Below are 57,671 nucleotides of genomic sequence, written 5' to 3'. Positions count from 1 at the left end.
TTTTCGCCTATTCTGTCTGCGAGTCAGCGGCGCGGATGTGGCGCAGATCGCACTCGGGGCGGATGATCTGCATCACATCGGCGAGCCGATGTGCAGATTGGGTAAGAAATCAGGCAGAATCACGGCCGCGGACCGGGCACAACCACGGGCTCTCATGCGTTACGTAGGGCACGACGGAACGTGGTACCAGCCGGCGCCACGGACCGCGACCGATAACACATATGCGCCCCATTCAAGGAGACAGCCGAATGGCGACCGATTACGACGCACCTCGTAAGACCGAGGAGGACATCTCCGAGGACTCCATCGAGGAGCTGAAGACCCGGCGGATGGACACGTCGGCCAGCATGGTCGACATCGACGAGTCGGACCTCAACGAGGCCCTCGAGTTGCCGGGTGCGGACCTGTCCAATGAGGAACTCGCGGTACGGGTCCTGCCCAGGCAGGCCGATGAGTTCACCTGTAGCCAGTGCTTCCTGGTGCACCACCGGAGCCAGCTGGCCAAGGAGGACAACGGACGGTTCATCTGCCGTGACTGCGCCCTCTGAGAGCCTTCGGACTCACTCAGCGGCGGAACCGACGGCGGCGGCCGTCGACGTCCTGGTCACACGACTGGACGACGACGTGCCGCTGCCGTCGTATGCCCACCCCGGGGACGCGGGAGCCGATCTGGTCACCACACACGCGGTGACGATCGCTCCTGGCGAACGCGCCCTCGTCGGTACGGGCATCGCCATCGCGCTCCCGGCCGGATATGCTGCCTTCGTCCATCCTCGTTCTGGGCTTGCTCATCGCCTCGGCGTGAGCATCGTGAACACGCCCGGGACCGTCGACGCGGGGTATCGTGGCGAGATAAAGGTGTTGCTGGTCAACCATGACCTTCGCGAGCCTGCCGTCTTCGAACGAGGAGACCGTATCGCGCAGTTGGTGATCCAGCGTGTCGAGCGCGCCACGTTCCATGAGGTGACACAGTTGCCCGGGTCGGCGCGGAGCGATGGCGGGTACGGGTCGACCGGCAGGTAACAGCACGCCGGGTCGCCTGGTTGGCCAGTTGTGGGACGCGCGACGATATGTGAGGAGACGGTGGTGTTTCGACGCCGGCGGCGACAGGAGCAGGAGGCTGGGGACCAGCCGAGCGAGGCGGGGAGCGCCGCGGTAGAGCAGGACGCCGACTCCACCGAGGCCGGTGATGAGCGCGTCGCTGCCGAGCAGCCGCCGGACCGCAGTAACGGGCCGTTCGACTCCTCGGAGGTCGACCTCGAGGAGGCCCGGCAGAACCGCATCGATCTGGGCGGGCTGCTGGTCAGGGCTGTTCAGGGCATGAAGCTCCAGCTTCAGGTGGACAAGCGATCCGGGCGCGCGACCAGCGCGATCCTCGGCTTGGACGACGCCGCGGTCCAGCTTGTCGCGGTCGCGGCCCCACGCAGTTCCGGACTCTGGGAGCAGACCCGGCTGGAGATCTCCACGAGCGCGCAGCGGCGCGGCGGCTCCGTGCAGGAGGGGCCCGGCCCGTTCGGCACCGAGGTGCGGATGGTGCTGCCGGTCAAGACGAAGGACGGGCGAGAGGGACGCCAGCCCTCGCGGGTCTCCGGCATCGACGGCCCGCGCTGGATGCTCCGCGCGACCTTCCTCGGCAAGGCGATCACCGACGCGGCCGCGCTGCAGAAGATGGTGGCTCTGGTGCGTCAGGTGGTGGTCGTCCGTGGCGACGCGCCGATGCCCCCGGGCGAGGTGATCCCGCTGCGGCCGCCGGCGCAGAACGAGCCCGGCCAGGAGGCCACGGTGGCGGAGACCGCGGAGACGGGCGAACTCCCGGCCGGCGTCCCGGCCGATGACGCCGGAGCCGCTGGTGGGGACACCAACGGTGATCCCGACGGGGCGGAGTCGACTCGGTGAGCGCCGCTCGTCCACCCGAGCAGGGTGATGACCAGGACCGGCCGGCCGACGGCGGGCGACGTTCCACCTGGGTGGGATCGATCGCTTCGGACGATCGGTTCCGGGCGTCGAACGCGCTGAGCCCTGCGGCCTTTCTGGACGCGGGCCTTCCGCTGGCGCTGTTCACCGTCGTGTACTCCGCCGGCGGACGGAACCTGACGGTATCGCTCTGGGTAGCGCTGGCCGTCGGCGCGTTGCTGGCCCTGGTGCGGCTGATCCGGCGGGAACCGCTGCAGAACGTCGTCGCAGGTTTCCTGGGACTCGGCATCGCGGCGTTCTGGTCACACCGCACCGGACAGCCGGAGGATGTGTTCCTTCCGGGTCTGTTGATCAACGTCGGCTACGGCACCGCCTATCTGGTCTCGATCGTCGTGCGCTGGCCGCTGCTGGGCATCCTGGTCGGCCTGGCGACCGGGCAGGGCATGGCGTGGCGCCGGGATCCCGCGCTGATGCGCGCATACACGCTGGCCAGCGCGTTGTGGGTAGGGATGTTCGCGCTCCGGCTCGCGGTGCAGGCGCCGCTGTACTTCGCCGGCGAGGACCAGCTCGGCTGGCTGGCCGGTACCCGGCTGGTGATGAGCTGGCCGTTGTTCCTCCTGGTCGCCTACCTGTCGTGGGTGATCATCCGGCCCGCTTACCGCGCGCATCAGGCAGCCGTCGCGGAGAGCCAAGCCGCGGCCGACGACGCGGCGGCAGCGGCCGCTGGGGACGCCGCCGTCGCCACTGCCGGGGAGGATGCAGCCACCGCAGCGAGAGAGGATGCCGCCACAGCAGCCGCCGCTGAGGGCGAGCGACGGACCGAGCCCACCTAAGAGCCTGTTCTTCCGGCTGCTCAGGAATGCGGTGAGAGCAGATCCTCCAGCTGCGACTCCCGCTCCGGGGCCGCGACGAACAGCAGCTCGTCGCCGACCTGCAGTGCGAGTTCAGGCATGGGGCTGAACACGTGTTTGCCCCGGATGATCGAGACGAGCGAGGTGTCCTCCGGCCAGCGCACGTCGCTGATCTTGGTGCCGGCGATCGGCGCGTTCGCGGGTAGGGTCAGCTCCACCAGGTTGGCCTCGCCCTGGCGGAAGCTGAACAACCGGACCAGGTCGCCGACGCTCACCGCCTCCTCGACCAGTGCACTCATGATCCTCGGCGTGGAGACCGACACGTCCACGCCCCAGCCCTCGGTGAACAGCCACTCGTTGTCCGGATGGTTCACTCGCGCTACCACGCGCGCCACATTGAACTCGGTCTTGGCCAGCAGTGACACGACCAGGTTGACCTTGTCGTCGCCGGTGGCGGCGATCGCCACGTTGCACCGGTGCAACGCCGCCTCCTCCAGCGTGGACATCTCGCATGCGTCGGCCAGCAGCCATTCCGCCGACGGGACGGTGGCCGCCTTGATGGCCTTCGGGTCCCGGTCGATCAGCAGGACCTCGTGACCGTTGTCGAGCAGTTCGGTGGCGATGGACCGGCCGACGTTGCCGGCACCCGCGATGGCGACGCGCATCAGCGGCCTCCTCCGGTGGCACCGGCGCCGCCGGTGAAGATATTGACCGCTTCGGCAATGCGCGTGTCGGCAATGACCGCGTGCACGCGATCACCCTCTTCCACGATCGTGTCGGAGGTGGGGATCAGACCCTGCCCGTAGCGATTGAGCAGCGCGATCCGCGCACCGGAGGCGTGCTCCAGGGCGCGCACCGGTGATCCGAACCATTTCGGTCCGATGTGCACCTCCGCCAGCCGAACGGTGCCGGATGGATCCACCCACTCGGTCTCCAGCTCCTCCGGAATGAGGCGGCGCAACACCTGGTCGGCCGCCCAGCGTACGGTCGCCACGGTGGGGATGCCGAGTCGCTCGTAGACCTCGGCCCGGCCCGGGTCGTAGATCCTGGCGACGACGTTCGTGATGCCGAACGTCTCCCGGGCGACGCGTGCCGAGATGACGTTGGAGTTGTCGCCGCTGCTCACGGCGGCGAAAGCGCCGGCCTGCTCGATGCCCGCCTCCTGCAGCACGTCGCGATCGAAGCCGACGCCGGTGACGGTGGTCCCCTCGAACCCCGGTCGGAGCCGGCGAAAGGCGTCTGGGTTACGGTCGACGATGGCCACCGAATGGCCTCGTGCTTGCAGGCTGCCGGCCAACGTGGACCCCACCCGGCCACAGCCCATGATCACGACATGCACGCTCAACCCTCCCACTAGGTCTTCTTAAGATATCGCCTGTGGGTCATGGTGTGGAGCCTGAGAAGTCTGGAGCTTGTGACGGTGGATCCGGTCGGTACTCAGATCGTCGTCGACGTCGAGCGAGTCGGCCATGGCGGATTCTGCGTCGCGCGACATGAGGGACGCGCCGTGTTCGTGCGGCACTCGCTTCCCGGCGAGCGGGTCCGTGCCGTGGTCACGGAGGGCACCGAGGACGCCCGGTACTGGCGTGCCGACGCGGTGGAGGTGCTGTCGGCGTCGCCGGATCGGGTCCAGCCGCCGTGCCCCTATGCGGGGCCGGGACGGTGCGGAGGGTGCGACTGGCAGCACGCCTCGGTATCGGCGCAACGCCGGCTGAAGGCGGCGGTGGTCGCCGAGCAGCTGTCCCGGATGGCGGGCGTCGACTGGGATGTCCAGGTCGAGCCGGTGCGTGCGGATCCTGCGCGCGCGGATGATGACGGCCTCGGCTGGCGCACCCGCGTCACGTATGCGGTGGACGCCCAGGACCGTCCCGGGCTGCGTCGCCATCGCTCGCACGAGGTGGTTCCGATCGACGAGTGCCTGATCGCGCATCCGGACGTGCGCTCGATCGGGGTGGAGAGGCGTCGCTGGCCGGGTGTCGAGTCGGTGGAGGCGATCACGTCCGGCACAGGCGAGCGACTGGTCATCGCCGACCCGGGCCAGCTCGAGGTCGACCTGCCTGACCTGCCGGAGGACGTCTCCGTGGCGGTGACGCGTGACCGCGGCGGCGTCACGCCAGTGCAGGGCCGCCCCGAGGTCACCGAACGCGCAGGCGGCCGGCGCTGGCGGGTGAGCGGCAGCGGGTTCTGGCAGGTCCATCCCGGCGCGGCCGACACACTGAACCGAGCGGTCCTGGATGCGGTGCGGCCGCAGTCCGGGGAACGGGTCCTGGATCTGTACAGCGGCGTCGGGCTGTTCGTCGGCGCGCTGGCGGAGAGCGTCGGGCCGACCGGCCAGGTCATCGCGGTGGAGGGCGACCGGCGCGCCGTCGACGACGCCCGGCACAATCTGGCCGACCTGTCGAACGTCACGGTCCTCTCCGGCCACGTCGAACGCCTGCTGGTGAGAGATTCGAACACCCGTGGCGCCAACGACGACGACGGCGATGGCGATGGACGCAGCGACGCCTCCGGCCACGACCGTGCACGGGGTGGTGGCCGGAGGCGGGGCGGGGCGCGACGCGCCGGGCAACCACGCGGCGGGCGGGGCGGAGGCGACGCCGGCCACGTCCGGCTGGACGCCGACCTGGTGGTGCTGGACCCACCGCGGGCGGGCGCGAAGCTGACCGTGGTCGCGGAGATCGCTCGCCGGCGGCCGCGCGCCGTGGGTTATGTTGCCTGCGATCCCGCGGCGCTGGCGCGCGACGTCGCGGCGTTCGCTTCACACGGGTACCAGCTCACCGGTCTGCGCGCGTTCGATCTGTTCCCGATGACGCACCACGTCGAGTGCGTGGCCCTGCTGGAACCCCAGGACGGAAACGCCGGCGGTTGACCCTCCCACACGCTGATCGGGGAGGGCACGCCACGTCACATGCGGCGTGAAATGCTTGACGTATGCAACTACGGATCTTCACGGAACCACAGCAGGGCGCAAGCTACGACGACCAGCTCCGGGTGGCGCAGGCCACCGAACGGCTGGGCTTCGACGCGTTCTTCCGCTCGGACCACTTCCTCGCGATGGGGAGCACGGACGGCTTGCCCGGCCCGACGGACTCCTGGGTGACGCTCGCGGGCCTGGCTCGGGAGACCTCGCGGATCCGGCTCGGCACTCTGGTGACGTCGGCGACGTTCCGGCATCCGGGTCTGCTGGCGGTGCAGGTGGCCCAGGTGGACCAGATGTCCGGCGGCCGGGTCGAGTTCGGGCTGGGCACGGGCTGGTTCGAGGCGGAGCACACCGCGCACGGAGTCCCGTTCCCGTCCAAGCGGTTCGGCCTGTTCGCCGAGCAGCTGGAGTTGATCACCGGCATGTGGAGCACTCCGGTGGGGGAGAAGTACAGCTTCTCCGGTGAGCACTACACGGTGACCGACTCGCCGGCGCTGCCCAAGCCGGCGCAGTCGCGGGTGCCGGTCATCATCGGCGGTCACGGAACGCGCCGGACCCCGGAGCTGACCGCGCGGTTCGGCACCGAGTTCAATCTAGGCTTCCCACCCAAGGCCGAGATCACCACCAAGTTCGGCAACGTCCGCAAGGCGTGCGAGGAGATCGGCCGCGACCCGGACGAGCTGGTCTACTCGGTGGCGATGGTGCTGGCATGCGGTAAGGACGAAGCCGAGTTCACCCGGCGCGCCTCCGCCATCGGCCGGGAGCCGGACGAGGTGCGACAGAACGGCCTGGCCGGCACGGTCCAGGAAGTGGTCGATGGGATCGGCGCGCTGGCGGAGGCGGGCGCGAGCCGGGTGTACCTGCAGGTGCTCGACCTGTCCGACCTGGACCACCTGGAACTGGTCGCGGCCGAGGTCGCTCCGCACGTCTCCCCATGATCATGAACACTTACCCGTGTTAAATGAACGGGAAGTGTTCATGATCATGGGGATGTGCTGGGTCGCCCCGGACTACTCGACGGTGACAGACTTGGCCAGGTTGCGAGGTTTATCCACGTCGTGCCCGAGTTCGCGGGACGCGTGGTAGGCGAGTAGCTGCAGCGGGATCGTCAGCACGATCGGATCGAGTTCGGTCTCATTCTTCGGTACCGTGATCGGCTCGGCGCTGACGTCACCGAGCTCGACGCCCGGGTGTGTCACCACGTACAGCGGGCCGGATCGGGCGGCGATCTCGTGCAGCGCGCCGGTGTTCCGCTCCACCAGGTCGTCGTCCGGGACGATCGCCACGGTCGGCACGTCGGGGCTGATCAGCGCCAACGGGCCATGCTTGAGCTCGGAGGTCTGGTAAGCCTCGGCGTGCCGGTAGGAGATCTCCTTCAGCTTCTGTGCTCCCTCGCGTGCCACCGGGTAACCGCGGGTCCGGCCGATGTAGAACAGGCTCTCCGCGGCGGACAGTCGCCGCGCGATCGACGCGAGCCGTTCCTCGTCTTTCAAGACGGCCTCGATCTGCTCGGGCAGCCGCTGCAGCCCGGCGATCAAGCGCGCGCCGTCGGCGGGGGAGAGATCGCGGATCCGTCCGAGGTGGATGCCGAGCAGCGCGAACGCCACGCCCATGTTGGTCAGTGCCTTGGTTGAGGCCACCGCCACCTCCGGCCCGGCGTGCAGGTAGATGCCGCCGTCGCACTCCCGCGCGATGCTGGAGCCGACGACGTTGACCAGGCCGACGACGCGTCCGCCCTTGCGCTTGAGCTCCTGGACGGCCACCAGGGTGTCGAACGTCTCCCCGGACTGGCTGACCGCCACGTACAGCGTGTCCTTCTCGATCACCGGGTTGCGGTAGCGGAACTCGGACGCCGGCTCGGCATCCGCCGGAATCCGGGCCACCTCCTCGATGAATTGCGCCCCGAGCTGCCCGGCGTAGTAGGCGGAGCCGCAGCCGAGGATCTTCACCCGGCGGAACTCCCGGGCCTCCCGCGGATCCATGTTGAGCCCGCCGAGATGCGCGGTCGCGAACCGCTCGTCGAGCCGGCCGCGCAGGCAGCGGTGCACCGCCTCGGGCTGCTCGACGATCTCCTTGTGCATGAAATGCTCGTGCCCGTCCGCTTGGTAATCGTCGGCGGTCCAGTCGACGGTGATCGCCGTCTTCGTGGTGCGGGCGTGCCGGGTGAACGTCTGGTAGCCGTCGGCGCGCACCGTGGCCAGCTCGCCGTCGTCGAGGTGGACGACCTGACGGGTGTATCGGACCAGGGCCGCGGCGTCACTGGCGACGTGCATCTCGCGCTCTCCGATGCCCAGAATGATCGGGCTGCCGTTGCGGGCCACCACGATCCGGTCCGGGTGGTCGGCAGATGCGACTGCGATGCCGTAGGTGCCCTCGACCTGATCGAGCGCGGTCAGGACCGCGTCCTCGAGGGTGCTCGGCCGGTGCCGGGCCCCGTCGGCGCCGGAGTCCCCGTCCGTGCCGGAGATCCCGTCCGCCCCTTTGGCCAGCACCCGGGCGATCAGATGTGCCAAGACCTCGGTGTCGGTCTCGGAGGAGAAGGTGACGCCGTCCGCCTGCAGAGCCGCGCGCAGTGCCGCGGCGTTGTCGATGATGCCGTTGTGCACGACCGCGACCCGCCCGTCCATACTGACGTGTGGGTGCGCGTTCTCCGGCGTCGGTGCTCCGTGCGTGGCCCAGCGGGTGTGGCCGATGCCGAGCTTGCCGGCGAATCGTTTCGGCAGCGTCGCCTCCAGGTCACGGACGCGTCCGGTGTCCCGGTGCACGCGCAGGCTGGTGGATCCGAGAACGGCGACGCCCGCCGAGTCGTAACCGCGGTACTCCAGCCGTGCCAGGCCGTCGATCAGGATGGGTGCAGCCGATTTGGCCCCCACGTATCCGACGATTCCGCACATCATTTCTCCCTTGCTCTAGCCTCGGCGCGCATCAAGCCTCCTTGGATGCGCTGTAGCGGCACCACGCCTCCTCGGATCCGACGCGGGCCGCACCACGCTTACTTGGAGACCCGGTAGCGACACCACGCTTCCTTCGACCTCCCTGATGCCGGTCCCGCCGGTGACACCGCGCTTCCTGATGATCGCCGTGGGGACGCCGACCTTCCCCGGGGCGGTGTTCGCCGGGCGCGAGCGCCGGGTCGCGCACGACGATGGGCGCGATGCAGTACTGCGCCTCGAGATCGCGGCGATGGTGATGAGGCGGGAACCCATGGCGATCACCCGTAGACGATGCGACGCAACTGGCGCGTCGACAGCTCGGGCGCCCGCACGGGCCGGTGCCGCAGCTCAGTCGCGATCCGATCGAAGATCGCCTCATTGCGGGCGCCGTACAGCTGGAGCTCGTGGTGACGTCCTCGCACATATTGCTCGAGGGTGAGCGAGAAATGGGCGACGACGTCGGCGACGACACGCCGCGCTTGGCCCTCCGGCAATCCGGTGGTCTGTGCGATCCGTCGTACGAGGTCCTCGTCGGACACATGTGCGGTCGTCTGGTCCACCTCAACTCATCCCGTCTCTGGCTTGTGATGGCAACAACGATGCCTCGCATCCTTTGTTTAGCCAAGTATCTGCCCGAAATCGGGCACAGAACGACCTTTACGTCAGGCCGTCGTAGGGCTCTGATCGAGATGCGCAGCGCTCCATGCGCCCATGCGCTCGCGTCCGGCAGCGGCGATATAGCGATACGCGATACATCTGGGTGATGGCCACTGAGCGCAGTCGTGAGGCCACAGAGCCGGCCGATGCATCGTTCAGCATCGACCTGGCTGATAAGTTGCGCCGGCACGCGAGGGTGCGGATCGCGTTGTTCGGCCTGGCCATCGTCATGGGGGTGGTCGCGCTGGTGGCAGGTCTCGAATCGCCGCTCGGGGACGAGGCGTGGGTTCCGGTCGCGGCGGCGGGCTTCATTCTCGTCCTCGTCCTGTCATTGGTTCTGAGTTGTGCGACGGTTCAGCAGTCGCCTCGGTGGCCGGTCGGAGATGACCATCGAGCAGGCCGGCATCACCTGGCGGGGCGTCCATCACTCTGCGCAGTTCACCTGGGACGATCTGGCCGGCATCGGGATCTCGTACTACCAGTCGGTGACCGAGGAAACCCGGAAGAAGCGCATGCCGCAGCTGGACATCTACGAGCGGGAGCCCAGCCCCGTCGGCCGCTGGCCGGAGCTGGACCGAAGACGTCGATTCGAGCGGCCACCGGCGCTGCAGCCGCGGGTGCTGCAGCGCCGGTGGCCGCAGCTGCCAGGGCAGCGCTACCGGCTGATGCTTCCCCTGGACGACACGGTCTACCGGATGATCGAGGAAGCGGTGCGAGCCTATCGGCCACAGCTGTGGCTCGGATGGTACCGGCGGTCGGAGAGTGACACCCCGTTGCTGCTGCATTGAGCCACCCGCATCGGCACGACTACGTCGACATGGGTCAGGGGAAGCGGCACCCGCGATATAGCGACCCACGATACTGATGGTCCGTGACTACTGAATCCAGCAGCGGCACGGATGGGCGCGGTGTTCAGGAGCCTGCCCGCCCGACCGTCATCACGGTGGGGGTTCCTTACCTTGCACTTCTCTGGTGCGCCCTGCTCGCCTGCCTGATCGGCTTTTCCTTCACCGGATCCACCGACCTCGCCTCGAACATCTGGCCGATGGCTCTCTGGACCGTGATCTGGAACACCGTGCTGTATCGCGTCTGGCGGGGCGGCCCGATGGCGATCCGGGCGGTGGCCCTGCTGACCACGGTGATTCCGGGGATGACCATGGTGGTGGTCGTGGCCATGGCGATACTCACGCGGAACAGCCTGGGCGGTCAGCTGTTCGACGATATGCCCACCTGGTGGTGGCTACTGCTGGCGGCCTACGCCGGAGCGTTCGTCATCGGCATCGGACTTCGGCGTGCGGACGTGCGAGAGTGGAGCGCGGCGCTGCATCCGCCACGCACGCGAGCCGAGGCGGCACTGCGCCGATCGGGTGGGCTGCGGATCGGCCCGCCGTCGCCGACGGCTCCGTTCACCCCCGCGTCCGGGACCGATGACGCGAACGACCGGGCTGCCGATGAGGCTGACGGCCGGCCGGCGGCAGCTCATCACGCGGACGCTCGCACATCGGTAGCCGATAGCGCGGGACCGCCCCGCGAGGCCTCGTTCAGCGTCGATCTCGGCGAGAAGCTGCGAGGTCAGGCGAAGTTCCGGATCGGCTGCTTCGGTGTGTTCATCGCGTTCTTCGGGATCATCGCCGTGGTGATCGGCGTCGAGACGCTGCGCGGGGACGAGGACTGGGTTCCGGCCGCGTCATTCGCGGCGCTCGTGCTGCTCCTGGTTGCGGCGTTGGTGATCAGCGTCCGTAGGTTCGGTGGGCGGCTGGGCGCACGCTCGACGCTGACGATCGACCGGACCGGCGTCACCTGGCAGGGCGGCCAGGATCTGGCGTCGTTCTCATGGAACGGCCTTGCCGGCGTCGGCATCTCGTATTACATGGCGACGACGAAGAACGGCAAGAAGATGCATATGCCGCAGCTGGACATCTACGAACAGGTGTCCAGTCCGGCCGGACGCTGGCCGGAGCTGGACCGGCGACGCCGGCAGGAGCGCCCACCCGAACCGCAACTGCCGGGCGAGCTCTACCGGCTGATGCTGCCGGTGGACGACCAGATCCACCGGATGATCGAGGAGACGGTCTGTGCACACCGGCCGGCACTGTGGCTGGGATGGTACGAGCGCCCGAGGAGCGACACGCCTTGGTTCCTGCGCTGACGAGGCTGCGCCGGCTGCACTGACTGGCCTGCGCTGAGCCAGCCGCCCCGGTTGCGTCGCCCCGGTTGCCGGTCCGGCTCAGCGGTACCAGCTCCCGTCGATGTACCAGTCCTCGTCGACCTTCCGCAGGTCGATGGCGTGCATGAAGGAGAACTCGGACGGCGGCGAGTCGGCGAGCCGGGCGGTATCGCCGTCGATCTCCACGGAGTCGAACGAGACCTCGGGCAGCTCGCCGTCGGCCGGCATGACGGTGTTGCCGGCCCAGGTGTCGACGCCGGTGAGGCACGATTGCCAGTCCGCGTGCTCCTCGGACAGCGGCTGACCGTCCGAGCCGAGGTTCAACTCGCAGGCCTTCTCGGCATCGACCTCGGCCAGCGCGGCGAAGAAGTCCTCTGCCGTGCCGGCCGCCCGGTCCTCGTCGCTGCCGCCACAGCCGGCCAAGGTCAGGGCAAGAGCCGGGATTCCGGCCAGAACGGCGCGGCGGACGTGGCGGCCGTTGAACAGTCGCATGGAATACGACACTCTCCTTCGCATGTCTCGGTGCATGCCTGTTGATACACGCACCTGGGTGCTGAAGCCTCGGCGCAGCAGCTACATCCAATCAGAGGCGCGCGGTGCATCGGGTGGCGATCTACCTTTACGTCATGTATCTTGAACTCAAGATAAATGGATGCGTGGCCGACCGGGGTGCCGGGTAAGGAAAGCCTTAGCGGCAGGTGCATGACGGCGGTACGGAACGATGGCCTGGAACAGTGTTGACGTGAAAGGTTGGGATTCGACGTGGCCAGCAACAACAGCTTTGGTGCCAAGGGCACCCTCGAAGTCGGAACGGACTCGTACGAGATCTACCGGTTGGCTGCTGCGGGAGACGTCGCCCGCCTCCCATACAGCTTGAAGATCCTGCTGGAGAACTTGCTGCGCACCGAAGACGGTGCCAACATCACCGCTGAGCATGTACGTGCGCTGGTCGACTGGGACGCCACCGCCAAACCGAGTACCGAGATCCAGTTCACCCCCGGCCGGGTAGTGATGCAGGACTTCACAGGTGTGCCGTGCGTCGTCGACCTGGCCACCATGCGGGAGGCGATGAGCGCCCTCGGTGGTGACCCGAACCGGATCAACCCGCTCGCGCCGGCTGAGCTCGTCATCGACCACTCCGTCGTCGCCGACGTCTTCGGGGCGCCGGACTCGTTCGCCCGCAACGTCGAGCTCGAGTACGGCCGGAACAAGGAGCGCTACCAGTTCCTGCGTTGGGGCCAGGGCGCCTTCGACGACTTCAAGGTCGTCCCACCCGGCACCGGCATCGTGCACCAGGTGAACATCGAGCACTTGGCCCGTACCATCATGGTTCGCGACGGCGTGGCGTACCCGGACACCCTCGTCGGCACGGACAGCCATACCACCATGGTGAACGGCCTTGGCGTCGTCGGCTGGGGTGTCGGTGGCATCGAGGCCGAAGCCGCGATGCTCGGCCAGCCGGTGAGCATGCTCATCCCGCGGGTCGTCGGGTTCAAGCTGTCCGGTGAGCTCCCCGACGGCGCGACGGCGACCGACCTGGTGCTGACGATCACTGAGCAGCTGCGCGAACACGGTGTCGTCGGGAAATTCGTCGAGTTCTACGGTCCGGGCGTCTCCGCGGTGCCGCTGGCCAACCGGGCCACCATCGGAAACATGAGTCCCGAGTACGGCTCCACCATCGCTATCTTCCCGATCGACGAGGAGACCGTCCGCTACCTGCAGCTGACCGGACGTTCCGAGCAACAGGTCGCGCTGGTCGAGGCGTACGCGAAAGAGCAGGGCATCTGGCACGACCCGGACGCCACCCCCGACTACTCGGAGTACCTCGAGCTCGACCTCGGCACCGTCGTACCGTCGATCGCCGGTCCCAAGCGCCCGCAAGACCGAGTTTCGCTCACCGACGCCAAGACGGCGTTCCGGTCGTCGTTGCGCGATTACGTCGAGCACGACGAGCAGCCGCACACCGATCTGGACGACGCGGTCGAGGACACCTTCCCGGCCAGCGATCCCGTCGCGGTCCATCCAGGCAACGGCGGCGAGGCGCCGCATGCGGTGGCCTCGGCGGCGAGCGGGGCCCAGGGGCGGGCGTCGGCACCGGCCCAGGTCACGCTCGAGGACGGCACCACGTGCGAGATCGACCACGGTGCGGTCGTCATCGCCGCCATCACCAGCTGCACCAACACGTCGAATCCGGCGGTCATGATCGGCGCCGCGCTGGTCGCCAAGAAGGCCGTCGAACGTGGCCTGAACCGCAAGCCGTGGGTCAAGACCACACTGGCGCCCGGATCGAAGGTCGTCATGGACTACTACGAGCGGGCCGGCCTGACGCCGTACCTGGAAAAGCTCGGCTTCCACCTGGTCGGCTACGGCTGCACCACCTGCATCGGCAACTCGGGACCGTTGGCCGATTCCATATCGGCCGCGGTCAACGAGAACGACCTCTCCGTCGTGTCGGTGCTGTCCGGCAACCGGAACTTCGAGGGGCGGATCAACCCCGACGTCAAAATGAACTACCTGGCCTCGCCGCCGCTGGTCGTCGCGTATGCACTGGCCGGCTCGATGGACATCGACATCACCACCGAGCCGCTGGGCACCGACGCTCAGGGTCAGCCGGTCTACCTGAGCGATCTGTGGCCGACCCCCGCCGAGATCGAGGAGGTCATCGACTCCGCGATCGCCAGCGAGATGTTCACCCGCGACTACGCGGACGTCTTCGCCGGCGACGACCAGTGGCGCGCGCTGCCGACACCGGAGGGCAACACGTTCGAGTGGGATCCCGACTCGACCTACGTGCGCAGGCCGCCGTACTTCGAGGGGATGCAGGCGGAGCCGAGCCCGGTGACGGACATCGCGGGCGCCCGGGTGCTGGCCAAGTTGGGCGACTCGGTCACCACCGACCACATCAGCCCGGCCGGCGCCATCAAGGCCGACTCGCCGGCAGGGGAGTACCTCTCCTCGCACGGCGTGGGCCGTCGGGACTTCAACTCGTACGGATCGCGGCGCGGCAACCACGAGGTGATGATCCGTGGCACCTTCGCCAACATCCGGCTGCGCAACCAGCTCGCGCCGGGCACAGAAGGCGGCTTCACCCGGGACTTCACCCAGGGCTCCTCGCCCTCGGACGCCCCGGTGACGACGATCTACGACGCGTCCGTCGCGTACGCCGAGGCCGGCACGCCACTGGTGGTGCTGGCGGGCAAGGAATACGGCTCCGGCTCGTCGCGGGACTGGGCGGCCAAGGGCACCGCGCTGCTGGGCGTGCGTGCCGTCATCGCCGAGTCGTTCGAGCGTATCCACCGTTCCAACCTGATCGGCATGGGGGTGCTGCCGCTGCAGTTCCCGGAGGGGGAGAACGCCGAGTCGCTGGGGCTCACCGGCGAGGAGACGTACGACATCGCGGGCATCGAGGCGCTCAACGAAGGTGAGACGCCGTCGACGGTGCATGTGACGGCCCATGGCGAGTCCGGCACGGTGGAGTTCGATGCGCTGGTGCGGATCGACACGCCGGGGGAGGCGGATTACTACCGGCACGGCGGCATCATGCAGTACGTGTTGCGCAGCCTGCTCTGAGCGGGCGGAGGGCGGTCCGCTATGCGTCTATCACGGCGGATCGCCCGCTGCGCCTACTGCGGCGGGTCGCCTTCGAAGACCGACAGCGGTGCCTCGACTTCCTCGGCGCGTGGTCCCATGGCGACGATGCCGATGAGCAGCACGGCCAGACCGGCCAGGCACAGCCATGCCCCGGCCTCGAGCTCGCCGACCTGCCAGCTGCTGTCGATCGCCCGCATGATCGCCCACAGCGTGAACGACGCTGCCCCGAGCAGCCACCCCAGGCCGAGGATGAACCTGAACCGCAGCACGGCGCCGAGCACGCCGAGCGCGCCGACCACCGCCAGCGGGGCCGCGACCGAGCCCCAGTAGGCCGTCGCCTCGCCGGCGGGGCTGGCCTGGAACAGCTGTGCCAGCGGCCAGTCACGCGGACCCTCGTTCGTGTACCAGGTCGGGTAGACGCTGGCGGTCACGGTCAGCGCGCCGAGGGCGGCGATGCCCGCTCCCACTCCACGTCGTGTCATAGTGATCCACTGCCTCACAGCCACTACCGTTGCACACCTCGGCCGGTGCGGCCATCTACACTCGTGGGGACGGCTGAACAAGGAGGCGAGCCACTTTGGGCGTACTCGAGCGTGTGAGAGAGCCCCGACATCTGAACGGCCTCTCCGCCGAGGAGTTGGACGCACTCGCCGCGGAGATCCGGGACGTGATCGTCACGACCGTATCGCGGACCAGCGGCCACCTCGGGCCGAACCTGGGAGTGGTCGAGCTGACGCTGGCCGTCCACCGGGTCTTCCGATCGCCGCGGGACCCGATCCTGTTCGACGTCGGGCACCAGTCGTACGTGCACAAGCTTCTGACCGGCCGGTATGACGGGTTCGACAGCATCCGCTCGAAGGGCGGGATCTCCGGGTACCCCAGCCAGGACGAGAGCCCGCACGACTGGATCGAGAACTCGCATGCGTCCGCGGCGCTGTCCCACGCCGACGGCATGGCCAAGGCGTTCGCGGTCCGCGGCGAGCGGGACCGGACCGTCGTGGCCGTGGTCGGCGACGGGGCACTCACCGGCGGCATGGCGTGGGAGGCGCTGAACAACATCGCCGGCGGGCCGCAGACCGGTCCGGACCGCAGGCCGTTGGTCATCGTGGTGAACGACAACGGCCGGTCGTACTCGCCGACCGTCGGCGGGCTGGCCACACACCTGGCCGGCCTGCGCACTGACCCGCGCTACGAGCAGGCGCTCGACCTGGTGAAACGGACGCTGAACCGGACTCCGCTGGTGGGGCCGACCACCTATGAGGCGTTGCACGGTCTGAAGAAAGGCCTGAAGGACCTGCTGGCGCCGCAGGGCATGTTCGAGGATCTGGGCCTGAAGTACATCGGCCCGGTGGATGGGCACGACCGGAGCGCGATCGAGCACGCGTTGGCGCAGGCGAAGGGGTTCGGCGGCCCGGTGATCGTGCACTGCCTCACCCAGAAGGGGTACGGCTATGAGGCGGCGGTCCAGGATCAGGTGGACCACATGCACAGCCCGGCCGCATTTGATCCGGTCACCGGCGAGCCGACCGCCGCTCCCAAGCGGACCCTGACGCACGCGTTCTCCGACGCGCTGGTGGACGCGGGCCGACGGCGCCAGGACGTGGTGGCGATCACCGCGGCGATGCTCGGCCCGACCGGGATGGAACCGTTCGCCGACGAGTTCCCCGACCGGTGCTTCGACGTCGGCATCGCCGAGCAGCACGCCGCCGCGTCCGCCGCCGGCATGGCCATGACCGGCCTGCACCCGGTGGTCGCCATCTACTCCACATTCCTGAATCGCGCGTTCGACCAGGTGCTGATGGATTGCGCACTGCACCGGGCCGGGGTGACGTTCGTGCTGGACCGAGCCGGGATCACCGGCCCGGACGGTCCGTCCCATCACGGCATGTGGGACACCTCCATCCTGCAGGTGGTCCCCGGCCTGCGGATGGCGGCGCCGCGTGACGCGGACCAGCTCAGTGAACAGTTCGACGAGGCGCTCGAGGTGCACGACGCACCCACCGTGATCCGGTTCCCGGGGAAGGAGCCGGCCGACGCCGCGGTCAAGTCGATCGAGCGGATCGGCGGGTGCGACATCCTGGCGCGTCCCGGGCCGGATGCGGCGGCCGCCGGGGACGTCCTGCTGGTGGCGGTCGGTGCGATGGCGGCGGCCGGCGTCGACGCCGCCGAGCGACTGCAGGCCCAGGGCGTCGGCGTGACCGTGGTGGATCCTCGATGGATCAAGCCGCTCGACGCCGCCCTGGTCGACCTGGCGCGCACACACCGGCTGGTGGTCAGCGCCGAGGACGCATCCCGCACCGGCGGTGTCGGTTCCGTGCTCGCCCAGCTGCTCCGCGACTGCGGCGTCGATGTCCCGGTGCACACCTTCGGGATTCCGGCCCGCTTCATCGAGCATGGCAAGCGGGCCGAGATCCTGGCCGAGCTCGGTCTGACCGGCCAGGGACTGGCACGGGAGGTATCCGGTTTGGTGGCGGCGCTCGACTCGGAATCCGGGTCCGGCAGCGAGCAGGCGGACAAACCCGAGCCCAGCGCGGAGCACCAGCATCAGAAGACGGTCTAGGACCGGCAGTTAAGGACGTGGTGTAGACCCGTGGCAACGTCTGAGTCGCAGGGTCAGCGGGAGACCGGCTGGCTGGAACGCGAAGGCATCCTGGCCTGGCGGATCCTGGGTATCGGCCTGGTCATCGCGGCCGTCGTCTACCTGGCGCTGCGGATCCAGTTCATCGTCATGGCGGCGGTGCTGGGCTTCGCGATCGTGTCGCTGCTGTGGCCGCTGGCCAAATGGCTGCGTGCGCACAAGGTGCCGGCGATCGTGGCGTCGCTCGTCTCCGTCCTGCTCTTTCTGGGGTTCTTCGCCAGCATCATCGTCTTCGTCGTCTCCGAGGTGATCAACTCATGGGACGACATGGTGGAGTCGGTGACCGGTTCGGTCGACGAGGTCAACGAGTGGCTTGCTTCCGGCCCGTTCGGTCTCGACACGGAGACGGTGCAGGGCTGGCTCGATGACATCCAGAGTCAGCTCGGCAACCTGTTGGGGGAGGTCAGCCAGGCGGCGACCACCGGCATCACGCTGGTGGGCAATTTCGCGACCGTGCTGCTGATCGCGATCTTCTTCACGATCTTCGCGCTGACCAGTGGCGACAAGTTGTGGGCACAGTTCGTCAGCGCGCTGCGGCCGGAGTATCAGGCACCCGCACATGTGGCGTTCAAGGGCGCGATGAAGGCCACCGGCAACTGGTTCTACGCCTCCACGGTGACCGGCCTGGTCGACGGGTTCTTCATCGGGCTCGGGCTGACGATTCTCAACGTGGCGCTGGCGATCCCGATCGGTGCGCTGACGTTCATGCTGGGCTACATACCGTTGGTCGGGGCGACCCTGGCGGGCGGGTTCGCCATCACCGTCGCGTTCGTCTCCGGTGGGCTGACCACGGCGATCTGGGCACTGCTGATCGTGCTGGCGGTCCAGCAGATCGAGGGGAACGTGCTGTCGCCGTTGCTGATGTCGCGCGCGGTCAGCTTCCACCCGCTGATCACGCTGCTGCTCACCACCGGTGCGGGTGTTGCGTTCGGCCTGGTCGGCCTGTTCCTCGCGGTTCCTGTAGTCGGCGCCATCACCGCTGCGGTGATCGGGTGGAGGCGGAAGGTGCGGGAGCAGGAACACCGCGCGGGCGAGGACGCCGACGCCGAGGAACGGCAAGTCATGATGCCCGGTGCGGACGTTCCCCACGTCGACGACGATGAAGATGACACGCTGACGCTCCGGGAAGGCCACCGGCGCTGGATCCGCACCGGCAAGAGCGACCATGATCATGAACAGTAACCGTTCACATAGCACGGTTACTGTTCATGATCATGCGGTGTTGCGGTAGGGGCGCATGAAGCGGTGGCGGGGCAATTGGTCGGCCAGCACCCCGCCGTCGACCACGATGCGCGTCCCCGTGATGTACCGGCCGGCGTCGGAAGCCAGCAGCAGGACGGCGCCGACGCAGTCGCCGGGCGTGCCGTACTCACCCAGCGGGATCCGCTCGCGCCACGCCTGCTCGAACCCGTCCGCGAGGTCGAACCCGTCCGCGATCGGGGTGCCGATCATCCCCGGGGCTACCGTGTTGACGGTGATCCCGTGCGGCCCGAGCTCGGCGGCCAGCGACTGGGAGAGCAGCTCGACGGCGCCCTTCGACGCGTTGTAGTGGACCAGCCCGGCCTCGGCCACCACCCCGTTCTTGGACGAGACGTTGATGATCCGCCCGGCGATCCCGCCGGCGATCATGTGCTCGGCGATGCGCTGGCTGAGAAAGAAGACGGAGTCCACGTTGACCCGCATGACCTGGCGCCAGGCATCCACACTCACCTCGTTGAAGTGCTCCAGCCGGGCGATGCCGGCGTTGTTGAGCAGGATGTCGACCGGCCCGGCCGTGCGCCAGACACGATCGACGAGGGCGGCGAGCTCTGCGGTCTCGGCTAGGTCCGCCTCGACGACGTGCGCCTTCCTGCCGAGCCGCCGCACCGCCTCCGCCACCGCGAACACGCCGGTGTCGACCGGGCGGTCCGCTCCGCCTCGGCTGCTGACAGCGCCATCGGCCGGACTTTCGGCACCGCCACCGGTCGGGACGGGGCGGTCGATCAGCACCAGATCGGCGCCGGCTGCGGCCAGGCCGGTCGCGAACGCCGCCCCGAGCCCGTGTGCCGCCCCCGTGACGACGGCACGCCGGCCGGAGAGGTCGAACGGCGCCGCGGTCATCAGTCCAGCCCCAGCAGGGCGAGCGCGTCCCGGTTGATCACGGCATCGATCGCCGCCTCATCCAGGGCATCCAGGCCCGCGATCCCGGGCACCCGCGCCACCCTCCGCAGCCCGGCGATCGACGCGTTCACCGTGGTGAACGGGTAGTCGCTGCCGAAGAGCAGCTTGTGCGTGACGCCATAGTCCTGGGCGAGCCGGAGGCTGTGCCACAACTGGAACGGCCGGTAGTGCAGCGCGGAGACGTCCGCGTAGACGTGCGGATGCTTGCGGATCACCGCCAGGCATTCGCCCTCGAACGGGTGACCGAGATGCGCCAGGACCATGCGCAGCTCCGGGAACCGGATCGCGACGTCGTCGAGATGGACCGGCATCGCGTACCGCAGCGGCGCCGCCGCGACGAACGTCGTGCCGGTATGCACCAGCAGCGGCAACCGGTGGCGCTCGGCGTAGGTGTAGAGGTCGTCGTAGGCGCGGTCGGCCGGATCGAAACCCGCGTACATCGGCATCAGCTTGATACCGCGCAGACCGAGGTCCTGGTGGCCGTGCTCCAGGTCGTCCCGCCATCCCGGCTGCGTCGGGTCCAGGGCGAGGTATCCGATGAGCCGGTCCTCATGCGCGCGCACGTAGCCGGCCACCGCGGCGTCGTCGACCCACAGGCCACTGCGCCTGGCCTTACCGCCGACCACGACGGTGCGAGTGCCGGCCGGGGCGGAGGCGGCGTAGTGGGCGAAGGTGACGGTCAGGTCGACCTCGCCGCCGTGCGCACGCGCCGCGTCCGACCGGAACGGCTCCGCGAGCGCCGCATCGGGGAAGAGGTGGCTGTGAACGTCGACGATCAACGGCGGTTCCGCCTCTCCCAGCCGGGGGAGAACATGTTCCAGAACCGGTGGCTCGGCGGGTGCTCCTCGAACACCTCGTCCACCAGTTCGACGCCGTATCCCGGTGTGCTCGGCAACGCGACCTCGCCGTCCTCGATCGGGACGACGCCGCGCAGTGCCTCGAAGACGAACGGTTCCAGCGCGCCGTCGAAGGTCTCCAGGATGAGCAGGTTCGGCATCCCGGCCACGCTGTGCACGCTGATCGTGGTGCACAGCGGGGAATTGGAGTTGTGCGGTGCGACCACCATCGCGTGCGCGTCAGCGATGGCGCCGATCTTGCGAACCTCGGTCGGCCCACCGGCCATGGACAGATCGGGCTGGACGATGTCGACGGCGTCGGCGGCGAACAACCGCGCATACTCGTACCGGTTGTGGAAGTGCTCGCCGCCGGCGATCGGCATCGTCGCCGTCGCCCTCAGCTCCGCGTACCGTTCGATGTGCGTCCACGGCAGCGGCTCCTCGAACCATCCCAGGTCGAACGGCGCCAGCTCGCGCACCAGCCTGTCCGCGGTGGCCATGGCGAATCGGGCATGCCCCTCGACGAAGAGGTCGACGTCCGGGCCGACGGCGTCACGCACTGCCGCGACGATCTCCACCGAGCGACGGAGCTCGGCACGGTCCAGTGTGCCCAGGCCGGCTCCGAACGGGTCGAACTTCAGCGCGGTATACCCGCGGGCCACCGTCTCGCGGGCCCGTTCGGCGAACGACGACGGGTCGCGCTCGCCGGTGTACCAGCCGTTGGCGTATACCCGGACCCGCTGGCGGACCGCTCCGCCCATGAGCCGGTATGCGGGCACACCCAGAGTGCGGCCCATGATGTCGTAGAGGGCCTGATCCACCCCGCTGAGCACGACGCCGCCGACGTCGCCGCCGCGGAGGAAGTCCCCCTGATACATGCGCAGCCAGATCTCCTCCACGTCGAAGGGATCGGCGCCCAGCAGGTGCCGCTCGGCCATGGCGTGCGTCAGACTGCAGGTCTCGCGGCCCCGGTACGGGTGGGTGATCTCGCCGATGCCGGTGAGGCCCTCGTCGGTGTGGATGCGCACGAAGGAGAAGTCGCGCCAGGCGGTGCCCAGGGTGAGGGTCTCCACCCGGGCGATGCGGCCCGCGCTGGTTGCCGGACGGGTGCGGTCGACGGTGAGCATCAGCGCGTCACCCCGCCCATGGTGGAGCTGGCCTGTGCGGGTGCGGTGGCCTCCTGTCGTGCTCGCTGGACGGCCGCCCGGGTTCCTTCCAGCAAGGCGTCGACGTCGGCGTCGGTGTGCGCGTAGGACACGTGACTGCGTTTGAGGTTCAGCGGCAACTCGAAGATGCCGTGCTCGCGCAGGCGTTGCCGGTAGCCGACGAACAGGGCGGCGTCGTTGCGGAGGAGGTCGTCGTAGGACCGCGGCGGTGCACCCTCCATGAAATAGGTGACGAACACCGACCCGTAGCCGGTCACCACCGCCGGCACGCCGACATCGGCCATCACCTCGGCCAGGCCGGTACGGATCCGGTCGCCGAGTCGGAAGACGTGGTCGTGCACGGGCGCGGTGCGCAGTATGCGCAGCGTGGCCAGCGCGGCGGAGACGATCGCCGGGTGGCCGTTGTAGGTACCGGCGAAGAAGACCGGGGACCCCGGATTGGAGCTGAACTCCTCCATCAGGTCGGCCCGCCCGCCGAGCGCACCGAGCGGGTAGCCGTTGGCGATCGCCTTGCCCAGCGTGGTGAGGTCCGGGGTGATGCCGCTGATCTCCTGCCAGCCGCCGAGCGCGTGCCGGAACCCGGTGATGACCTCGTCGAAGACCAGCACGCTGCCGTGCCGCTCGGTCTCCCGCCGCAGCGTGGAGAGGAATTCTTGGTCCGGCAGGACGCAGCCGATGTTGTGTGGCACCGGCTCCAGGATCACGGCCGCGATGTCGTCACCGTGCTCGGCGAACGCTCGATGCACGGCGTTGACGTCGTTGAACGGCAGCACCAGGGTGGCGGCCAGTACCTCCGGCAGGATTCCCGCCGAGATCGGGTCGGGGGAGCCGATCCGATCCGGGGACGAGATCACGTTGAGGCTGACCGAATCGTGCCAGCCGTGGTAGCAGCCCTGGAACTTGACCACCAGGCGGCGACCGGTGACCGCACGCGCCAGCCGCAGCGCGTGGAAGGTCGCCTCACTGCCGGTGCTGGTCAGCAAGACCTTCTCGATGCTCGGGACCAGCTCGGCCAGCGTCTCGGCCAGCTCCACCTCATAGCTGGAGACGCCGACACCACACAGGTCCAGCCGCTGTCCGGCCGCGGCGACGGCGGCCGTGACCTCCGGCGCATTGTGGCCGAGCAGCGGCGGGCCGAACGCGGCATGGTAATCCGTGTACGAACGCCCCTCACCGTCGACGATGCGTGCTCCCTGTGCCTGGGTGACGACGAGGTCCGGCCAGTCCGGCAGGCTCCGTTGTCCGGAGTTGACGCCGCCGGGTATCACCGCCCGGGCGCGCTGGGCCGTATCTACGGTCGACGTGGTGTTCACGAGATCTCCTTGCCGCTGATCGTGCTGTGATGGTGGTACTGGTCGAGGTGGTGGGGACGGCCGGACGCGCGCCCAGGCCGTGGTCAGCCCGGTAGCACGAGGTTGGCGCCGTGCTGGACGCGTTCGCCCTCGTCCGGCATGGCGACCCGGTCGACGCCGCGTTCGACGTTCTGGGTGTGCAGCAGATACGAGTCATCGCCGAACGCGTCCGGCGCGAGCCGGAGCCGTCCGTCGGTGAAGGTGGCACTGACGCAGCTGTACCGGTTGGTGCCCGCATCCAGGTCGACGTGGGCCATGTCCGCGTCACCGGCGGTGCTGGTGACGCCGGACAGGTCGAGGGCGAGCACGCCGCCGGCGCTCTCTCTGGAGAAGAACGCGCCGGCACTGTTCGAGCCGGTGATCGTGCATCCACCGCCCACCCGGACGTCGGCGTCACCTGTGCCTGCGACACGGACGCCGGTATCGCGTAGTTCTCCGCCGCTGATGTGGACGTCACCGGCGACGGCGATGGGTGCGGCCTCGTCCGCGCCGACGAGCGTCGAATCGGTGAAGCGCAGCGTGCCGGTGCCGTTGAACCGGTGCCCGTCGAGGCCCCGCAAGGTGGTGCGGACGATATGCAGGTCTGCCTCGACGTCGCCGCGGACCACCTCGCTCGGTCCGGATAGGCGGAAATGGCACCCGTCGATGATGTTGGCCCGGCCGGACAGCGACGACGACTGGGAGACGATCAGCGTGTCGTCTGCCTGGCAGCCGCGCAGCTGCACTCCGTCGGCGTTGACCCACAACATACCGGAGCCGGACAGGCCCGCCTTACCGATGACCTGCACGTCCTCGAGGGTCAGGTCGGTGATGCGTACCCGGGCGACGAACCAGGAGCAGACGTGCTTGCGGACACTGATCCGCTTGGCCGCCGAGCCCCACGCGGCGCCGCTGTTGGCGAAGGTCATGAGGCCGGAGTTTCCGGTGTAGACCAGGTCGTGCTCGTACTGGCCGTGGGTGACGAACGGGCCCTGATCGTCGCCGTCGCCGTGGCAGTTCTCCACGTAGCCGTACGCGGACGCCGTCCAGTCGTTGAGGTGCCGGGCATTGGCGGTGTGGCAGTCGGCGACGTGTCCGTACAGGCAGTAGATCTGCTGTGTCAGATAGCCCGCGCCGCCCCAGGTGACCGAGGCGGGGTTGGCGAGCGAACATTGCGCGGTGCGGAAATGTGTGCACCAGCGGCGCATCACGACCGGCCAGAACGTGCCAGTGGCGTGGACGGCGCTCACGTCGCAGGAGACGGCGTACTCGTACGCGATGGGGTGTGAGCCGGTCACCTGATCGCCGTCGGCGACGCCGGCGAAGCGCATGTTCCGGATGTGGACGTTGCGCACGGGGTCGATCCGGGTCCAGGTGAGTGTCCGTCCCGGTTCGAGGTCCCACCCGTTCTTGTAGTTGACGCGGACGTGTGTACCGTCGACGATCTGGGTGATCTCGACGAGGCGCTGGACCTCCCGTTCCCACCGTCCGGTGAGTGCGTCGACCTCGAGCGCGTACCACTCGCCGACGGCGTACTGCGACGCGTCGGCGACCTCCCACACGTCGAGCAGATCCGGCATCGTCTCGACCAGCGTGTTCTCCCGGACGTCGTCGCTGACCGTGCCGCGGAAGAACATCACGGCGGCGAACGGATCGTTCTCGGGGGCGTCCTCGATCCCTTCGGTGGTGACCAGATTGCCGCCGAAATCCAGTTCGAGATCGCTGCGGGTGAATCGATGCCGGCGGGTGAAGTTGAGCTCGGTGTGCGCTTCGATGCGGTGAATGGAGGCGTCGCCGACGAGCGCATCCAGAGCGTCGTCGGCGTCGGTGTCGGACCCGAAGACACCGAACCAGCGGAAGTCTCCGACACCTGCGTGCAGGACATGCCATCGGCCGGTAGCCGGCTCGCCGACGGGTCGCAGAACGGTCCCGCTGTTCGGCTCGGAGCTGCTGGCGGCGTCCCAGCGGACACATCGGTGACCGCCGTCGCCTGCGGTGGCGTGTCCGGTGACCTGCGCGACCGTGCCGTCGTCGAGGCGGCGAGGATCCAGAGCGAGCAGGTCGGCGACGGTGGCGACGTGGATGGTCGGGGCGGCTGGTTTTCCGCCCGGTGCGGCGGTGGCCTGGCTCGGTAGGGCGGTGGCGCCGGCTACGGCGAGGCCGCCGAGAGCGGATGCGCGAAGGAATGCGCGGCGTGCTGTCATGCGTCGATCACCTCTGACGGTAGGGCCGATAGTGGGATGAGCGCGACGTCTAATTTTCGTAGACTCTAGGAAAATAGACCATGTGCGTCGGTGCCGCAAGAGTGCAATCGCCGGGACGTCCGGCACAGCAGCCTTGTCGTCGGCGCGGAACGCCTGCCAGGGCACCGGGCGATATGGAGCGCATAAGGCGAGGTCACCAGCGGGACTGTGGGTGCGATGTGCGCGGGCACGCGATTTGTGCAGGCGATGCACGCGGCGCGGCCAGAAACACTTGACATGCCCACCTACTTCACAGAGACTCTTGGAATATTGAGCGAGCACAGTCGATCCACACCTGAAGAACCGACCCGGCCTGCGCGGGCCATTGGGGAGTGTCGATGAAGCGGCCCTCGACCGGCGCCGATCTCAACCGGCTCCGTCGTATGAACGCCCTGAGCGCTCTGAACGCGGTGCGCACCGCGGGCATGCCGTTGACGCTCAGCGCACTCGCTCAGCGCACCGGGCTGTCCCGCGCCTCCGCGGAGGACTTGGCCGGCGAACTGTTCGAGCAGGGGTGGGTCGTCGACGTTCCGCCGGCCGCTGGGACGGTCGGACGGCCCGCGCGCCGCCTGCGTTTCCGTGCCGAGGCGGGTCACGTCGTGGGGCTGGATGTGGGGCTGCACAAGGTCCTCGCCGTGGTCGCCGACCTGGCCGGAGGGGTCCTCGGATCGGCGCGGGTGGGAGTGCAGCCGGAGACCGGGCGTGCCGACAGGCTCTCCGCCGCGGACGCCGCGGTGCGGCGTGCGCTCGAGGATGCCGGAATCGGCGTCGAACAGCTGTGGTCGGTCGGTGCGGGCACCACGGGCGTGGTGGACGAGGACGGAACCGTGGTGCTGTCCACACTCGCCGCGGAATGGACCGGCGCCCCGCTGGGCCGGCATCTGGGCAACGTCTGTGCCGGCCCGGTGGCGGTGGACAACGACAGCCGGCTGGCGGCGCTGGCCGAGCACCGCCGTGGGGCCGCGATCGGCGTCGACGACGTCGTCTACGTCCATGCCGGTCTGCAGGTCAGCGGCGCGCTCATCATCGGTGGCCGGTTGCATCGAGGATTCAGCGGCGCGGCCGCGGAGATCGGTTCGCTCCCGGTGGCAGCCTGGAGCACGGCCACACGCCACCTCACGGAATGTCCGGCAGTCCCGGACGAGACACCGGTCGAGGAGGCGGCGGCTGCCGTGCTGGCGGCGGCGAGACGAGGCGATGCGGAGGCGATCCTGGCTGTGGATCGGTTCTCCTCCGACCTGTCCGTCGGCGCCGCCACCATGGTGGCCACGCTCGACCCGGAGGTCGTGGTGCTGGGCGGTGGCGTCGCCCGCTCCGCCGACGTGTTGCTTCCGCGGCTGGAGTCCGAGCTGGCGTCGATGTGTGTGCGGGTGCCTGAGCTACGGCCGTCGCCGTTGGGGGATGAGTGCGTCGCGCTGGGCGCGGTCCATCTGGCGTTGGATCGAGTGGACGCGGCGCTGTTCGGGCCGCAAGGCGAACTGCGGCCGCCAGGCGTACCGACGAGGGAAGCCGGGTGAGGACACTGTGACAAAGGGGAGTGACACGGAGATGCCGGAGAAGACGATCCCGAGGATCGCCATCGTCGGGGCCGGTAACCGCGGGCAGGCCTATGGGCGTTGGCTGCGTACCCACCCGAAGGCGGCACACCTCGTCGCCGTCGCCGATCCGAACCCCACGCGTCGTCGTCGCCTGGCAGCCGAGACCGGCGGCGCCGAGTACGTGGAATGGCGAGAGCTGCTCGAGACGGGGCCGGAGATCGACGCCGTCATCATCGCCACACAGGATCGTCACCACGTCGAGCCGGCGTTGGCGTTCCTCAAGGCCGGGCGGCATGTACTGCTGGAGAAGCCGATCGCGCCGACCGAGGACGAATGCCGGGCGGTGGTCGAGGCGGCGGTTGCGTCGGGTGCGCTGTTCGCCGTGTGCCACGTCCTCCGCTACACCCCGTACACGGACCTGGTGAAGTCGGTCGTCGACAGCGGAGTGCTCGGCGCCATCACCGGCGTGCAGCACCTCGAGCCGGTCGGATGGTGGCACGCGGCGCATTCCTACGTGCGCGGCCCGTGGCGGAAGGAAGCCGAGTCGACGCCGATGCTGCTGGCGAAATCCAGCCACGACCTGGACTGGATCCGCTACGTCACCGGTCGGCGCATCGAGCGGGTGGCGAGCTTCGGCTCACGGCAGCACTTCCGCGCGGAGCAGCGGCCGGACGGAGCCGCCGACCGGTGCCTGGACTGTGGGCTGGAACCCAGCTGTCCGTATTCGGCGCCGCGGCTGTACCTGGGCACGCTGCACCGCGACGGACCGGTGTGGCCGGTCACTGCCATCACCGATGCCACCGACGAGGCGGGCGTCATCGACGCCCTGCGTACCGGCCCGTTCGGCCGTTGCGTATACGCCAGTGACAACGATGTGGTCGATCAGCAGGTGATAGCGATGGAACTGGACGGGGGCGCGAGCGGGACATTCACCATGACGGCGTTCAGTGAGCAGGCGCCGCGGCAGACGCGTCTGTTCGGATCTCACGGCACGCTGGAGGGCGACGGCGAACGCGTCCGCGTCGTCGACTTCCGAGACGGCTCGGTACGTGAGCTGGTTGCGGACGGTCCGCACGGATCGAATGCCGCAGACGGGCACGGAGGCGGCGACGACGGGGTGATGTCCGCGTTCACACGCGCCGTCTCCACGGGGGATGCCGACGCCATCCGATCCGGGCCGCTGGAGTCCTTGGAAAGTCACCTCGCCGTCTTCGCCGCCGAAGAGGCACGGCATTCCGGCGCGGTGATCACCGTCCCGTCGATCTGACCGCGCCAACGGCAGGCGAGCGCCTGCCATAAGACGGGGATCAGTCGCCATACGGGCGCGACGACCGCGCTGCAGCTCGCGGGCACCCCGGTGCCTGCCAAAAGAACTCTCGCTACGCCGGGAGTGCTCTCACTCCGCCGTGAGCCCAGGGCACTCCGCGGACAAACACGGCCATTCACATGTGAGGAGCAAGCATGGGCAGGACCGGGACCACTACAGCAACCGTCGCACTGGTCGCCAGTGTCGCCCTCGTCGCCTGTGGCGACGGCGGCGCGGATACGCAGAGCCAGAGCCAGGAGGTCACCATGTGGATCTATCCGGTGATCGCCGATGAGGCGGAACACACTGCTTTCTGGGAAGAAAAGGTGAAGCAGTTCCAGGCCGATCACCCGGATATCAGCGTCACTGTCGAGGTCAACCCGTGGGCGAAGCGAGACGAGGCGCTCGGCACGGCCATCGCCGCTGGAACCGAGCCGGACGTGGTGTACCTCATCCCGGACCAGCTGCCGCAGTACGCCAACGCGATCGAGCCGATCGAGTCGTATCTCGGTGACGATCGGATCGCGGCGTACCGACCCAACGCCGTCGACTCGGTGAGCATGGATGGACACATGATGGGTGCACCGATGCTGATGAGCGTCAACCCGTTAGTGTGCAACAAGGCGGCGTTCGACGCGGTCGACGCCACGGGGTATCCGGAGACCTGGGACGACCTGTACGAGCTTGCGCCGGTGATGCGGGAGGCCGGATACGACGTCACCAACTATTGGGGCGCCACAGACGCGACGCTCAACACGTCGTTCTACCCGTTGCTCTGGCAGGCCGGAGGCGACGTGTTCACCGAGGACGGCTCTGGCGTCGCGTTTAACTCCGCGGAGGGTATCCGGGCGTTGTCATTCATCGCGGATCTCGCCGAATCCGGCTATGTGGAGAGTGCATTGTTGACGACGATTCCGGCGTTCGAGCAGACCAATACCGCCAAGGGCACGATCGCGTGCACGTGGCAACAGGTACCGGCCGACGTCGAGACATTCTGGGGCGCCGAGAACGTCGTCGTGCTGCCGCCGCTGCGCGACCAGGAAAGCGTCGCCTTCGGAACCGTGGGATCGTTGTCGATGATAGCCGGTTCGGACGCCAAGGAAGCGGCGGGCGAGTGGATCTCCTTCGTGACGAGCCCGCAGGCCAGCACCGAATACGTGCAGGCGGCTCGATATTTCTCACCCTACGAGGGAGATGAGCTCTATGCCGACGATCCCACGTACGCCGCGATGGAGGAGTTGCTCCCCACGGCTACTGTCGGGCCCTTGCATGAGCAGGCTCGGCAGGTCATGGGTGTGTTGGCCCCGGAGATCCAAGCCGCGCTCGTCGGGCAGAAGACACCGGAGCAGGCTCTGGCGGACGCGGAGTCTGCGGCCCAGCATCTGCTGCGTCGGTAGGGCCGTCGGCGAGTCATCAGCGCGGGCAAGGTGGCAAGCCGGCGAGGAAAGCATGCGCAGCCGTGGATGCTGCGCATGCTCCCGACGCTCGGATCGGCCTGCTCTCCGGTCGATTGTTACCACGTGAGTCCTGCACCGCTAGAAGGGCGGGATTTCGTCGTCTTCGGGGCGGACGCTGAGGCGTCGGGCAGTGGTGCTGTTGGTCGTGTCCTCCTCTGTGGTGCCACTCGTCGTGTCATCGAGCTTCGTGGTTTCTCCCGTGTGATCGCCGGTGTCAGCGTTGCGGTTGCCTTGGTCGGCCGTGGCAGCGGTGGTGGCGTGGCGGATGCGGCGTAGTTTCTCGGCCACACGCGCCTTACTGCCGTGCCCAGCATCGCCGTCGCTTGCTCCGTCGCTGCCGCTGGCTTGGTCGGCGTGGCCGCTGTCCTGGCCGTCTTCGTCAGTTGCCGGGCGGGGGTTGGGCAGGGTGGGGATGATCGCTGGGGCGCGGTTGGTGTAGCGGTGTCCGAGCGGGCTGTGCCAGATGGTGGTGCCGGTGTCGGGGCGGTGGGCTTTCCAGCCGCCGTCGTGGCGTAGGCGGTGGTCGTGGCGGCATAGGCAGGCCAGGTTGCCCGCGACGGTGAGCCCGCCGAGGCAGAACTCGTGTTCGTGGTCCTGATCCGCCCGTACGGCGGGCATGCGACACGTCGGGTGTGTGCAGCAGCGGTCTCGGATCTGGATGTGCCGGCGTAGCCCGGCGCCGGCGCGACGCCGACGCACGCCCGCGTCGTCATCCGAGCCTGTCCCCGCGCCGGACCCGGAGCGTGAACCCGCCTCCGCGCCGGGCCTGGAGCTCGAACCGGGGCCTGGCCTGGAGCCCGTACCGGTGCCGGAGCCGGTGCCGGTGTCGGACCAGTTACTCGAACCCGTGTGGGTGCCGGTGGTGGTCTCGCCGGCGGTGGCGGTGGTGTGTTGGCGGGCGAGGTCGGTGATGACCGCGGCCCAGCGGGCACACTCCTGCACCGGTATCTGGGCGTGGGCAGGCTCGTCCGCCACCCGGGCGTCCGCGTCCACGTTCGCGTCCGTGTGGACGAGGGTGGCCAGGCGGGCCAGCATCGAGATGGTGACATGCAGCTCGAGGATCCCGCCACGGCGGGCATCCCGACGCACCACTTGCCCATCCGGTGAGCGGGGCCGGGCGGTGGTGATCCCGGTCTGGATCAACTGCCCGTCGTCGTTGCAGATGGCGAACCGCCACTGCGCCGAATGCATCCGTGCCGCGATCCGGCGGGCCACGGCGGCGGGAACGAAGTCCCAGGCGGGGATCTCACCGGGGTACTCGTCCACACCGAGCAGGCTCGCCAACCCGATACGCAACTCCGGCACCGACCAACCAGACACACCCGTGCCAGGGCACGACGATGACGCACCCGCACCAGCCGAGGCCGTGTTGTCGCCGGCGGGAGAGCTGGTCACACCGCTACCGCCCGCGCCTGCGCCGGCCGTACGTGTGCCAGGCGTACGTGTGCCGGGTGTATCGGTCTGGCCGGCAGGGCCAGTCGTGCCCGCGTCATCGTGAGGACCGGACGTGTTCGTGCTCGTGGTGCGAGCGCTGGAGGTGCGAGCGCTGGAGGAATCATCCTTGCCGCCGCGCTGGCCGGAGCCACGGCCCGCGCGGCCGCCGCCAGAGCCAGGGCCACCGTCGCCGGCGGCGTCACCGCCGCCGGAGCCGTCGTCACCGGGGTTGTCGTCGTCGGGTGCGTCAGGCCCGCTAGCGCCACCCGGAGCGTCGGAACCGCCGGAGCGGTCACCAGGACCGCCGTCGTCGTCGGAACCGCCCGAACCGTCAGGGTCGCTACCGTCGTCGGAACCGCCCGAACCGTCAGGGTCGCTGCCGTCACCGTCGTCGCTGTCGGGGTCGTCACCGTGGCCGTGGTCGTCGTCGGTTCCGTTGTCGGGGTCGTTGGTGGGACGGTCGGTTCCGCCGCTGTTGCTGGTGGTGGTGTCGTCGGTGAAGGGGTGGTTGAGGATGTGGGTGATGATCTGGTCTTCGTCGAGATCTTCCAGACTCCCGTCGAGCATGCCCAGGAACAGATCGACCCGGATGTGGTCGATCTTGCGGGTATCACCGGCCTTCTTACACGCCCGCGCCAACACATCGATACGCTCACACGCGGCGGCGGCACGATCGATGGGCAGATCGTAACCGGCCACGTTCGCGCTGCCGCCAGGGTTACGCGAACCCACCACCCGCCGACCCCGGATCGCTTTGCGGTACTTCTTCTCCGCGAACTCCGGATCGATCGCGATCGCGGCTTTCTTGATCGCATCGATCAACTCCGCCACCGTCATCCCCGGCGCATCCGGGAGCAGGAAGGCGCAGATGTAACCGGCCTGATCATCATCGAGGCCGTCGGTCCAAGACACGAACGCCTGCGCGCGGGGCTCGTCCAACACCCCGGCCAGCATCGCCTGACCCAGCATCGGCAGCCGGTGATGGATGTCGTAGGCGAAACCGAACACCCGCCCGGCGCGTGAACGTGACCACACCAACGCCGCGCGGGCCTCCTCCGGGGCAAACTCCCCCGGCACCTGTACCCGTTGCAGCGTGTCCGCCGAACCGGGTACCCGCATCCCGGTCTCCAGCAGACACAACAAGAACAACGCCCGATCCCGGGTGGCCTGGCGGTAGGCCGCCTTCATCACCTCGACCGTGTCACGCCCGGACACGCCCGCGATCGGGATGTCCTCCAACATCGCCAGCAGATCCGCACCCGCCGGCACCGCATCCAGGCCCTGCGGAACCGGCCACGGCCCACCACCACCACCAGAGTCCTCGTCGCCACCGCCGCCGTTGCCGGACTGGGTGTGGTCGCGGCGGCGGGACGCGGCATCACCGCCACGCCGCACCGGCACATCACCACCACGCGCGTCGTCGCGGCGCCCGCCGTCGTCACCGCGGGACTCGCCGCCGCGGCCCTTACGGCGGGGCTCGCCGTCGCCGTCGCGGCGCTGACCGCTGCTGGGGCGCGTGTCGTGGTGGGCACGCTCGTCGCCGCTACCGCGGGGCACGGCGTCGTCGTGGACAGCATCGTCGTGGACAGCGTCGCCGGGCACGGCGTCGTCGTCGCTGGGATGGGGTTGCACGGACATGGCGGCCGGCCTCCAAAAGGCACAACGGTCAACGGACCGGGCCGGCCGCACCCGCCGAACCCACACCAACCACCACAGAACTCAAACACACCGAGCGGAAACCAGAAACAACACCGCTCCAACACCGATAAACCCACCCTACATCGAACAAGCGTACGACGCAAGAAGTTATTCCGGCAGGTCACCTACATCGCGCGCCGGCAAGCCTGTGCGCGAAGCCGCTGGCGAGCTGTCCACCAAGCCGCCGGGCGAGGGGAAGTGCGTTCTGTCTGACGAGCGTCGTACCAAACAGACCGCCCACGCCAACCGGCGCGCAGGCTGCACGCCGGCCGGCGATGGGTCAGCTGAACGCCGACTGGCCGGTCAACGCCTGGCCGATGACGAGCTGATGCACCTCAGACGTACCCTCGTACGTCAGCACCGACTCGAGATTGTTGGCGTGCCGAAGGACCGGATACTCCAGCGTGATGCCGCTTGCCGCCAGGATCGTCCGGCATTCACGCGCGATCGACAGCGCCTCCCGGACGTTGTTCAGCTTGCCGAGGCTGACCTGGCGCGGCTCGAGCCGCTCGTCGTCCTTCAGCCGCCCCAGATGCATGGCCAGCAGGAACCCCTTCTGCAGCTCCAGCGCCATATCGGCGAGCTTCGCCTGAGTGAGCTGATACGAGGAGATCGGGCGGTCGAACACCTCCCGGCTGGAGGCGTAGTCGAGCGTGGTCCGCAGACAGTCGCGTGCCGCGCCCAACGCACCGAAGGTGATCCCGAACCGTGCCTCGTTCAGACACGACAGCGGTCCGCGCAGCCCTGTGACCTCTCCGAGCACGGCGTCTGCAGGCAGCCGCGCGCCTTCCAGCACCAGCTCGCTGGTCACCGATGCACGCAGGGACAGCTTCCGATGGATGACCGGCGCGGAGAACCCTGGGGTATCCGTCGGCACGACAAAGCCACGCACCCCGTCCTCCGTCTGCGCCCAGACGATGGCGACGTCGGCGATCGACCCGTTGGTGATCCACATCTTGGTGCCGTCGAGCACCCAGTCGGTCCCGTCCCGTCGCGCATATGTGCGCATGCCGGCCGGGTTGGAACCGAAGTCCGGCTCGGTCAGGCCGAAACAGCCGACGTGCTCACCCTCGGCCATCCCCGGCAGCCACCGCTGCTTCTGCTCTTCGGACCCGAAACGCCAGATGGCGAACATCGCCAGTGACCCCTGCACCGACACCAGGCTCCGCACGCCGGAGTCGCCCGCCTCCAGCTCCATGCAGGCCAGACCGTACGCGACCGCGTTGGTCCCGGCGCACCCGTAGCCCTGCAGGTGCATGCCGAGCAGCCCCAGCTTGCCCGCCTCGCGCGCCAGCTCCCGCATGGTCTCCGGCGACGGTTCGTTCTCATACCAGTCGGCGACGTGCGGTCGCACCCGGTCGTCGACGAATCGCCGGACCGTGTCCTGGATGGCCGACTCCTCCTCGTCGATCAGATGGTCGATCTTGAGCAGTTCCAGCGGGTCGGTCCCGGTCATCACTCGCGTCCTCTCCATATCCGTCGGCGCCGCGCGCGCCGTTGGTTGCCGGCCGTCCGGCGGTCCGGCTCGTCGGACGATGCCTCCGCCGTCGGCCGAGCCGGCCGCGTCACCAGCTCGATCGCGGTCTTCTCGATGTCGTCCTCACCGAGGAGGACGTGCCGCGCCGCCGGACCGAGCGGTATGAAGCTGTCCCCGCTCGTGACCCGTGCCACCGCGCCTTGGAAACGGGCGTCGTTCAGCGCTGCCAGCACGCCTTCGCTCACGCCGCCGGACGCCCGCGTCTCATCGGCGACGAGTACCCGGCCGGTAGCCTCGGCCTCTCGCAGCACGTCTTCGACCGGCAGCGGCGAGAGCCATCTGAGATCCACCACCCGGGCCTTGATGTCCCGCTCGGCCAGCCTGCGCGCCACCCGCAGGCTCATCGGGACCCCATTGCCGAACGTGACGATCGTCAGGTCGTCCGCATCGGTTTCTGCGTGAACCCGCGCTCGTCCGATCGGGACGTGCTGGTCCGGCGCGGCCGAGAGCCACTCGCCGTCACCGTCGGAGAACAGGTCCCGGGCGTGGTACAGCGCGATGGGCTCGAGGAATGCGGAGACCGTGCCGTCGACGTCCGCGGCGGCCAGACAGGTGCGCAGCATGGCGGACGCGTCGTCGCCGCGTGCCGGACAGGCCACCACCAGGCCTGGGATGTCACGCAGGACGGCGACCGCGTTGTCATTGTGGAAATGCCCGCCGAATCCTTTCTGATAGGCCAGCCCTGCGATGCGCACCACCATTGGATTGCGGTACTGCGCCCGCGAGAAGAAGGACAAGGTGGCGGCCTCGCCGCGAAGCTGATCTTCGGCGTTGTGCAGGTAAGCCAGGTACTGAATCTCCGGTATCGGAAGCAGTCCGGCGAGGCCGGCTCCCAGCCCGAGGCCGAGGACCGACTGCTCGTCCAGCAACGTGTCGAACACTCGTGCAGCCCCGAATCGGCGCTGCAGTCCGCGCGTCACGCCGTATACGCCGCCCTTGCGGCCGACGTCCTCGCCGAAGAGCACGACGCGCCGGTCCGCGGCAAGCGCATCGGCGAGCGTGGCGTTGATCGATTCGGCCAGTGTCCTGGCGGGTCGGTCGTCAGCAGCACGGCCAGAGTCGGCGTTGTCAGCGTCGCGACGGTTGGACTGGGCGCCGTTGGACTGGGCGCCGTTGGACTCGGCGCCGTCGTCCGCGGTGGACGGCGGACCGAAAGCCCCGACGGACGAGCGGATCAGGTCGGGGGAGCGGGGAGCCAACGACGCGGTCACCTCCGTGGCCGAGGCCAGCATGCGCACCTCGCCGAGTTCGTCTGCTACGGCATCGACCTGCGAACGCAGCCGGCGGAAACGGGCCACCAGCTCGTCGCCGGCCGCGACACCGCGGTCCACCAGTAGCCGAGCCGTGCCGAGGATCGGGTCGCGCGCGTAATCGGCGGTGATCTCGGTGGACGTCCGATAGCTGATCTCGGCGTCGCTCCCGGCATGCCCGCCGTACCGCACGGTCGTCAGATGCAGGAAGACCGGCCGACGCCGGGCGCGGACGTACCCGGCGGCCTCGGCGGCCGCTTCCTGGACGGCCGCGGCGTCGGCGCCGTCGGCCGTGAGGTAGCGCAGCCCCTGGCGAGCGGAGAAGGCCGTGGCGATCCATCCGTCCGGAGTCGGTACCGAGATACCGCGCCCGTTGTCCTCGCAGACCAGCAACAACGGCACCGGCAGCCCGCGATACACCGTGTTGAGGGCGGCGTTGATCGCACCCACCGCCGTGGAATGGTTGGCCGACGCGTCGCCGAACGAGCACACCACGACGGCGTCCTCCGGCCACGCCGGCCCCGCCACCGCAGGCCCCGCCACCGTCGACCCGGACACCGTCGACCCGGACGCCGTCGACCCCGGCGCCCTCTGATCGGCCACATCGTCGCCCTGCCGCACCCGCGCGGCCCGCTGGGAGGCACCCAGCCGGTGCGCGCGGTGCAAGGAGACCGCCAGCCCGACGGCTCGCGGCAGATGAGAGGCGATCGTGGACGTCTGCGGGATGATCGACAGCGACGGGTGGCCGAACACCTTGTGCCGACCGCCGGCGATCGGCTCGTCGGCGGCACACATCAGCCCCTGGAGGACGTCACGGACCGGCGTCGCCCCCGCGACCTGCGCCGCGCGCGCCACGTAGAAGGCTCCGGACCGGTAATGCAACAGCGCGGGATCGGTGGGCCGCAGCGCCTCGGCGACCCAGGCGTTGCTCTCGTGACCGGCCGAGCCGATCGTGTAGAACCCGCGGCCGGCGGCCTGCAGCTCGCGCGCAACCGTGTCCAGGTGCCGGCTGGTCGCCTGGGCGTCGAAGACCCGCCACCAGGCGTCCTCATCGCCGGCAGCGGGAACATCGGCGGCCGGGCTGCCGCTCTGGCCCTCAGCGCCACCCGGCGAGAGCGTCGCCATGGCGCGCACGAGGGCCGTATCGTGCTCACTCATGGTGCCATCGTCGATCATCACGAAGGTCCCCCGTTCACCCACCCACCGTACGACCGCGCGCCGCCCGTAGGGTATTGCCGACGCCCCGTCAACGGCCCAGCCGGAACTCCGTATCCGGGATCAGCTCGGCGACATCCATCTGTGCCTTCTGCAGCTTGCCTGAGTAGTCCCAGTTCATCGACTGCCACCGAGTGAACTGGTCCAAGACCCACAACCCGGACTGCCGGGAGCCGTTGCCGGACTTCCCGTTGCCACCGAACGGCAGGTGCGCCTCGGCGCCGGAGGTGGAGTTGTTGATGCTGACCATGCCGGCACCGATGCGGCCGCGGAACGCGAACGCGTCCTTCGGGTCGGTGGTGTAGATCGACGACGAGAGCCCGTATCCGGGTGCATTGGCCAGCTCGATGGCCTCGTCGAAGTCGCGGTACGACGTGACGCCGACGATCGGCCCGAACGTCTCCCGGTCGAACAACGCGTCGCCCGGCCGCACGCCGTCCACGATCACCGGGTGATAGTAGAGGCCGTTGCCCGGTTCCCCCCGGAACCCCGGCCGCGGACTCTCGGCGGTGATGCGGCCCGTCGCTCCGTACACCGTGTGGTGCGGCTGGATCCAGTCGAGGTATTCCTCATAGCGCTGTGCGAACTTCTCGTCCAGCAGCGGCCCCATCAGCACCTCGCCCGTGGGATCGCCGACGACGGCGTCCGCCGTGGCCTGGGCGAACCGTTCGATGAACTCGTCGTGCCGGGACTCGTGCACGATGGCCGTGCCCAGCGACGTGCACCGCTGGCCCGCGGTGCCGAACCCGGAGAACAGCGCCCCTTCCACCGCCAGCGCCAGGTCGGCGCTAGGCGTGACGACCAGCGGGTTCTTGCCGCCGAGCTCCAAGCAGGCGGTCTGCAGGTGCCGGCCGGTGAGCGCGCCGATCTCCCGTCCCACCTCGGGCGATCCGGTGAACCCGACCTTGTCGACGGTCCCGGCGTCCAGCGCGCTCTCCAGCCCGGCGAACGTCGCCGGTCCGTCGGCGTGCACCACGTTGAACACCCCGGGCGGGAGGCCACCACCACGGACGAAGATCTCGTGGAAGGCGGCGGACACCGCCGCGGAGTATTCGGCGGGCTTCCACACCACGGTGTTACCGCACAGCAAGGCCGGCACGATGTACCACGACGGCACGGCCACCGGGAAGTTGCCGGCGGTGATCACGGCTACCGTGCCCACCGGGTTGCGGAACGTGAACAGCTGCTTGTCCGGCATCTCGCTCGGCACCGTCTGCCCGTACAGCCGGCGCCCCTCGCCGAGGAAGAAGTCGCAGGTGTCGACGATCTCCCGGACCTCACCCAGGGCCTCGCCGTAGGGCTTGCCGATGTCTCGGGTGACGAGAGCGGCGAGTTCGTGCATGTTGGCCTCGACCAGCCGGCCGATGTGCGCGATCGCGCGGCCACGGATGGGGGCCGGGACGGCCGCCCAGGCCGGCTGCGCCCGTTTGGCGGACGCGGCCGCGTCGACGAATGTGTCGGCGTCAGCGAGCGAGATCTCGGCGACGATCTCGTCGAGACGTGCGGGGTTGCGGCCGGTGACGGTGCGGACCCCGTCGACGGGTTTGCCGTCGACGATGGACGTGACGACCGAGGCGGCAGGAGCACCGGAAGCGGGCGCGGAGGTTTCGGTGGTCATGGCGCGACTCCTCTAGGGCATCTGGTGGGCGACGGTTCGGGCGAACGCGGCGACCGCCTGATCGATCTCATCATCCGACACCGACAGGGCCGGACGGAAGCGGATCGCCCGCTCTCCGCTCGGCAATGCCAGGACGTGTTCGGTCTCGCGGAGGTGAGCGAGGACGGCATCACGGGTCGCGGCGTCTGGCAGGTCGGCGGCCACCATCAGGCCGCGGCCGCGGACGTTGGTCACGGCGCCGGGCGGCCCGTCGTCGGCGGCGGAGAGCAACGCGGAGACGAAACGCTCGCCCTTCTTTCCGGCCGCCTCGATCAACCCGTCCTGCTCCACGATCTCGAGGATGCGGCGAGAACGGACCATGTCGACCAGTCCGCCGCCCCACGTGGAGTTGATACGGCCGGACACCGCGAAGACATTGTCCGCCACCTCGTCCAGGCGGCCACCGGCCATGATCCCGCCGACTTGGACCTTCTTCGAGAACGCGACGATGTCCGGCGAGAGGCCGAGCTGCTGGTACGCCCACGGGCTGCCGGTGGTGCCGGCTCCGGTCTGGACCTCGTCGACAATGAACAGCGCATCGTTGGCGTGCACGAGTTCCTGCATCGCCTGCAGGAACTCCGCGCGCATGTGATTGTCGCCGCCCTCGCCCTGGATCGGCTCACAGATGAAGGCCGCGATGTCGTACGGGTGCGCGGCGAAGGCCTGCCGGGCCTGTTCAAGGGCGCGCTGCTCGGCGGCGATCACGTCGTCGAGATGGTCGGCGAGAGGGAACCGGATCGCCGGAACGTCGATCCGGGGCCAGTCGAATTTCGGGTAGCGGTCGGTCTTGTTCGGTTCGGTGTTGGTCAGCGACATCGTGTAGCCACTGCGGCCGTGGAACGCACGGGTGAGGTGCATGATCCGGGTGCCGAGCCGCGGGTCGCGGCCGGCCGCCTCGTTGTGCCGGCTCTTCCAGTCAAAGGCGGCCTTGAGCGCATTCTCCACGGCCAACGCCCCGCCCTCGACGAAGAACAGGTGGGGGAGCGCCGGATCGCCGAGCACGCGCGCGAACGTCTGGGTGAACTCGGCCAGGTGCGTCGAGTAGACGTCGGAGTTCGCCGGCTTGTTCGCCGCCACCTCGGCGAGCAGCTCCATGAACTGCGGATCGTCGACGATGCCAGGAGGGTTGCAGCCGAGCGGCGCGGAGGCGAAGAAGGTGTACATGTCCAGATACCGCTGGCCGTCGCGCGCGTCGATCAGCCAGCTGCCGTGACTGGCCCGGGTGTCGAGGACGAGCTTGAAACCGTCGGTGAGCAGGTGCTCGCTGAGGACGCTGCGTACCTTCTCGGCTGGGATGCTCAGCTGCGTGACCATGGATGACCTCCTGGCTGGCGACGGCGGACGTCGTGTGGAAGATATCTCCGGATGAAGAGTTGGCTACGTAAGAGTTACGGTAACAGGCGAGCTTTGCAAGAAGAAAGTGTGGCTTCGCGGCCCACCATCGGGAAACTCTGTTGAACGACGGCGCCACTTCGGTTGTGGATGCCGATGTGCCGCCGACGCCGGGAGCCAGGGGGCCCCGTCCTCGCCGGCGTGCGGCAGATGTACTATTTGGACGGATCTGCGGAAGCCCGATGGCGGCCCACTTCGCATCTGCGTGCCGTTTCCGCTCCGCGTCGGCGCACTAGTGTGGAACGCCGATAGCGGCATTCAGGCGTCGTGACAGTCATTGTGACATTTGATCAACTACCGTTTATGGCGCTATCACGGCGTAATCACATCCGGTGAATTCGCGACACGCCGACGACAATGACGAATTTCATGATCGACCTTTAATGACCATGGCCCGGATGACCTGCCGCTATAGGGTATCTGTGCAGGTCGCGTGGTGGTTGACATGTGCGACGGACTGGAGCAGAGTCACATGAAGTCCACCAACGGACGAACCACTACGGGGAGACGTCCCGGGTAGGCAGTGCGACCGGGGCCGAGGCGAAACGGGAAATCCGATTCGCCTCATTCAGCCAGGCTTACGCTTGCGCGCCGGGCCCGCACGTTGACCCGTTGTGGCACGGGGTGAGACCAGGTCGGGCCCGGCCAGTCCAGTAGACAACGGGTCGCGAGTCGCATCCGGCGGCATCGCGGTTCGGTCCGAAGGGCGGCCGGGCCGCGTCCCCCGACTGATCTGCCGGCACGTGCCTGAAGATGTCACCCACGCATCATCCCTGTATCCGATGCGGGACATCCGGCCGCAGACATCTCCAGCCGTCTGGCCGAGCCGCAGGCGCACAGCTTCCCCAATGCGCCGTACGTCAGGCAACCCCGTGCACGGATGTGACGCTGATCTCCTTTGCCGCTTTCGCTCCGGACTCGGGCACCAAGGGCGTTGCCAGGTACGTTGTCTTCAATGGCGGGCTACCCGACGGCTGCGCCTGGCGATACCCTCGACTTCTGCGCGAGTTGTAGGTCGCGAACTGTATGTGAGGTTGGTAGATGGAGTCCGACGCGTGAGTCTCTGGTTAACAGCCGGCGAAGGCAGGCGGTCCACCGCGCTGCGCGCCGGCGGAATGATCGTTGTCGGACTGTGCCTGGTACTGGCGTTCCCGCCGTTCGACCTGTGGTTCACCGCAGCGCTGGCCCCCGGAGCCGCGGCGCTGCTGGTCAGAGATCAGCCGCTGCGCCGCTCGGCACTGCTCGGTGTCGTTCTCGGGCTGGCGTTCTTCCTGCCGCTGATGTGGTGGACGGGGATGGAGGTGGGGCCCATCCCGTGGGTCCTGCTCGGCATTCTCGAAGCGTCCTTCTTTGTGCTACTCACCATGGGATTCACCGTGGTGCAGCGGTTGCCGGGCTGGCCGGTGTGGATCGCGGCGGTGTGGATCGCGGTGGAGGCGTTCCGCGGACGTTTCCCGTGGGGCGGGCTGACCTGGGGCAAGCTCGCCTTTGCGCAGGCCGACGGACCGTTCACCGGTCTTGCGGCCCTGGGCGGCACGCCGCTGGTGTCCTTTGCGGTCGCGCTCGTCTCCGGCTTGCTGGCCTGGCTCGTGGTCTCCACCGACCGGTGGACGCGCGTGGTGGCCGCCGGAGCAGCGGCTGCGGTGACGGTATCCGGCCTGTTCGTCTCGCCGCCTGCGCCCGACGGCGACACCATCACGGTCGCCAGCGTGCAGGGCAATGTCCCCGCGATGGGGCTGGACTACAACGCGCGCGCCCGCGTGGTCACCGAGAATCATGTGGCGGCGACCCATCAACTGGTTCGAGACGTCGAGAATGGTTCGGTGCGACAGCCGGACCTGGTGATCTGGCCGGAGAACTCCTCGGACATCAACCCATTCGCCGATCCGACCATCTACGCCGACATCGACCGCGCCGTGGCCGCGATCGGCGTTCCGGTCGTGCTCAGTGCGATCATCCCCACCGGCGACGGCCGGCACAAAGAGAACACCTCGATCCTCTGGGACCCTGAGCAGGGCCCGACGCAGACCTACGTCAAGCGACGCCCGATGCCCTTCGGTGAGTACATCCCGTTCCGGGACATCGCCGCCCTCATCACCGACGCGGTGAACCGGCAGCCGCTGGACCAGATCGCCGGTGACGAGGTCGGAGTGTTCTCCACCGACGTCGGTTCGATCGCATTGGCCATCTGTTTCGAGGTCGGCTTCGACGAGATCGTGCGGGACGCCGTCGTCGACGGGGGACAGTTCCTGGCCGTGCAGACGAACAACGCGACATTCCGCGACTCGCCGATGAGCGAGCAGCACCTGGCGCAGTCCCGGCTGCGCGCCGTCGAGCACGGCAGGTCGGTGATCGTCTCCGCACTGTCCGGCATCAGTGCGGTGATCGGCCCAGACGGTACAGTTGAGCAGCGCACCGAACTGTTCACCCAGGACGTGCTGGTCGCGGATGTCCGCCTGTCCGATGAGACGACGGTGGCGACGACGGTCGGCGCCTGGCCAGAATGGGTGATCGTCGGACTGGCGCTGGGCGCCGTGGTGGCGGGGATCGCGCTGACGCGTCGTCCGACCGAGGTCGATTCGGGTTCGCCCCGGGAGCCCGAGCCGGTGGCGGCCGGCGTGTGACGACGACGTCCCGAGTGTGACGACGTCCGGCGCCCAGCACGTCGGGTGGCGCCATCGTGAGCAGGCAGTCCCGGAGGCGAGGTAGGAGGCCCAGATGACCAGGGTTGGCGACGAGGAGCCGACGGGGCACGCCCGGACCGACGCCGACGTGGTCGTCGTCATTCCGACGTACAACGAGGCGCTGACGCTGGAACGCACAGTCTCCCGCCTGCGTACGGCGGTACCCACGGCACACATCCTGATCGTCGACGACGGTTCGCCGGACGGCACCGGAGAGCTCGCCGACAAGATGGCGGCCCGGGATTCGCGGATCGAGGTGCTGCATCGCGCGGGCAAACAAGGCCTGGGCCGAGCGTACGTCGCGGGTTTCGGATGGGCATTGGATCGGGGATTCGGGTATCTGGTGGAGATGGACGCCGACGGTTCGCACCAGCCCGAAGAACTACCGTCGCTGCTGGCGGCGGCGGGCAACGCTGACCTGGTGCTCGGATCGCGGTACGTCCCGGGCGGCAGCGTGGTGAACTGGCCCCGCCGGCGCGAGGTGCTCTCCCGCGGCGCCAATACCTACACCCGGTTCATGCTCGGGTTGGGTGTGCATGACGCCACCAGCGGCTTCCGGGTGTTCTCCGCATCGGCGCTGCGGACGATCGACCTAGCCTCGGTCGCGTCCCAGGGGTACTGTTTCCAGATCGACCTCGCGTGGCGCGCGGTGTGTGCTGGGCTCCGCGTCGTCGAGGTCCCCATAACGTTTGTCGAACGTGAGCAAGGGGAGTCCAAAATGGGGACCGGCATCGTCAAGGAGGCGTTCCTGCAGGTGACCCGGTGGGGTGCCGGCCATCGTCTCCGTCAGGTGCGGTCTGCCGTACGGGCTCCGGCGTTCAGGGGGAACGCAGATGAGTCATGATCAGGTGAATACGCACCGCCGGCGTACGGTCAGTGCCTTCGGCCCGTTCCTCGCCGGTGTGGTGGAGATCGTCGCCTTCGTCATCGTCGGCAATGCGATCGGCTTCGGTTACGCGATCCTGCTGGCGCTGGCGACGAGCGTGCTCGGGCTGTGGCTCATGCGGCGAGCCGGTTTCCGGGCGTGGCGCTCGTTACGCGCGGCCGCCTTCGAGGCCGCGCAGTCCACCGATGAGCCACAGGTGGAAGACCAGACCGGCATCACCGGACAGCGCCGCTCCCCGGAAGAGGGGATCGCGGATGCGGGCGTCACGCTGCTGGCGGGGACGATGTTGATGCTGCCCGGGTTCGTCACGGACTCGGCGGCGCTGGCGCTGTTGCTGCCGCCGGTGCGCCGCAGTGTGGGCCGCCGGCTGGCCGCCGCGGCTTTGCGCACGTTCCCCGCTCGTGGGACACCCGGACGGCGTGGTGGTCAGCGCCGCGGCGACGTGATCGAGGGCGAAGTACTGGGTGACTCCGCTGGCCAGCCACGGCGCCCGGATGCGCAGCAGGAAGACGAGGGCTGATCGCTGGACATAAGGCGACGGTCCTGGCACCGATAGGTACCAGGACCGTCGTTCGTTCCGCGTGTGCGCCCGGGATCAGGCGCAGCGATCAGGCACTGCGCTTGCGATCCCGCGTGTTCGCCGCCAGGTGTGCGGTACCGGGAAGCAGGCCTGCGCGCAGCAGCTCGAGGCGCTCGTCGAGCAGGGCCTCCAGCTCCTCGATGGACCTGCGCTCCAGGAGCATGTCCCAATGGGTACGCGCCGGCTTGACGGGCTTCTCGTCCGGCCGGTCGCTTGCCTGGCGCAGGGCCTCGGAACCGCACTTCGGGCAGTCCCACAAGGCGGGCACTTCGGCCTCGGTGGAGAACGTCACCTCGAACCCGTGACCGAGAGCGCAGCTATAGGAGATAACCTGCCGCTCAGCGAACTCGACGCCGCGCTCATCCTCGTAGCTCCGGGCGCCGAGGCGGGAGCCACGTAGGGTGGAACGCTCAGACATGTAGGAACCCTTCCGGGGTTGGTAGAACCCCTGGACTGTGCTGTCGTGTATTACCGGCATGTAGAGAACGGATGGAGCTACGCCAGTGTTCCGGAACCGCGCTGGCAATGCGAAGCCAGCGCGCGTGATTTCGCTCACTACGTACCGGCGCCTTGCTGGTATCCACTACCTCACCTGTACCCATGTTAGCGCGAGACAGCACGCTGAGGCCGCGTGAACTGCCGCTTCACCTGTTGCTAGATTGGCTCAGCTTGGCGTGGAGCTCGGCAGGGGAGCTTAGGCAGGAACAGGAGTGGAGTGGCCGTGACGGTCCGTGAGATCAGACTGTACGGGGACCCGGTGCTGCGCACCGTCGCCGAAGAGGTCAAGGAGTTCGGCGAGTTCAGCCGTGCATTGGCGCAGGATCTGCTGGACACCTTGGACGTCCCGGGGCGTGCGGGCGTGGCCGCGCCGCAGATCGGCGTCTCGGCCCGGGCGTTCTCCTACGGCGCCGAGGGCCAGCGCGGCGTCGTCTTCAACCCTGTACTGGTGGAGACCAATGGCGAGCAGGGTGGTGAGGAAGGCTGCCTGTCCGTTCCGGGCTTATGGTTCCCGACCCAGCGGGCCGCGTATGCCGCGGTGGAAGGGGTCGACGCCGACGGCCGGCCGGTACGGGTCGAGGGCGGCGGTGAACTCGCCCGGTGCCTGCAGCACGAGGTCGACCACCTGGACGGGATCGTCTACATCCACCGGCTGGATCCGGCGACGCGCCGCGGCGCGATGAAGCAGATCCGCCGCAGTGCGTGGTTCAACGGTTAACCGTCCGGCGTCCAGGCGCCTCTCGCGTCGAGCACGTCACGCAGGATGTCGGCGCGATCGGTGACGATGCCGTCCACACCGAGGTCCAGCAAGCGGTTCATATCCTCGGCGCTGTTCACCGTCCACGTGTGCACTTGCCGCCCGGCGGCATGCGCGTCGGCGATCAATCGGCGGGTGACGACGCGGAACGTCCCCACCCGGATCGGCACCTGCAGGCAATGCACCTCACCCAGCCACCGACGCGACCGTCCCGCCAGCCCGGCCCGGGAGGCGAAGACGAAGCTGGACACCAGAGACCGACCCGCCGACGTGGCGACTTTCCTGGTCAGTCCACGCAGGGCGAGCCGGCGCCGGGTATCGGAGAAGGACGCGATACACACCCGATCGTGGGAGGCGGTGCGCTCGATGGCCCGGACCGTCGGCTGTACGGCCGACGCGGACTTGATGTCGATGTTGACCCGTAGGTCGGGCCAGGTACCGAGTAACTCCTCGAGTTGCGGGATGGGTTCGGTGCCCGCGATCCGCGCCCGTCGGACCTCGTCCCAGGGCAGCTGCTCGATCACGCCGCTACGGTCGGTGACCCGGTCCAGCGTGGAGTCGTGGAACGCCACGACCACGCCGTCGGCCGTGGCGTGCGTGTCGGTCTCCACGTAGCGGTAACCCAGATCCACCGCGGCGGCGAACGCACGCATGCTGTTCTCCGTCCCCTCCGGCGAGAAGCCCCGGTGAGCGAAGGCCAGCGGCGCCGGGTGGTCGAAGAACGGATGCGGCGGCTGCGGACGGACGGTGACCACGGATAACAGCCTAGGCCCGCGGGAACGGAAATCCACATCGCGGGAGGGCCGGTAGGGATCCGCCGCGGATGCGGCTATGGTGAAGTGGTGGCGACTGGCGCATCCGGCCGCACGGCAGTGCGGTCGAGGTGGAAGTAACCACCGGGGAGCTGACGATGGAGTTACCGCGCGCCTGGGGACTCCGACAGACGCCGGAATACGGAAAGGATGTGGCCTAGCGCCATGACCACCACCCCCAACTCGCTACGTGCAGTGGACCCTGAACTGGCGGAGCTGATCAACGCCGAGGAGACCCGCCAGCGCGACACGCTGAAGCTGATCGCCTCGGAGAACTACGTCTCGGCGGCGGTACTGCAGGCCACTGGGACGGTGCTGACCAACAAGTACTCGGAGGGCTACGCGGGCCGTCGGTACTACGAGGGCCAGCAGGTCATCGACCAGATCGAGACCGTCGCCATCGACCGGGCCAAGGCGGTCTTCGGTACCGACCACGCCAACGTGCAGCCCTACTCGGGTTCGCCGGCAAACCTCGCGGTCTACCTGGCGACGGTCAACCCCGGCGACACGGTCATGGGCATGGCGCTGCCGATGGGCGGGCACCTCACTCACGGCTGGTCCGTCTCCGCCACCGGCAAGTGGTTCAACGCGGTCCACTACGAGGTCGGCAAGGAGTCCGGCCGGGTGGACATGGATCAGGTCCGCGACCTGGCCCGCAAGGAGCGGCCGAAGCTGATCTTCTGCGGCGGCACGGCGATCCCGCGCACCATCGACTTCCCGGCGTTCGCAGAGATCGCGCGTGAGGTGGGTGCCGTGCTGGTGGCCGACATCGCGCACATCGCCGGCCTGGTGGCCGGAGGTGCGCACCCGTCGCCGGTCGGCCATGCCGACATCATCACCACCACCACGCACAAGACGCTCCGCGGTCCGCGCGGCGCGATGATCCTGGCGACCGAGCCGTACGCGAAGGCGATCGACAAGGCGGTCTTCCCGGGACTGCAGGGCGGTCCGCACAATCACACCACGGCCGGCATCGCGGTGGCGCTGCACGAGGCGGCGCAGCCGGAGTTCTCCCGGTACGCCCGGCAGATCGTGGCCAATGCCGTGACTCTGGCCGAGGAACTGGCCGGCCGCGGGTTCGAACTCGTCTCCGGCGGAACCGACAACCACCTGATCCTGCTCGACCTGACCCCGAAGGGCGTCGCTGGCAAGCCGGCAGCTCAGGCGCTCGACCGGGCCGGGCTGGAGACCAACTACAACACGATCCCGTACGACCCGCGCAAGCCGTTCGATCCGTCCGGGCTGCGGCTCGGCACGGCGGCGCTCACCAGCCGGGGGATGGGCGAAAGCGAGATGCGCGAGGTGGCTCGCTGGATGGACGAGGTCGTGACTGCGCTGGCGTCCGGCGACGAGGACACGGTCGAGAAGGCCGTGAGCCACGTGCGTGGTGAGGTCAACGAGATCACCGGCCGCTTTCCGGTTCCAGGGCTGGACCGCTGAATGCTGTACCGCTGAGGATGGGATGCGGGTTCCGGGCGTCAGAGCGCCCTGAACCCGCGTCCCATCGACGCGTCGATCCCCAGTGCGCGTCGGTTATGGCCGAGAACCCTCGCTCACGCTCTGGCGGCCGAGCAGACGGGTGTGCAACTCGGCGGCGTCGAGCGTGGTCGGGCCGAGCAACGCGCCCGCGGCAAGCCAGGCGGCGCCCGCGGCACCGTCGAGAGCTGTGGTGATCGGGGCGTCGGGCCATCGCGCCGCGAGCTCCGGCTGGACCAGGCGCCGTACCGGGTTATCGGTCGTGAGCAACGAGCCGGCGAGCACGATCGGATTCGCGTCGCCTGTGGCACGGACGGTGGCCACGGCGTCGAGCAGATGACCGGCGGCCTCGGCGAGAATGCGATCGGCCTCCGGGTCGGCACCCGCCGTCGAGCTCACCAGAGGCGCGAGGCCAGCCAGGGTGACCGGCGGACGGGCGTGCGCGGCGACGATCAGTCGCGCCACCAAGCTGTCGCCGCGGTCGAGCGTCGTCGAGACGGCCTCGGTATGCACGATGTCCGCGACCCGCTCGCGCGTCGCGGACGGATCGTCGTCCGGCCAGAGGTGCGCATGCAGGACCGCCAGGCCCAGCGGTCCGGGCACCTCATGGCGCTCCAGCGCCGCGAGCGTGGAACGGACCGCTTCCTTTCCCAACCAGAACCCGGAGCCGAGGTCACCGAGCAGCCAGCCGTGGCCGTCGGCGGTGCGCATCCGCTGCCGCCGCCGGAACGCGGTGGCCAGCGCCCCGGTGCCCGCCAGCAGGAGCGTTCCGTCCGGCTCCGGTGTCCCTGCGATGAAGGCCACCATCGCGTCCGAGACGATGCCGTACGAGCAGGTCAGGCCCACGGCTGACCAGGTCTGCCGAAGCGCCTCAGCCACGGTCGGCTGGAGCAGGTTCGAATTGCCCGCCGTTCCGATGACGGCCCGCTGAATCCGGGTGGGGTCGTCGACATGGGTCAGCGCTGCCCGCAGCGCGGATTCGATGGCGGCGATCGCCGTCTCCGGCGCGTGTGAGGTGATGTTCGCCCCAGGGCCCCGGCCGGTGGCGACACGCTCACCATCCAGCCCGGCGACCAGCGCCCGGGTGGATGTTCCACCGATATCCAGCCCTAGGACCAGTGCGTCCGCTGTCGTCACGGAGTTCCTCTCGTTTCCGTTGCGTCGCCAGCATGTCACAGCTTCGCCAAGCTGGCGGCGAACTCTTGACACGCTCAACGTTCAGAAATAGTTTTCAGCACATTAACCGATCTGGGCAGTCGTGAAATTTGCAATCAGACCTCGGGTGCCTGGTCCCGGTAGCGCGTGTCGCCGGGGTGACGACGCGTCACCACGGCGTGAAACCGACAGTGTAACGGCGCGAAAGGGGTGCGAGGGTGTCCGACGACGCACCGGCGTCCGAGCCGGAGCACGGCCCGGAGCCAGAGCACGGCCCGGTGCTAGAAGCAGCCCCGGTTCCGGAGCCCGCCGCCGCACCGACGTCGGTCGCCGGCGAGCGACTCAGCGGCGACGCCATCCTGGCCCGCACCCGCGCCCTGCTTCCCACCCTCCCCGCCGCGCTGCTCCGCGTCGGGGAGCAGGTGCTGTCCGCGCCCGCGGCGATCGCTCGCTCGACCATCCTGGAGACCGCCGAGCGCAGTGGCACGTCCCCGGCGACGGTCACCCGCTTCTGCCGTGCGATCGGGCTGGCCGGGTACGCCGATCTCCGGCTGGCCATGGCCGAGGAGACCGGCCGGTCGTCGTCGGTGGCGGGCTGGGAGATCGACATCGGCCGGGCGATCAGCCCCACCGATCCGATCGACCGCGTCGCCAGCCTGATCGCCACCGCGGAGATCCGGGCGATTCAAGAGACGATGGCGCAACTGGACCTGGAGGCGGTCGAGCGCGCGGCGGACGCGATCGACGCCGCCCGCCGCGTCGAGCTGTACGGCATGGGCGGCAGCGCGCTGATGGCGCAGAAGACGCAGCTCAGCCTGCACCGCATCGGTGTCCCCACGTGGACCTGGGCGGACGTCCACTCGGGGCTCACCAGCGGCGTGCTGCTCAAGCCGGGCGACGTTGCCGTCGGAATCTCACACTCCGGCACCACCCGGGAGACGTTCGAGATGCTGTCCGTGGCCGCCAGCAGCGGCGCGACGACGGTCGCCGTGACGAGTTCGCCCGAGGCGCCGCTGGCCGAGGTGGCCGACATCGTCCTGACCACGGCCGCGCACGAGACGACGTTCCGGCCGGCTCCGCACGCATCCCGTCTTCCACAGACCATCGTGCTCGATCTGGTCTACGTGGCAGTGGCGCAGCGACGGCACGAGCAGACCATCGCTGCGCTGAAGGTGACCGCCGACGCCGTCAGCGGACACCGAAGACAACTCCCCTCCAAGGGAGCGCAGTGATAGCGCAGTGACAACAAGTGCAGTCACGACAAGTGCAGTCACGACACGGGGACGGCTGTAGTGAGAGGACCGGAGTGCGTACCGACGAGCCAGTGAACGACACGAGCGCGATCAGCGCGGAGGCCTACCTTGAGCGGGTCCGGGAAGCGATAGAGGAGGTGGCGTCCAGCCAAGCCGAAGGCGTAGCGCGGGCGGCCGACCTGATGGCCGAGGGAATCCGCCGTGGTGGTGTGATTCAGGCCTTCGGGACCGGGCATTCGCAGGCGATCGCGATGGAGATCGCCGGACGCGCCGGCGGCTTGATCCCATCGAACCGGATCGCGTTGCGCGATCTGGTGGTCGAGGACGGCGAACCGCCGTCGGTGCTGAACGATCCTCGGCTGGAACGCGATCCGCAGCTGGCGCAGCGCCTGTACAACGCCACCCCGGTGGATCCCGCGGACGTGTTCGTCATCGCGTCGAACTCCGGGATCAACGGAAGCATCGTCGGGCTCGCGGCCATCGCCAAGGAGCGCGGACACCCGCTGATCGCGATCACCTCGCTGCAGCACAGTCAGCAGGTGGAGTCGCGCCATCCGTCCGGCGGCAAGCTGTCCGACTTCGCGGACGTGGTGCTGGACAACGGTGGGCCGTTCGGGGACGCGGTGCTGCCGCTTCCCGGCGGCGGCGCGGTGTGCGCGGTGTCGACGATCACGTCGGCGCTACTGGCTCAGTTCCTCACGGCAGAGGTAGTGCGGCGGCTGCTGGACGCCGGCGAACAACCCCCTGTCTACCTCTCCGCGAACGTGCCGGAAGGGGACGCCCACAATGACGCACTACTCAAGCGATACGAGGGCCGGATCCGCCGGGGGAGCTGACCTCGCGATCGGGGCAGGCAGATCGTACCGGACGCCGCGGCCAGACCCTCGCGACCACGGTGAGCGGCTGCGGCTCCAACGACAAGACCAAGTAGACGAGAACAGGAAGGGAGCACGGAGATGGTGAGGAGCACAGTGAAGAACAGTGCACGCAAGACGTCCGCATCGCCCACACGCCGCACATTCCTGCAGCAGGTGGCGGCCGGAGGACTGGCGGTGGGACCGGGAGCGGCTCTGCTCGCGTCCTGCGCCACCGGAGGCGATGACGATGACGACGAGACCGACTCCGGCGACGGTGGCTCGCAGGCGGATGTCACCGAGGACAACCCGCTGGGCATCGCAGAGGACCAGCCGGTGGAGATCTACATCTTCGACGGCGGTTTCGGTGACGAGTACGCCACCCAGGTGCACCAGCCGATCTTCAGCGAAAAGTGGCCGGATGTGGAGATCAACCACAATGCGGCCGTCGACATCGGCTCGGAGCTGCAGGCCCGGTTCGTGGCCGGCGACCCGCCGGACTTCGTGAACAACTCGGGCGACGGCAGCATGGATACCGCTCAGTTGGCCAGCGATGGGCAGTTGTACGACCTGACCGAACTGTTCGACGCCCCGAGTTGGGACGACCCCGCGGTGACGGTACGCGACACGCTGATTCCGGGCACGATCGAGAGCGGCACCCGCGACGGCGTGCCGTACGTGCTGAACTACGCGTTCACGGTGTTCGGCCTGTGGTACAACAAGACGCTCATGGACGAGAACGGCTGGCCGGTGCCGACCACCTGGCAGGAGATGATGGACGTCTGCGCCGACATCAAGGCGTCCGGCATCGCGCCCTGGGTGTATCAGGGCGTCACCGCGCCGCGGTACATGAACTGGCCACTGCTGACCATGGCGACCAAGCTGGCCGGGCCGGAGATCCTAGTGCCGCTGGACAACCTCGAGGAGGGCGCCTGGGGGCACGAGGCCATCCGGGAGTCCGCGGCCGCGCTGCGGAGCCTGAAGGAGAACGACTACTTCCTGCCCGGCGTCGAGGGGATGGAGTTCCGCGATGCCCAGGGGCTGTGGGCCAGGGGCGACGCGGTGTTCTGCCCGTCCGGTTCCTGGATCGAGAATGAAGAGGCCGACGCGATCGCCGAGGACCCGACGTTCGAGCTGGCCATGATGCCGGAGCCGCTGCTCTCCGAGGACGCGGTCATGCCGCTGGAGACGATCCGCGCCACCGCGGGTGAGCCGTACCTCATCCCGGCCGACGCAGCCAACCCGCGAGCGGCCATGGAATACATGCGAGCCATGCTGTCGGTGGAGGGCGCACGGGGCTTCACCGAGACGGTCACCAGCCTGACGTCGGTGGCCGCGGCGAACGAGGGCGTAGAGTTCGAGGCGCCCGGGCTTTCGTCGGCGCAGCAGGCGCTCACCGCCGCCGGCGACAACGTCATCAACTGGCTGTACCCGAGCTGGTATCCGACGTTGGAGAACCCCGGCATCGACCAGGCCACCGGTGCACTGCTGCGTGCCGACATCACCGTCGACGAGTGGGTCGAGCAGTGTGAGGCGGCCACGGCGGAGATCCGCAACGACGACTCCATCTCCAAGCAGACCCGCGAGGCCTGAGAGACATGACCGCATTACGGCACGGCAAGTATCCATTCATCCTGGCTTTCCTGCTGCCGCCGGTCGGGATCTATGTGTTGTACATGTTGTCGCCGTACGTGCAGGCGATCTACATCTCGCTGACCGACTGGAGCGGGCTGACCGCAAGCCAGACCTTCATCGGGTTCGACAACTACGTGGAGATGTGGAACGACGATCAGCTGCGTACCGCGTTGCGCAACAACCTGATCCTGCTGGTCGTCGTTCCCGTCCTCACCGTAATGCTCGCTCTGTTCTTCGCCTCGATGCTCAATGTCGGCGGCCGTGGCCGCGGCCAGGCGATCACCGGGGTGCGGGGATCGTCGATCTACAAGGTCGTCTACTTCTTCCCGCAGGTTCTGCCGCACGCGATCGTCGCCATCGTGTTCGCGTACGTGTTCGCGCCCGAGAACGCCGGCGGCATCCTGAACAACATCCTCGAGGCTATCGGGCTCGGGAACCTGACACAGCTGTGGCTCGGCGAGCCGAAGTATCTCATCTGGATCGTCGTGCTGGTGATGACCTGGGCGTTCGTCGGCTTCTACGTGGTGCTGTTCTCCGCGGCCATGCAGTCGATCCCGAAGGACATCTATGAGGCCGCGCTGCTGGACGGCGCGAACCGGATGACCACGTTCCGCAAGGTGACGCTGCCACTGGTGTGGGACACCGTGCAGGTCGGCTGGGTGTACATGGCTATCCAGGCGATGGACGGTTTCGCGATCGTGCACATCATGCTCGGCGTCAACGGTGGCGTGCAGGGAGCCGGCGACGTGCTGGGCGTGGCGATCTACCGAGCGGCCTTCGCCCAGAGCGACTTCGGCTACGCCGCGGCAATCGGAGTGTTGATGCTGGTGCTGACCATGACCATCGTCGTGCTGTTCTTTCGTGTACTGCGCCGGGAGAGGGTGGAGCTGGCATGACCGCGACTCAGGCCGGCCCCCAGGGCTCGAGCACGGACACGCCTGCGCGCGAGACACGCATCCGCCAACCCGGCGTGGGCGGCCGCGGCCGCGCCATCGGTCTGCTGAACGGCGGGTTCCTGCTGTTCTGGGGCCTGATCACCACGCTGCCGCTGGTGTGGGCGATCCTGTCGTCGTTCAAGACCAACGGCGAGTTCCGCACCGACCCGATGGGGTTGCCGGGCGGCATCGAATGGGACAACTTCGCCCGAGCATGGAACGCCGCCAACATCGGGCAGTACTTCCTGAACAGCGTCATCGTCGTGGCCATGTCCCTGACGATGACGATGCTGTTCGGGGCGATGGGTGCGTATGTGCTCGCGCGTTACGACTTCCCAGGCAACCGCATCGTCTACTTCATGTTCATCGGTGGGCTGATCCTGCCGGTGTTCCTGGCGCTGGTGCCGATGTTCTTCGTGGTCCGCAACACCGGCGACATCCCATTGATCGGCCAGTTCCTCGGTCTGAACAGCTACCTCAGCCTGGCGCTGGTATACGTCGCGTTCTCTATGCCGTTCACGGTGTTCTTCCTGACCGCGTTCTTCCGCACTCTGCCGACGTCGGTCGCCGAGGCCGGCATCATGGACGGCTGCACGCACTTCTCGCTGTTCTTCCGGGTCATGCTCCCGATGGCGAAGCCCGGCATCATCAGCCTGGCGCTGTTCAACTTCCTGGGCCACTGGAACCAGTACGTGCTGCCGCTGGTCATCATGCAGGACGGCGACAAGCGTGTTCTCGCCCAGGGTCTGGGCACGCTTGCTGCCAACACCGGGTTCCGGGCGGACTATACGGCGCTGTTCGCGGGGCTCGTCATCGCCCTGATGCCGGTGCTCATCGTCTACCTCCTGTTCCAGAAGCAGGTCCAGTCCGGCCTCACCGCCGGAGTGCTGAAGTGACGTTCCCATGATCATGAACACTTACCGTGCGCATAACACAGGTTAGTGTTCATGATCATGGGAGGATGAGGTATGGCTGTGCAGAGCTCGGCGTTCACCACACGTCCAGTGCTGACCGGAACCTTTGGGATGGTGGCCTCCACCCATTGGCTCGCGTCACAGGCGGGGATGGCCGTCCTCGAACGTGGCGGGAACGCGTTCGACGCGGCAGTGGCCGCCGGGTTCGTCCTGCAGGTGGTCGAGCCGGAGATGAACGGTCCAGGGGGCGAGGTCCCGCTCGTCGCCTGGGACGCACGCGAGCAGCGTCCGTTCGTCGTGTGCGGGCAGGGCAGCGCGCCCGCCGCGGCCGACATCGCGACCTTCCGGGAGCTCGGGCTTGACCTGGTGCCCGGGACGGGACAGCTGCCGGCGTGTGTGCCGGGTTCGTTCGGCGCGTGGATGCTGCTGCTCCAGCGGTACGGCACGCTCGGCCCGGCGGACGTGTTGCGGTACGCGATCGAGTACGCCGGCGCAGGATTTCCGATCGGCCGCTCGGCGGTGAGCGTCATCGCCCGGGTCGCGCCGTGGTTCCGCGAGCATTGGCCGAGCTCGGCGTCGTTGTGGCTGAACGGCGACACTCCGCCGACGCCCGGCGGCCGGTTCATCAACCATGAACTCGCCCAGACCTACCAGCGCATCGCCGACGAGGCGACGGCCGCCTCGCACGACCGCGACGAGCAGATCGAGCACGCCCGCCGCTCGTTCTACGAAGGCTTCGTCGCCGAGGCGGTCGCCAAGTTCGCGGCCACCGAGGTGATGGACGAGAGTGGGCGGGCGCACCGCGGCCTGCTCAGCCACGACGATCTGGCAGCGTGGCGATCCACCGTCGAGGAGCCGATCTCGTTCGACTATCACGGACGGACGGTGTACAAAGCCGGTCCGTGGAGCCAGGCTCCGGTGTTCTTGCAGCAGCTGGCGCTCCTCGAGGGCTTCGACCTGGCATCGATGGACCCGTCCGGGCCGGAGTTCGTGCACACCGTGGTCGAATGCGCCAAGCTCGCCTTCGCCGACCGGGAGGCGTTCTACGGAGATCCCGCGTTCGCCGACGTGCCTCTGGATGCGCTGCTCTCTCGCGAGTACGCCGAGCGACGGCGCACACTGATCGGGGACGCGGCCGACGTCGGGGACCTGCGCCCCGGGAGCCCTGGCGGGCGGGAACCCCGGCTGCCCGCCGCGCGACCGGTGCCGGACAGCTTCGGGGAGACGTGGGTCGGCGAGCCCACCTTGGGGCCAGTCAAGGGGGACACCTGCCACTTGGACGTGGTCGACCGGCACGGCAACGTGGTGTCCGCGACGCCGAGCGGTGGGTGGCTGCACGGCGCGCCGACCATTCCCGGACTCGGCTTCTGCCTGGGCACGCGCGCTCAGATGTTCTGGCTGGACGAAGGGCTGCCGAACTCGCTGGCGCCGGGCAAACGGCCGCGTACCACGCTGACACCGTCGCTCGCGGTGGCCGACGGCGAGATCACCGCCTTCGGTACGCCCGGTGGTGACCAGCAGGATCAATGGTCGCTCTTGTGGTTCCTGCGCCGGGTCCACCATGGCATGGACATGCAGGAGGCGATCGACGCGCCATCGTGGCACACCACTCACTTCACGTCGTCGTTCTACCCACGTAGCGCCTTTCTGGGGCGGGTGCACGTGGAGGCGCGGATCGGGGAGGCGACGGTGCGAGCGCTGCGCGAACGCGGGCACGACGTCGTCGTCGAGGGGGAGTGGAGCCTGGGCCGGCTCTCCGCGGCGAGCCGGGCCGGCGACGGTCTGCTGCGGGCCGCGGCCAATCCGCGCGGCATGCAGGGCTACGCCGTCGGCCGCTAGAGCTCAGGGGGAGGTGCGACGGCGTTCGACCAATGCCTCGACGCCGTCGAGGATCACCTCGAGGCCGAACGTCATGTCATCCCCGAGGTCCTCACCGACACCTCCGTCAGTGTGACCGTCGGCGTCGGAGCTGACGGCACCGCCGTCGTCGTGGTCGGACTGTGGCCCGCTGAAGATGCCCGACTGGATGACCTCGGCCAGAGCGGGGAACTCCTCGGCATCGACGACCTTGGCGAGCAGCTCGCCGTAGATCGGATCCCAGTCGTCCGGTTCGATGCCGGTCCGCGACGCGCCCTCGGTCAATGACAGCTCGAGCCGGCCGGCGCTGAGCGCCCAGGTGCTGAGCAGGGTCAGCACACCCATCTTCTCGCCTGGGGCGAGACCGGTCCCGGCCAACGCTCCTAGCAGCCGGTCCATCCAGCGCACTTGATTGGGTCCCATCGGAGGGCCGCTGAGCGGGATATCCAGGAACCAGGGGTGACGGCGGAACATCTCGATGTTGTGCGTCGCCCACCAGCGGGCGGCATCGCGCCAATGGTCCGGCATGCTGTCCAGGTCCACGTCCGGCGGCGGTACGGCCGCGGCGTCCTGCATCAGCTCCAGCAGGTCCTCTTTGCTCGGGACGTACCGGTACAGCGACATCGTGGTGAATCCGAGCTCCTCGGCGACCCGGCGCATCGACACCGCGGCCAGCCCTTCGGCGTCGGCGATCGCGACGGCGGTGTCAACGATCTTGGCCAGGCTCAACGCCGGCTTCGGGCCGCGGCTCGGCGGGGTCGCCGTCCCCCACAGCAGCTCGAGCATCCGGACTGGTTCCTGAGCCGGCGATTGGTCGGCGCTCATACGGTCCTTTCGCTGTGAAGATTGACGACCATCCTAGAACTGTGTATAGCATAAACCATAGTGTACACTGCATACAGTTTATGCAATATACAGTTACTCGTACTGACTCACCGGATCGGAGAGGAACCACCGTGACCAACTCGCACGACTACGCGATCCGCGCCAGCGGCCTGAAAAAGGCGTTCAAGGGCGCGACCGTGCTCGACGGAGTCGACCTGGCCGTACCCGAAGGCACCATGCTCGCGCTGCTCGGCCCGAACGGCGCCGGCAAGACCACCACCGTGCGCATCCTCAGCACGCTGCTGCCGTTCGACGGGGGAGAAGCCACCGTCGGCGGCTACGACGTGGCCCGCGAGCCCGGAGGGGTACGGCACGTGCTCGGCCTGACCGGCCAGTACGCGAGCGTGGACGAGATCCTGACCGGACGGGAGAACCTGGTGATGATCGGCCGCCTCTACCACCTTGGCCGGGCGCGCGCCCGGGACCGCGCCGATCAGCTATTGCACCAGTTCAACCTCGCCGACGCGGCCGACCGCGCGGTCAAGACCTACTCCGGCGGGATGCGGCGGCGGCTGGACCTGGCCGCCAGCCTGATCGCCGCGCCGCCGATCATCTTCCTCGACGAGCCGACCACCGGCCTCGATCCGCGCAGCCGGCAG

46 protein-coding genes (1 of these 46 running past the window's edge) are annotated in these 57,671 nt (G+C 68.6%); 26 read left to right on the top strand and 20 right to left on the bottom strand.

What is annotated here, in order from left to right:
• Positions 1 to 248 precede the first annotated feature (248 nt).
• From G1H10_RS14695 to G1H10_RS14680, 4 genes are all read left to right on the top strand, one after another.
• Complete coding sequence (locus tag G1H10_RS14695; protein WP_163738970.1) at positions 249 to 548, top strand: DUF4193 domain-containing protein; 300 nt, start codon at positions 249 to 251, stop codon at positions 546 to 548.
• A complete protein-coding gene (gene dut / locus G1H10_RS14690; RefSeq protein ID WP_312856580.1) occupies positions 532 to 1,023 on the top strand; it encodes a dUTP diphosphatase in 492 nt (163 codons plus the stop codon). Before G1H10_RS14695 ends, dut begins: the two co-directional genes overlap by 17 nt.
• 63 nt (positions 1,024 to 1,086) lie before the next feature.
• Complete coding sequence (locus G1H10_RS14685; protein ID WP_163738966.1) at positions 1,087 to 1,896, top strand: DUF3710 domain-containing protein; 810 nt, start codon at positions 1,087 to 1,089, stop codon at positions 1,894 to 1,896.
• A complete protein-coding gene (locus G1H10_RS14680; RefSeq protein WP_163738963.1) occupies positions 1,893 to 2,747 on the top strand; it encodes a DUF3159 domain-containing protein in 855 nt (284 codons plus the stop codon). Before G1H10_RS14685 ends, G1H10_RS14680 begins: the two co-directional genes overlap by 4 nt.
• Positions 2,748 to 2,767: 20 nt before the next feature.
• Here the strand turns inward: G1H10_RS14680 and G1H10_RS14675 are convergent, their stop codons facing one another.
• Positions 2,768 to 3,430: a potassium channel family protein gene (locus tag G1H10_RS14675; protein WP_163738961.1), complete on the bottom strand. Its 663-nt coding sequence runs from the start codon at positions 3,428 to 3,430 to the stop codon at positions 2,768 to 2,770.
• Entirely contained in the window at positions 3,430 to 4,104 is a 675-nt protein-coding gene (locus G1H10_RS14670) for a potassium channel family protein (protein WP_163738959.1), read from the bottom strand. Before G1H10_RS14670 ends, G1H10_RS14675 begins: the two co-directional genes overlap by 1 nt.
• An 81-nt stretch (positions 4,105 to 4,185) precedes the next feature.
• Here G1H10_RS14670 and G1H10_RS14665 point away from each other — a divergent pair, with 81 nt between their 5' ends.
• Positions 4,186 to 5,634, top strand: coding sequence for a class I SAM-dependent RNA methyltransferase (locus G1H10_RS14665; protein WP_376778620.1), 1,449 nt, complete (start codon positions 4,186 to 4,188; stop codon positions 5,632 to 5,634).
• Positions 5,635 to 5,696: 62 nt separating this feature from the next.
• Positions 5,697 to 6,623: an LLM class F420-dependent oxidoreductase gene (locus tag G1H10_RS14660; protein ID WP_163738955.1), complete on the top strand. Its 927-nt coding sequence runs from the start codon at positions 5,697 to 5,699 to the stop codon at positions 6,621 to 6,623.
• Positions 6,624 to 6,695: 72 nt separating this feature from the next.
• Here G1H10_RS14660 and glmS read toward each other — a convergent pair whose 3' ends face one another.
• Entirely contained in the window at positions 6,696 to 8,579 is a 1,884-nt protein-coding gene (gene glmS / locus G1H10_RS14655; RefSeq protein ID WP_163738953.1) for a glutamine--fructose-6-phosphate transaminase (isomerizing), read from the bottom strand.
• A 317-nt stretch (positions 8,580 to 8,896) separates the two neighbouring features.
• A complete protein-coding gene (locus tag G1H10_RS14650; protein ID WP_246219522.1) occupies positions 8,897 to 9,178 on the bottom strand; it encodes a hypothetical protein in 282 nt (93 codons plus the stop codon).
• 480 nt (positions 9,179 to 9,658) lie between these two features.
• On the opposite strand from G1H10_RS14650, the gene G1H10_RS14645 reads away from it, so the two are divergent.
• Together G1H10_RS14645 and G1H10_RS14640 are read left to right on the top strand one after the other, a co-directional pair.
• Entirely contained in the window at positions 9,659 to 10,063 is a 405-nt protein-coding gene (locus G1H10_RS14645; protein WP_163738950.1) for a hypothetical protein, read from the top strand.
• A gap of 83 nt (positions 10,064 to 10,146) precedes the next feature.
• Positions 10,147 to 11,424, top strand: a complete 1,278-nt coding sequence (locus G1H10_RS14640; RefSeq protein ID WP_163738947.1) for a DUF4175 domain-containing protein — start codon at positions 10,147 to 10,149, stop codon at positions 11,422 to 11,424.
• A gap of 78 nt (positions 11,425 to 11,502) precedes the next feature.
• On the opposite strand, the gene G1H10_RS14635 is transcribed toward G1H10_RS14640, so the two are convergent.
• Positions 11,503 to 11,934, bottom strand: coding sequence for a hypothetical protein (locus G1H10_RS14635; protein ID WP_163738944.1), 432 nt, complete (start codon positions 11,932 to 11,934; stop codon positions 11,503 to 11,505).
• Between the two features lie 270 nt (positions 11,935 to 12,204).
• On the opposite strand from G1H10_RS14635, the gene G1H10_RS14630 reads away from it, so the two are divergent.
• Positions 12,205 to 15,012: an aconitate hydratase gene (locus G1H10_RS14630; RefSeq protein WP_163738941.1), complete on the top strand. Its 2,808-nt coding sequence runs from the start codon at positions 12,205 to 12,207 to the stop codon at positions 15,010 to 15,012.
• A 53-nt stretch (positions 15,013 to 15,065) separates the two neighbouring features.
• On the opposite strand, the gene G1H10_RS14625 is transcribed toward G1H10_RS14630, so the two are convergent.
• Complete coding sequence (locus G1H10_RS14625; RefSeq protein ID WP_163738938.1) at positions 15,066 to 15,515, bottom strand: hypothetical protein; 450 nt, start codon at positions 15,513 to 15,515, stop codon at positions 15,066 to 15,068.
• 95 nt (positions 15,516 to 15,610) lie between these two features.
• Between G1H10_RS14625 and dxs the strand changes: the two genes are divergently transcribed.
• Positions 15,611 to 17,593 (top strand): 1-deoxy-D-xylulose-5-phosphate synthase, encoded by a 1,983-nt coding sequence (gene dxs, locus G1H10_RS14620; protein WP_163738935.1) that lies wholly within the window; start codon positions 15,611 to 15,613, stop codon positions 17,591 to 17,593.
• Between the two features lie 30 nt (positions 17,594 to 17,623).
• Positions 17,624 to 18,853 carry an AI-2E family transporter gene (locus G1H10_RS14615; RefSeq protein WP_163738931.1) on the top strand — a complete coding sequence of 410 codons (1,230 nt, stop codon included), beginning with the start codon at positions 17,624 to 17,626 and terminating at the stop codon, positions 18,851 to 18,853.
• Positions 18,854 to 18,883: 30 nt separating this feature from the next.
• On the opposite strand, the gene G1H10_RS14610 is transcribed toward G1H10_RS14615, so the two are convergent.
• The 5 genes from G1H10_RS14610 to G1H10_RS14590 form a co-directional block, all read right to left on the bottom strand.
• Positions 18,884 to 19,771, bottom strand: a complete 888-nt coding sequence (locus G1H10_RS14610; protein WP_163738928.1) for an SDR family NAD(P)-dependent oxidoreductase — start codon at positions 19,769 to 19,771, stop codon at positions 18,884 to 18,886.
• Positions 19,771 to 20,610, bottom strand: a complete 840-nt coding sequence (locus tag G1H10_RS14605) for an amidohydrolase family protein (RefSeq protein ID WP_163738924.1) — start codon at positions 20,608 to 20,610, stop codon at positions 19,771 to 19,773. Before G1H10_RS14605 ends, G1H10_RS14610 begins: the two co-directional genes overlap by 1 nt.
• Complete coding sequence (locus tag G1H10_RS14600; RefSeq protein ID WP_163738920.1) at positions 20,607 to 21,794, bottom strand: mandelate racemase/muconate lactonizing enzyme family protein; 1,188 nt, start codon at positions 21,792 to 21,794, stop codon at positions 20,607 to 20,609. Before G1H10_RS14600 ends, G1H10_RS14605 begins: the two co-directional genes overlap by 4 nt.
• A complete protein-coding gene (locus tag G1H10_RS14595) occupies positions 21,794 to 23,146 on the bottom strand; it encodes an aspartate aminotransferase family protein (protein WP_163738917.1) in 1,353 nt (450 codons plus the stop codon). The genes G1H10_RS14600 and G1H10_RS14595 overlap by 1 nt, the downstream gene beginning before the upstream one ends.
• 83 nt (positions 23,147 to 23,229) lie before the next feature.
• On the bottom strand, positions 23,230 to 25,368 hold the full coding sequence (locus tag G1H10_RS14590; RefSeq protein WP_216853271.1) for a hypothetical protein: 2,139 nt from the start codon (positions 25,366 to 25,368) through the stop codon (positions 23,230 to 23,232).
• 377 nt (positions 25,369 to 25,745) lie between these two features.
• Here G1H10_RS14590 and G1H10_RS14585 point away from each other — a divergent pair, with 377 nt between their 5' ends.
• The 3 genes from G1H10_RS14585 to G1H10_RS14575 all read left to right on the top strand — a co-directional run bounded on the left by G1H10_RS14585 (position 25,746) and on the right by G1H10_RS14575 (position 29,648).
• Positions 25,746 to 26,924 carry an ROK family transcriptional regulator gene (locus G1H10_RS14585; protein ID WP_163738915.1) on the top strand — a complete coding sequence of 393 codons (1,179 nt, stop codon included), beginning with the start codon at positions 25,746 to 25,748 and terminating at the stop codon, positions 26,922 to 26,924.
• A 31-nt stretch (positions 26,925 to 26,955) separates the two neighbouring features.
• Positions 26,956 to 28,212: a Gfo/Idh/MocA family protein gene (locus tag G1H10_RS14580; protein ID WP_163738913.1), complete on the top strand. Its 1,257-nt coding sequence runs from the start codon at positions 26,956 to 26,958 to the stop codon at positions 28,210 to 28,212.
• A 194-nt stretch (positions 28,213 to 28,406) separates the two neighbouring features.
• Positions 28,407 to 29,648 carry an ABC transporter substrate-binding protein gene (locus tag G1H10_RS14575; protein ID WP_163738910.1) on the top strand — a complete coding sequence of 414 codons (1,242 nt, stop codon included), beginning with the start codon at positions 28,407 to 28,409 and terminating at the stop codon, positions 29,646 to 29,648.
• A gap of 138 nt (positions 29,649 to 29,786) precedes the next feature.
• Here G1H10_RS14575 and G1H10_RS14570 read toward each other — a convergent pair whose 3' ends face one another.
• The 5 genes from G1H10_RS14570 to lat form a co-directional block, all read right to left on the bottom strand.
• Entirely contained in the window at positions 29,787 to 32,780 is a 2,994-nt protein-coding gene (locus G1H10_RS14570) for an HNH endonuclease signature motif containing protein (protein ID WP_163738907.1), read from the bottom strand.
• A 340-nt stretch (positions 32,781 to 33,120) separates the two neighbouring features.
• Entirely contained in the window at positions 33,121 to 34,296 is a 1,176-nt protein-coding gene (locus G1H10_RS14565) for an acyl-CoA dehydrogenase family protein (RefSeq protein ID WP_163738905.1), read from the bottom strand.
• On the bottom strand, positions 34,296 to 36,785 hold the full coding sequence (locus G1H10_RS14560) for a thiamine pyrophosphate-dependent enzyme (protein WP_163738902.1): 2,490 nt from the start codon (positions 36,783 to 36,785) through the stop codon (positions 34,296 to 34,298). The genes G1H10_RS14565 and G1H10_RS14560 overlap by 1 nt, the downstream gene beginning before the upstream one ends.
• Positions 36,786 to 36,873: 88 nt before the next feature.
• The gene (locus G1H10_RS14555) at positions 36,874 to 38,460 is read right to left on the bottom strand and encodes an aldehyde dehydrogenase family protein (protein WP_163738898.1); all 1,587 of its coding nucleotides are present in this window, start codon (positions 38,458 to 38,460) and stop codon (positions 36,874 to 36,876) included.
• A gap of 12 nt (positions 38,461 to 38,472) precedes the next feature.
• Positions 38,473 to 39,813: an L-lysine 6-transaminase gene (lat, locus tag G1H10_RS14550; protein ID WP_163738895.1), complete on the bottom strand. Its 1,341-nt coding sequence runs from the start codon at positions 39,811 to 39,813 to the stop codon at positions 38,473 to 38,475.
• Between the two features lie 1,133 nt (positions 39,814 to 40,946).
• Between lat and lnt the strand changes: the two genes are divergently transcribed.
• The 3 genes from lnt (at position 40,947) to G1H10_RS14535 (ending at position 43,981) form a co-directional block, all read left to right on the top strand.
• Positions 40,947 to 42,515 carry an apolipoprotein N-acyltransferase gene (gene lnt, locus G1H10_RS14545; protein ID WP_163738892.1) on the top strand — a complete coding sequence of 523 codons (1,569 nt, stop codon included), beginning with the start codon at positions 40,947 to 40,949 and terminating at the stop codon, positions 42,513 to 42,515.
• Between the two features lie 94 nt (positions 42,516 to 42,609).
• On the top strand, positions 42,610 to 43,419 hold the full coding sequence (locus tag G1H10_RS14540) for a polyprenol monophosphomannose synthase (RefSeq protein ID WP_163738888.1): 810 nt from the start codon (positions 42,610 to 42,612) through the stop codon (positions 43,417 to 43,419).
• Positions 43,409 to 43,981, top strand: coding sequence for an FxsA family protein (locus G1H10_RS14535; RefSeq protein ID WP_163738886.1), 573 nt, complete (start codon positions 43,409 to 43,411; stop codon positions 43,979 to 43,981). The genes G1H10_RS14540 and G1H10_RS14535 overlap by 11 nt, the downstream gene beginning before the upstream one ends.
• A gap of 88 nt (positions 43,982 to 44,069) precedes the next feature.
• On the opposite strand, the gene G1H10_RS14530 is transcribed toward G1H10_RS14535, so the two are convergent.
• Entirely contained in the window at positions 44,070 to 44,459 is a 390-nt protein-coding gene (locus G1H10_RS14530; RefSeq protein WP_163738883.1) for an RNA polymerase-binding protein RbpA, read from the bottom strand.
• 303 nt (positions 44,460 to 44,762) lie between these two features.
• Between G1H10_RS14530 and G1H10_RS14525 the strand changes: the two genes are divergently transcribed.
• On the top strand, positions 44,763 to 45,257 hold the full coding sequence (locus G1H10_RS14525; RefSeq protein WP_163738881.1) for a peptide deformylase: 495 nt from the start codon (positions 44,763 to 44,765) through the stop codon (positions 45,255 to 45,257).
• Here the strand turns inward: G1H10_RS14525 and G1H10_RS14520 are convergent.
• Complete coding sequence (locus G1H10_RS14520; RefSeq protein WP_216853270.1) at positions 45,254 to 46,051, bottom strand: glycerophosphodiester phosphodiesterase family protein; 798 nt, start codon at positions 46,049 to 46,051, stop codon at positions 45,254 to 45,256. The two genes, G1H10_RS14525 and G1H10_RS14520, sit on opposite strands and share 4 nt — an antisense overlap.
• 222 nt (positions 46,052 to 46,273) lie before the next feature.
• Between G1H10_RS14520 and glyA the strand changes: the two genes are divergently transcribed.
• Positions 46,274 to 47,548 carry a serine hydroxymethyltransferase gene (gene glyA, locus G1H10_RS14515; RefSeq protein ID WP_163738878.1) on the top strand — a complete coding sequence of 425 codons (1,275 nt, stop codon included), beginning with the start codon at positions 46,274 to 46,276 and terminating at the stop codon, positions 47,546 to 47,548.
• A 93-nt stretch (positions 47,549 to 47,641) separates the two neighbouring features.
• Here glyA and G1H10_RS14510 read toward each other — a convergent pair whose 3' ends face one another.
• Complete coding sequence (locus G1H10_RS14510; protein WP_163738875.1) at positions 47,642 to 48,721, bottom strand: N-acetylglucosamine kinase; 1,080 nt, start codon at positions 48,719 to 48,721, stop codon at positions 47,642 to 47,644.
• Between the two features lie 236 nt (positions 48,722 to 48,957).
• Between G1H10_RS14510 and G1H10_RS14505 the strand changes: the two genes are divergently transcribed.
• The 6 genes from G1H10_RS14505 to G1H10_RS14480 all read left to right on the top strand — a co-directional run bounded on the left by G1H10_RS14505 (position 48,958) and on the right by G1H10_RS14480 (position 56,169).
• A complete protein-coding gene (locus G1H10_RS14505) occupies positions 48,958 to 49,971 on the top strand; it encodes a MurR/RpiR family transcriptional regulator (RefSeq protein ID WP_216853269.1) in 1,014 nt (337 codons plus the stop codon).
• A 92-nt stretch (positions 49,972 to 50,063) separates the two neighbouring features.
• Entirely contained in the window at positions 50,064 to 50,828 is a 765-nt protein-coding gene (locus G1H10_RS14500; protein ID WP_216853268.1) for a sugar isomerase domain-containing protein, read from the top strand.
• Between the two features lie 120 nt (positions 50,829 to 50,948).
• Positions 50,949 to 52,439: an N-acetylglucosamine/diacetylchitobiose ABC transporter substrate-binding protein gene (gene ngcE / locus G1H10_RS14495; RefSeq protein WP_163738871.1), complete on the top strand. Its 1,491-nt coding sequence runs from the start codon at positions 50,949 to 50,951 to the stop codon at positions 52,437 to 52,439.
• A 5-nt stretch (positions 52,440 to 52,444) separates the two neighbouring features.
• The gene (locus G1H10_RS14490; RefSeq protein WP_163738868.1) at positions 52,445 to 53,377 is read left to right on the top strand and encodes a carbohydrate ABC transporter permease; all 933 of its coding nucleotides are present in this window, start codon (positions 52,445 to 52,447) and stop codon (positions 53,375 to 53,377) included.
• Positions 53,374 to 54,312: a carbohydrate ABC transporter permease gene (locus tag G1H10_RS14485; RefSeq protein WP_163738865.1), complete on the top strand. Its 939-nt coding sequence runs from the start codon at positions 53,374 to 53,376 to the stop codon at positions 54,310 to 54,312. Before G1H10_RS14490 ends, G1H10_RS14485 begins: the two co-directional genes overlap by 4 nt.
• Before the next feature lie 72 nt (positions 54,313 to 54,384).
• On the top strand, positions 54,385 to 56,169 hold the full coding sequence (locus G1H10_RS14480) for a gamma-glutamyltransferase family protein (RefSeq protein ID WP_163738863.1): 1,785 nt from the start codon (positions 54,385 to 54,387) through the stop codon (positions 56,167 to 56,169).
• A gap of 3 nt (positions 56,170 to 56,172) precedes the next feature.
• Here the strand turns inward: G1H10_RS14480 and G1H10_RS14475 are convergent, their stop codons facing one another.
• Entirely contained in the window at positions 56,173 to 57,012 is an 840-nt protein-coding gene (locus tag G1H10_RS14475) for a TetR/AcrR family transcriptional regulator (protein ID WP_163738861.1), read from the bottom strand.
• A 131-nt stretch (positions 57,013 to 57,143) separates the two neighbouring features.
• Here G1H10_RS14475 and G1H10_RS14470 point away from each other — a divergent pair, with 131 nt between their 5' ends.
• Positions 57,144 to 57,671 carry the 5' portion of an ATP-binding cassette domain-containing protein gene (locus G1H10_RS14470; RefSeq protein WP_216853267.1) on the top strand. Its footprint extends 516 nt past the window's final position, so only the first 528 of its 1,044 coding nucleotides appear in the window; its start codon is at positions 57,144 to 57,146; its stop codon lies beyond the right edge, outside the window.

Origin of the sequence: Phytoactinopolyspora halotolerans, from assembly GCF_010550675.1 — a bacterium.
In the GTDB taxonomy this organism is placed as follows: domain Bacteria; phylum Actinomycetota; class Actinomycetes; order Jiangellales; family Jiangellaceae; genus Phytoactinopolyspora; species Phytoactinopolyspora halotolerans.
This window is presented reverse-complemented; position numbering and strand designations above follow the sequence as displayed.

What these genes read in the sequence shown, in the direction of transcription:
- G1H10_RS14695 (WP_163738970.1), top strand. Translation starts at nt 249, where the DNA reads ATGGCGACCGATTACGACGCACCTCGTAAGACCGAGGAGGACATCTCC.
- G1H10_RS14675 (WP_163738961.1), bottom strand. Translation starts at nt 3,430, where the DNA reads ATGCGCGTCGCCATCGCGGGTGCCGGCAACGTCGGCCGGTCCATCGCC.
- G1H10_RS14660 (WP_163738955.1), top strand. Translation starts at nt 5,697, where the DNA reads ATGCAACTACGGATCTTCACGGAACCACAGCAGGGCGCAAGCTACGAC.
- glmS (WP_163738953.1), bottom strand. Translation starts at nt 8,579, where the DNA reads ATGTGCGGAATCGTCGGATACGTGGGGGCCAAATCGGCTGCACCCATC.
- G1H10_RS14645 (WP_163738950.1), top strand. Translation starts at nt 9,659, where the DNA reads ATGACCATCGAGCAGGCCGGCATCACCTGGCGGGGCGTCCATCACTCT.
- G1H10_RS14635 (WP_163738944.1), bottom strand. Translation starts at nt 11,934, where the DNA reads ATGCGACTGTTCAACGGCCGCCACGTCCGCCGCGCCGTTCTGGCCGGA.
- G1H10_RS14625 (WP_163738938.1), bottom strand. Translation starts at nt 15,515, where the DNA reads ATGACACGACGTGGAGTGGGAGCGGGCATCGCCGCCCTCGGCGCGCTG.
- G1H10_RS14610 (WP_163738928.1), bottom strand. Translation starts at nt 19,771, where the DNA reads ATGACCGCGGCGCCGTTCGACCTCTCCGGCCGGCGTGCCGTCGTCACG.
- G1H10_RS14600 (WP_163738920.1), bottom strand. Translation starts at nt 21,794, where the DNA reads ATGCTCACCGTCGACCGCACCCGTCCGGCAACCAGCGCGGGCCGCATC.
- G1H10_RS14590 (WP_216853271.1), bottom strand. Translation starts at nt 25,368, where the DNA reads ATGACAGCACGCCGCGCATTCCTTCGCGCATCCGCTCTCGGCGGCCTC.
- G1H10_RS14585 (WP_163738915.1), top strand. Translation starts at nt 25,746, where the DNA reads ATGAAGCGGCCCTCGACCGGCGCCGATCTCAACCGGCTCCGTCGTATG.
- G1H10_RS14580 (WP_163738913.1), top strand. Translation starts at nt 26,956, where the DNA reads ATGCCGGAGAAGACGATCCCGAGGATCGCCATCGTCGGGGCCGGTAAC.
- G1H10_RS14575 (WP_163738910.1), top strand. Translation starts at nt 28,407, where the DNA reads ATGGGCAGGACCGGGACCACTACAGCAACCGTCGCACTGGTCGCCAGT.
- G1H10_RS14570 (WP_163738907.1), bottom strand. Translation starts at nt 32,780, where the DNA reads ATGTCCGTGCAACCCCATCCCAGCGACGACGACGCCGTGCCCGGCGAC.
- G1H10_RS14565 (WP_163738905.1), bottom strand. Translation starts at nt 34,296, where the DNA reads ATGACCGGGACCGACCCGCTGGAACTGCTCAAGATCGACCATCTGATC.
- G1H10_RS14560 (WP_163738902.1), bottom strand. Translation starts at nt 36,785, where the DNA reads ATGAGTGAGCACGATACGGCCCTCGTGCGCGCCATGGCGACGCTCTCG.
- G1H10_RS14555 (WP_163738898.1), bottom strand. Translation starts at nt 38,460, where the DNA reads ATGACCACCGAAACCTCCGCGCCCGCTTCCGGTGCTCCTGCCGCCTCG.
- lat (WP_163738895.1), bottom strand. Translation starts at nt 39,813, where the DNA reads ATGGTCACGCAGCTGAGCATCCCAGCCGAGAAGGTACGCAGCGTCCTC.
- G1H10_RS14540 (WP_163738888.1), top strand. Translation starts at nt 42,610, where the DNA reads ATGACCAGGGTTGGCGACGAGGAGCCGACGGGGCACGCCCGGACCGAC.
- G1H10_RS14535 (WP_163738886.1), top strand. Translation starts at nt 43,409, where the DNA reads ATGAGTCATGATCAGGTGAATACGCACCGCCGGCGTACGGTCAGTGCC.
- G1H10_RS14530 (WP_163738883.1), bottom strand. Translation starts at nt 44,459, where the DNA reads ATGTCTGAGCGTTCCACCCTACGTGGCTCCCGCCTCGGCGCCCGGAGC.
- glyA (WP_163738878.1), top strand. Translation starts at nt 46,274, where the DNA reads ATGACCACCACCCCCAACTCGCTACGTGCAGTGGACCCTGAACTGGCG.
- ngcE (WP_163738871.1), top strand. Translation starts at nt 50,949, where the DNA reads ATGGTGAGGAGCACAGTGAAGAACAGTGCACGCAAGACGTCCGCATCG.
- G1H10_RS14490 (WP_163738868.1), top strand. Translation starts at nt 52,445, where the DNA reads ATGACCGCATTACGGCACGGCAAGTATCCATTCATCCTGGCTTTCCTG.
- G1H10_RS14485 (WP_163738865.1), top strand. Translation starts at nt 53,374, where the DNA reads ATGACCGCGACTCAGGCCGGCCCCCAGGGCTCGAGCACGGACACGCCT.
- G1H10_RS14480 (WP_163738863.1), top strand. Translation starts at nt 54,385, where the DNA reads ATGGCTGTGCAGAGCTCGGCGTTCACCACACGTCCAGTGCTGACCGGA.
- G1H10_RS14475 (WP_163738861.1), bottom strand. Translation starts at nt 57,012, where the DNA reads ATGAGCGCCGACCAATCGCCGGCTCAGGAACCAGTCCGGATGCTCGAG.